This window comes from Arthrobacter sp. M2012083 (assembly GCF_000281065.1).
Taxonomy (GTDB): Bacteria; Actinomycetota; Actinomycetes; order Actinomycetales; family Micrococcaceae; genus Arthrobacter.
This window is the reverse complement of the sequence record NZ_AKKK01000019.1, coordinates 1-57,671: the sequence shown is the minus strand read 5'-3', so window position 1 is coordinate 57,671 and position 57,671 is coordinate 1. Positions and strand designations below refer to the sequence as shown.

At 61.3% G+C, this 57,671-nt stretch carries 49 protein-coding genes and 1 pseudogene (1 of these 50 running past the window's edge); 31 read left to right on the top strand and 19 right to left on the bottom strand.

Annotated features, from left to right (window positions below; all coding sequences use genetic code 11):
* Nucleotides 1-260, top strand: partial view of a glycoside hydrolase family 32 protein gene (locus tag A477_RS0110590; RefSeq protein WP_017198976.1) — the final stretch only. Its footprint begins 1,306 nt before the window's first position; only the last 260 of its 1,566 coding nucleotides appear in the window; the start codon falls outside the window, past its left edge; its stop codon occupies nt 258-260.
* Here A477_RS0110590 and A477_RS0110585 read toward each other — a convergent pair.
* Nucleotides 257-898, bottom strand: a complete 642-nt coding sequence (locus tag A477_RS0110585; protein ID WP_017198975.1) for an ATP-binding cassette domain-containing protein — start codon at nt 896-898, stop codon at nt 257-259. The two genes, A477_RS0110590 and A477_RS0110585, sit on opposite strands and share 4 nt — an antisense overlap.
* Before the next feature lie 54 nt (nt 899-952).
* On the opposite strand from A477_RS0110585, the gene aztB reads away from it, so the two are divergent.
* From aztB to aztD, 4 genes are read left to right on the top strand one after another with little or no spacing between them, the layout of a single operon-like run.
* Complete coding sequence (gene aztB, locus A477_RS22255; RefSeq protein WP_044568690.1) at nt 953-1,837, top strand: zinc ABC transporter permease AztB; 885 nt, start codon at nt 953-955, stop codon at nt 1,835-1,837.
* 2 nt (nt 1,838-1,839) lie between these two features.
* Nucleotides 1,840-3,087 (top strand): hypothetical protein, encoded by a 1,248-nt coding sequence (locus A477_RS0110575; RefSeq protein ID WP_017198974.1) that lies wholly within the window; start codon nt 1,840-1,842, stop codon nt 3,085-3,087.
* Nucleotides 3,084-3,995 (top strand): zinc ABC transporter substrate-binding protein AztC, encoded by a 912-nt coding sequence (aztC, locus tag A477_RS0110570; RefSeq protein WP_017198973.1) that lies wholly within the window; start codon nt 3,084-3,086, stop codon nt 3,993-3,995. The genes A477_RS0110575 and aztC overlap by 4 nt, the downstream gene beginning before the upstream one ends.
* A gap of 32 nt (nt 3,996-4,027) precedes the next feature.
* Nucleotides 4,028-5,272, top strand: coding sequence for a zinc metallochaperone AztD (aztD, locus tag A477_RS0110565; protein WP_017198972.1), 1,245 nt, complete (start codon nt 4,028-4,030; stop codon nt 5,270-5,272).
* A gap of 189 nt (nt 5,273-5,461) precedes the next feature.
* Here the strand turns inward: aztD and A477_RS0110560 are convergent, their stop codons facing one another.
* On the bottom strand, nt 5,462-6,907 hold the full coding sequence (locus tag A477_RS0110560; protein WP_017198971.1) for an SLC13 family permease: 1,446 nt from the start codon (nt 6,905-6,907) through the stop codon (nt 5,462-5,464).
* A 12-nt stretch (nt 6,908-6,919) separates the two neighbouring features.
* Nucleotides 6,920-8,038, bottom strand: a complete 1,119-nt coding sequence (locus A477_RS0110555; protein ID WP_017198970.1) for a PrpF domain-containing protein — start codon at nt 8,036-8,038, stop codon at nt 6,920-6,922.
* A 238-nt stretch (nt 8,039-8,276) separates the two neighbouring features.
* Between A477_RS0110555 and A477_RS0110550 the strand changes: the two genes are divergently transcribed.
* A complete protein-coding gene (locus tag A477_RS0110550) occupies nt 8,277-9,215 on the top strand; it encodes a LysR family transcriptional regulator (protein WP_017198969.1) in 939 nt (312 codons plus the stop codon).
* Between the two features lie 14 nt (nt 9,216-9,229).
* Here A477_RS0110550 and A477_RS0110545 read toward each other — a convergent pair whose 3' ends face one another.
* From A477_RS0110545 to A477_RS0110520, 6 genes are all read right to left on the bottom strand, one after another.
* Nucleotides 9,230-10,633, bottom strand: a complete 1,404-nt coding sequence (locus A477_RS0110545) for an MFS transporter (RefSeq protein ID WP_237715777.1) — start codon at nt 10,631-10,633, stop codon at nt 9,230-9,232.
* A 62-nt stretch (nt 10,634-10,695) separates the two neighbouring features.
* Complete coding sequence (locus A477_RS0110540; RefSeq protein ID WP_017198967.1) at nt 10,696-11,652, bottom strand: LysR substrate-binding domain-containing protein; 957 nt, start codon at nt 11,650-11,652, stop codon at nt 10,696-10,698.
* A 57-nt stretch (nt 11,653-11,709) separates the two neighbouring features.
* Entirely contained in the window at nt 11,710-13,272 is a 1,563-nt protein-coding gene (locus A477_RS0110535; protein WP_017198966.1) for an ATP-dependent acyl-CoA ligase, read from the bottom strand.
* Nucleotides 13,273-13,354: 82 nt separating this feature from the next.
* The gene (locus A477_RS22250) at nt 13,355-13,672 is read right to left on the bottom strand and encodes a zinc ribbon domain-containing protein (protein WP_017198965.1); all 318 of its coding nucleotides are present in this window, start codon (nt 13,670-13,672) and stop codon (nt 13,355-13,357) included.
* Nucleotides 13,669-14,808: a thiolase family protein gene (locus A477_RS0110525; protein WP_017198964.1), complete on the bottom strand. Its 1,140-nt coding sequence runs from the start codon at nt 14,806-14,808 to the stop codon at nt 13,669-13,671. Before A477_RS0110525 ends, A477_RS22250 begins: the two co-directional genes overlap by 4 nt.
* Nucleotides 14,809-14,858: 50 nt before the next feature.
* The gene (locus A477_RS0110520; protein ID WP_014921767.1) at nt 14,859-16,187 is read right to left on the bottom strand and encodes an MFS transporter; all 1,329 of its coding nucleotides are present in this window, start codon (nt 16,185-16,187) and stop codon (nt 14,859-14,861) included.
* 333 nt (nt 16,188-16,520) lie between these two features.
* On the opposite strand from A477_RS0110520, the gene A477_RS0110515 reads away from it, so the two are divergent.
* Nucleotides 16,521-17,324: a cyclase family protein gene (locus A477_RS0110515; RefSeq protein WP_017198963.1), complete on the top strand. Its 804-nt coding sequence runs from the start codon at nt 16,521-16,523 to the stop codon at nt 17,322-17,324.
* 52 nt (nt 17,325-17,376) lie between these two features.
* On the top strand, nt 17,377-19,092 hold the full coding sequence (locus tag A477_RS0110510) for a thiamine pyrophosphate-binding protein (RefSeq protein WP_017198962.1): 1,716 nt from the start codon (nt 17,377-17,379) through the stop codon (nt 19,090-19,092).
* Between the two features lie 15 nt (nt 19,093-19,107).
* Here the strand turns inward: A477_RS0110510 and A477_RS22245 are convergent.
* Nucleotides 19,108-21,268: pseudogene (locus A477_RS22245) on the bottom strand (amylo-alpha-1,6-glucosidase).
* Nucleotides 21,269-21,550: 282 nt separating this feature from the next.
* On the opposite strand from A477_RS22245, the gene A477_RS0110500 reads away from it, so the two are divergent.
* Entirely contained in the window at nt 21,551-21,889 is a 339-nt protein-coding gene (locus tag A477_RS0110500; protein WP_237715776.1) for a cupin domain-containing protein, read from the top strand.
* A gap of 79 nt (nt 21,890-21,968) precedes the next feature.
* Here A477_RS0110500 and A477_RS0110495 read toward each other — a convergent pair whose 3' ends face one another.
* The 7 genes from A477_RS0110495 to A477_RS0110465 form a co-directional block, all read right to left on the bottom strand.
* Complete coding sequence (locus A477_RS0110495) at nt 21,969-22,643, bottom strand: GntR family transcriptional regulator (RefSeq protein ID WP_286130198.1); 675 nt, start codon at nt 22,641-22,643, stop codon at nt 21,969-21,971.
* 57 nt (nt 22,644-22,700) lie between these two features.
* Entirely contained in the window at nt 22,701-24,155 is a 1,455-nt protein-coding gene (locus tag A477_RS0110490; RefSeq protein ID WP_017198959.1) for an NAD-dependent succinate-semialdehyde dehydrogenase, read from the bottom strand.
* A gap of 25 nt (nt 24,156-24,180) precedes the next feature.
* Complete coding sequence (locus tag A477_RS0110485) at nt 24,181-25,434, bottom strand: aspartate aminotransferase family protein (RefSeq protein WP_017198958.1); 1,254 nt, start codon at nt 25,432-25,434, stop codon at nt 24,181-24,183.
* Between the two features lie 80 nt (nt 25,435-25,514).
* The gene (gene solA, locus A477_RS0110480; protein WP_017198957.1) at nt 25,515-26,648 is read right to left on the bottom strand and encodes an N-methyl-L-tryptophan oxidase; all 1,134 of its coding nucleotides are present in this window, start codon (nt 26,646-26,648) and stop codon (nt 25,515-25,517) included.
* Nucleotides 26,649-26,650: 2 nt separating this feature from the next.
* On the bottom strand, nt 26,651-27,418 hold the full coding sequence (locus A477_RS0110475) for an amino acid ABC transporter ATP-binding protein (RefSeq protein WP_017198956.1): 768 nt from the start codon (nt 27,416-27,418) through the stop codon (nt 26,651-26,653).
* Nucleotides 27,415-28,329: an amino acid ABC transporter permease gene (locus A477_RS0110470; protein ID WP_237715774.1), complete on the bottom strand. Its 915-nt coding sequence runs from the start codon at nt 28,327-28,329 to the stop codon at nt 27,415-27,417. Before A477_RS0110470 ends, A477_RS0110475 begins: the two co-directional genes overlap by 4 nt.
* Before the next feature lie 26 nt (nt 28,330-28,355).
* Nucleotides 28,356-29,276 carry an ABC transporter substrate-binding protein gene (locus A477_RS0110465; RefSeq protein WP_017198954.1) on the bottom strand — a complete coding sequence of 307 codons (921 nt, stop codon included), beginning with the start codon at nt 29,274-29,276 and terminating at the stop codon, nt 28,356-28,358.
* Between the two features lie 335 nt (nt 29,277-29,611).
* Between A477_RS0110465 and A477_RS0110460 the strand changes: the two genes are divergently transcribed.
* The 18 genes from A477_RS0110460 to A477_RS0110375 all read left to right on the top strand — a co-directional run bounded on the left by A477_RS0110460 (nt 29,612) and on the right by A477_RS0110375 (nt 50,964).
* On the top strand, nt 29,612-30,286 hold the full coding sequence (locus A477_RS0110460) for a haloacid dehalogenase type II (RefSeq protein WP_017198953.1): 675 nt from the start codon (nt 29,612-29,614) through the stop codon (nt 30,284-30,286).
* A gap of 26 nt (nt 30,287-30,312) precedes the next feature.
* Nucleotides 30,313-31,590: an NAD(P)/FAD-dependent oxidoreductase gene (locus A477_RS0110455; RefSeq protein ID WP_017198952.1), complete on the top strand. Its 1,278-nt coding sequence runs from the start codon at nt 30,313-30,315 to the stop codon at nt 31,588-31,590.
* A 17-nt stretch (nt 31,591-31,607) separates the two neighbouring features.
* Complete coding sequence (locus A477_RS0110450) at nt 31,608-33,158, top strand: aldehyde dehydrogenase family protein (RefSeq protein ID WP_017198951.1); 1,551 nt, start codon at nt 31,608-31,610, stop codon at nt 33,156-33,158.
* On the top strand, nt 33,155-34,270 hold the full coding sequence (locus A477_RS0110445) for a tartrate dehydrogenase (protein WP_017198950.1): 1,116 nt from the start codon (nt 33,155-33,157) through the stop codon (nt 34,268-34,270). The genes A477_RS0110450 and A477_RS0110445 overlap by 4 nt, the downstream gene beginning before the upstream one ends.
* Nucleotides 34,267-35,247, top strand: coding sequence for a D-2-hydroxyacid dehydrogenase (locus A477_RS0110440; RefSeq protein WP_017198949.1), 981 nt, complete (start codon nt 34,267-34,269; stop codon nt 35,245-35,247). The genes A477_RS0110445 and A477_RS0110440 overlap by 4 nt, the downstream gene beginning before the upstream one ends.
* 114 nt (nt 35,248-35,361) lie before the next feature.
* Entirely contained in the window at nt 35,362-36,951 is a 1,590-nt protein-coding gene (locus tag A477_RS0110435; RefSeq protein WP_017198948.1) for an ABC transporter substrate-binding protein, read from the top strand.
* A gap of 31 nt (nt 36,952-36,982) precedes the next feature.
* A complete protein-coding gene (locus tag A477_RS0110430; RefSeq protein WP_017198947.1) occupies nt 36,983-37,924 on the top strand; it encodes an ABC transporter permease in 942 nt (313 codons plus the stop codon).
* Entirely contained in the window at nt 37,908-38,753 is an 846-nt protein-coding gene (locus tag A477_RS0110425) for an ABC transporter permease (protein WP_017198946.1), read from the top strand. The genes A477_RS0110430 and A477_RS0110425 overlap by 17 nt, the downstream gene beginning before the upstream one ends.
* Complete coding sequence (locus A477_RS0110420) at nt 38,746-40,329, top strand: ATP-binding cassette domain-containing protein (protein WP_017198945.1); 1,584 nt, start codon at nt 38,746-38,748, stop codon at nt 40,327-40,329. The genes A477_RS0110425 and A477_RS0110420 overlap by 8 nt, the downstream gene beginning before the upstream one ends.
* Nucleotides 40,330-40,505: 176 nt before the next feature.
* On the top strand, nt 40,506-40,910 hold the full coding sequence (locus A477_RS0110415) for a tautomerase family protein (protein ID WP_017198944.1): 405 nt from the start codon (nt 40,506-40,508) through the stop codon (nt 40,908-40,910).
* 161 nt (nt 40,911-41,071) lie between these two features.
* On the top strand, nt 41,072-42,106 hold the full coding sequence (gene iolC / locus A477_RS0110410; protein ID WP_044568687.1) for a 5-dehydro-2-deoxygluconokinase: 1,035 nt from the start codon (nt 41,072-41,074) through the stop codon (nt 42,104-42,106).
* Entirely contained in the window at nt 42,103-43,065 is a 963-nt protein-coding gene (locus tag A477_RS0110405) for a Cgl0159 family (beta/alpha)8-fold protein (protein WP_017198942.1), read from the top strand. The genes iolC and A477_RS0110405 overlap by 4 nt, the downstream gene beginning before the upstream one ends.
* A 6-nt stretch (nt 43,066-43,071) precedes the next feature.
* Nucleotides 43,072-45,018, top strand: a complete 1,947-nt coding sequence (gene iolD / locus A477_RS0110400) for a 3D-(3,5/4)-trihydroxycyclohexane-1,2-dione acylhydrolase (decyclizing) (RefSeq protein WP_017198941.1) — start codon at nt 43,072-43,074, stop codon at nt 45,016-45,018.
* Between the two features lie 30 nt (nt 45,019-45,048).
* Nucleotides 45,049-46,560 (top strand): CoA-acylating methylmalonate-semialdehyde dehydrogenase, encoded by a 1,512-nt coding sequence (locus A477_RS0110395; protein WP_017198940.1) that lies wholly within the window; start codon nt 45,049-45,051, stop codon nt 46,558-46,560.
* Between the two features lie 36 nt (nt 46,561-46,596).
* Nucleotides 46,597-47,514 carry a sugar phosphate isomerase/epimerase family protein gene (locus tag A477_RS0110390; RefSeq protein WP_017198939.1) on the top strand — a complete coding sequence of 306 codons (918 nt, stop codon included), beginning with the start codon at nt 46,597-46,599 and terminating at the stop codon, nt 47,512-47,514.
* 72 nt (nt 47,515-47,586) lie between these two features.
* Complete coding sequence (locus A477_RS0110385) at nt 47,587-48,600, top strand: Gfo/Idh/MocA family protein (protein WP_017198938.1); 1,014 nt, start codon at nt 47,587-47,589, stop codon at nt 48,598-48,600.
* Between the two features lie 12 nt (nt 48,601-48,612).
* Nucleotides 48,613-49,485 (top strand): sugar phosphate isomerase/epimerase family protein, encoded by an 873-nt coding sequence (locus tag A477_RS0110380; RefSeq protein WP_017198937.1) that lies wholly within the window; start codon nt 48,613-48,615, stop codon nt 49,483-49,485.
* A gap of 24 nt (nt 49,486-49,509) precedes the next feature.
* Entirely contained in the window at nt 49,510-50,964 is a 1,455-nt protein-coding gene (locus A477_RS0110375; protein WP_017198936.1) for a sugar porter family MFS transporter, read from the top strand.
* A gap of 107 nt (nt 50,965-51,071) precedes the next feature.
* Here A477_RS0110375 and A477_RS0110370 read toward each other — a convergent pair whose 3' ends face one another.
* Nucleotides 51,072-52,091, bottom strand: a complete 1,020-nt coding sequence (locus tag A477_RS0110370) for a sugar phosphate isomerase/epimerase family protein (protein ID WP_017198935.1) — start codon at nt 52,089-52,091, stop codon at nt 51,072-51,074.
* Nucleotides 52,088-53,266 (bottom strand): Gfo/Idh/MocA family protein, encoded by a 1,179-nt coding sequence (locus tag A477_RS0110365; protein WP_026005519.1) that lies wholly within the window; start codon nt 53,264-53,266, stop codon nt 52,088-52,090. Before A477_RS0110365 ends, A477_RS0110370 begins: the two co-directional genes overlap by 4 nt.
* Nucleotides 53,267-53,415: 149 nt before the next feature.
* Between A477_RS0110365 and A477_RS0110360 the strand changes: the two genes are divergently transcribed.
* The 4 genes from A477_RS0110360 (at nt 53,416) to A477_RS0110345 (ending at nt 57,630) form a co-directional block, all read left to right on the top strand.
* Nucleotides 53,416-54,429, top strand: coding sequence for a LacI family DNA-binding transcriptional regulator (locus A477_RS0110360; RefSeq protein WP_017198933.1), 1,014 nt, complete (start codon nt 53,416-53,418; stop codon nt 54,427-54,429).
* A gap of 143 nt (nt 54,430-54,572) precedes the next feature.
* Entirely contained in the window at nt 54,573-55,568 is a 996-nt protein-coding gene (locus tag A477_RS0110355; protein WP_026005518.1) for a substrate-binding domain-containing protein, read from the top strand.
* A gap of 64 nt (nt 55,569-55,632) precedes the next feature.
* Complete coding sequence (locus tag A477_RS0110350; RefSeq protein WP_017198932.1) at nt 55,633-56,691, top strand: ABC transporter permease; 1,059 nt, start codon at nt 55,633-55,635, stop codon at nt 56,689-56,691.
* A 12-nt stretch (nt 56,692-56,703) separates the two neighbouring features.
* Entirely contained in the window at nt 56,704-57,630 is a 927-nt protein-coding gene (locus tag A477_RS0110345; RefSeq protein ID WP_017198931.1) for an ATP-binding cassette domain-containing protein, read from the top strand.
* Nucleotides 57,631-57,671 lie beyond the last annotated feature (41 nt).

The window sequence follows — 57,671 nt, the reverse complement described above, 5'->3', positions numbered from 1 at the left end:
AGGACAAGTCCGGCCCCGTTCCCATGATGGACGGTCGGGTTCGCCTGCGCGTGGTGGTGGACCGGTCCGCCGTCGAGATTTTTGCCAACGGCAAGCCCCTCACGGCCCGTGTCTACCCGACCCTGGGCGGCGAGCGCGTGACATTGGCCGCTACCGAAGGTTCGGCACGGCTCCTTTCTTTTGACGCATGGACCATGGCTGGGATCTTTGAAAGCACCCGGAGTCTTTTGCCGGAAGGAAAAGTGAAGCCCGCAAGCTAGCTCACCCGTCGGCCGCCGATCAGTTTGACGACGTAGTCCGCGGCTGCAATTGATTCTTCATCGTGGCTGACGCAGGCCACTGCTGCACCGCGGGCTGCTTCTGCTGCGAGCATGGCCCGTGTGCGCTGGCGGCTTTCCAGATCCAGGCCGGCGGCGGGCTCATCGAGCAGGAAGATGCGTGCACGGCGGGCTATGCCTTGGGCCAGTAGCGCACGCTGTCGTTGGCCTCCGGACAGTGCATTGAACGGCGATAAGGCATGTTCCGTGAGCTGAACCCGGGCCAAGGCCTCCGAGACCCGCGCTTTTCGTTCCGCTGCCCCTATTTTGCGTGCCCGACCTGACTGATCGCCCCACGTGCCCATCGTCACCACGTCCTGAACGGTGAGGGGGAGAGCGTCAGGGGTTGTCACACGTTGGACTACCAAGGCCACGTCGTCCTTGCGGTCTACCGTCCCGCGGGCGGCTTTACGAACCCCCGCAAGGATCTCGATGAGTGTGGATTTGCCCGCTCCATTGGGGCCGGCAATGGCGGTCACTTTGCCCCACTCGAGGTCCAGGTCAACGCCTATCAGTGCTGGAGCGTCGCCAAAGCTGAAGTGAAGGTTGCGGGCGCGCAGGGCTGAATTGGAAGAGTTCACACTCGATCCTAATCCTTTTTGATAATGAATCTCAATATGCTTTACAGTGACTGAGTGCATTGGCTAATTGAACCGTTTACCGCAGACTTCTTCCTCCGGGCCCTCGTCGGTGGTGCCTTCGTCGCGATCATCTGCGGTGTCGTTGGCACCTGGGTCATCATCCGGGGGATGGCCTTCCTTGGCGAAGCCATCGGTCACGGGATGCTGCCAGGCGTGGCCCTGGCAACAGTCGCCGGCGCCCCAGCGATAGCGGGCGGGGCGGTGAGCGCCGTCGTCATGAGCGCGATGATCAGCCTTTTGCAGCGCCGCGGCCGCTTGTCGTATGACACCAGCATCGGCCTGCTCTTCGTTTCGATGCTGTCGCTCGGGGTCATTATTGTGTCCCACTCACGCTCTTTTGCCACGGACGCAACTGCCATGCTGTTTGGTGACATCCTCGCCATGGACGATGGTGACCTGCTTGGGTTGTTGCTGGCGGCGACTGCCACCATCTCGATTGCGGTCATCCTCCACCGCAATTTCGTGGCCGCAGCCTTCGATACGCGGATCGCCCAAACATTGGGACTCCGTCCGCAGGTAGCCCAGCTGGCACTGGTGGGATTGGTAACCCTTGCTGTTGTGTCGTCCTATCAGGCCGTGGGGTCGCTGCTGGTGGTGGGACTCCTGCTCGCGCCGGCAGTTGCGGCCAGTCCGTGGACACGCAGTATTCCGGCCCGCATGACCGTAGCAGTCGCCTTCGGGATAGTGGCGGTGGCTCTTGGTCTGCTGTGTTCCTGGTACGCCGGCACAGCTGCGGGCGCATCCATCGCCATGGCGGCCATTACTCTGGCCGCCTTATCCGGTATTAGTGGGCACCTATACGCCGGACGCAGCACGCGGGCGATCAAAATTCCTGAGCCGGAACCGGCCCCTGACTTTGTACCCCTCACTGGAAAGTAATCATGAACCTCCCTACAAAACCGGTGGCACTAGCCACGCTGGCACTGCTCTTTCTTGCTGGGTGCGGCAACCCGTCCACTGCGCAGGCGCCGCAGCCTGACGCCAGCGAATCGGCGTCGACCGGTGACGGGCACGGGACGATCACCGGAGTGGCCGAGGTCGCTGAACCGCAGCTTCACCTTGTGGCCATCGACGCCGAAGGCGAAACCTCCATGCTGGACCTCCTGAACGGCACATTGTCCCGGTTGGGGAAGGTCCGGTCTCCAGCTGAGGTCAGCACCGACGGGCGTTACGTCTTTGCCGCCAGCAACACCGGTGTTGACATCGTGGACAGTGGCGCGTGGACCTGGGATCACGTGGATCACTTCCACTACTACCGGGGCGCAGCGAGGAATATTGGCAAGGTTGACGGTGAAGGTACCGCCACCATTGCCACGGGGCTGCTGTCGACGGCCGGCACAACGGGGATGTTCTTCCCAAACTCCGGGGAGGCAGTACTTCTGGATAATCCGGCGCTCTCCGGCGGGACCATTACCGAGACCCTTCGCTTCAAGACCGAACCGCACGCAGGCTTGATCGCTCCACTGGGCGAAGGGGCAGTGCTCACCGAACCCGACAATGCAGGGAATGCCGCCCGCCTGCGAGCCATTGACGTCGACGGTAAGGAACTGGCCACCACCGACTGCCCCGCAGCGGCGGGAACTATCACCACCAGGGTGGGATTGGTGGTTGGCTGCTCCGATGGTGCGGTAATCGCCACCATGGAAGGGTCAACCCCGGTGTTCGAAAGGGTTCCCTACCCGGAGGGCGTCGCTGCCCCGGCCACCGAATTCGACGGACGCAAGAGCAGGCCCACGATTGCCGGCCTCAGCACCGATTCCGGGATCTGGCTCCTGAACACCCGCCAGCGCACGTGGGAATGGCTGCCGACGTCCACGCCCGCAGTCGCTGCCGCCACAGTCGACGACGCCGACCACCACGTGGTGGTCATCGGCACCGATGGCACGGTTCAGGTATATGACGTATCAACCAAGGAACGGATAGCCAGCACGAAACCGCTGCTGGCCGCATCACTGGCTGATCCAGCCTTCGCCGATAAAATCCAGCTCGCCGTCGATGCCCAACGCGCTTACGTCAATGCGCCCGCCGAGGGCGTGGTCCATGAAATTGACTATGCCGATGACGCCCGGATTGCCCGAACCCTCGAGTTGCCTACGAAGCCGGTTCATTTCGTGGAGACCGGACGATGAGGCGGGCGGCACTACTTGCCCTCACCGTGGTGGCCGGGCTTGTTCTGTCGGGTTGCTCCCAACCCGGCACGCCGGAGAAACCCCAAGTGGTGGTCACGACAAACATCCTGGGTGACATCACGAAAGAGGTCCTCGGCGACCAGGCTGAAGTAACTACCCTCATGCAGCCCAACGCTGATCCGCACTCGTTCGAAATATCGGCGCAACAGGCTGCCCTCATGGGCAGCGCAGACCTGGTGGTTTCCAATGGCCTCGGCCTGGAGGAAGGGCTGCAGCAACACCTGGACAGTGCCGCGAAAGCCGGTGCACCGGTCATGGTGGCAGGTGAGGTGATCGACGTCGTGCCTTACAGTTCCGGTGACACCAAAGGGGCGCCTGACCCTCATTTCTGGACCGACCCGGCGGCAATGATCGACGTCGTGGACGCTGTCGAAGGCGCCGCACGCGATATCGACGGAATCGACCCCACCAAGCTTGCTTCCAGCGCAGCGGCCTACCGGGACAAGCTCACTCAACTGGACATAGAAATGACTGGCGCATTTGCTGCCATCCCCAAGGAGCGCAGGGCGTTGGTCACAAACCACCATGTTTTCGGCTACCTTGCCAAACGCTTCGACTTCCAGGTTGTTGGTGCGGTCATCCCCGGGGGGACCACTTTGGCCGCCCCGAGTGCTGCTGACCTGCGCCAACTTAGCGAGGCCATCCGTGGCGCCGGCGTCCCCACCATTTTTGCGGACTCCTCCCAGCCAAACCGGCTGGTGCAAGTCCTCGCCAATGAGGCCGGCGTACAGGTCCGGGTCGCGGAGCTCTTCACCGAATCCCTGACAGGACCCGACGGCGGCGCAGCAACCTACTTGGACATGATGCGCGCCAATACCGAGCGCATTGTCACCGGGCTCAAACCTTGATCACGTCACCAGCACCTTAACACCACAACAGAATGAGGAACCCATACATGCTCCGCCAAAGAAGCACCCGCCTGGGTGGCATCGCACTGATAGCCGGGATGACGCTCCTGGCCTCCGCCTGCGCCAACACCACAACGGGCAGCACCACTCCAGCCGGTACATCCGAGACGCCCGGCGCATCCTCCACGGATTCGGTCGAAGCGCACGGACGCGTCGCCATCTCCTACCCGGGAGGCATCAGCGTCCTGGATAGCAAAACATTGGAGGTCGTCAAGAAATTCGACTCCGAGGAGTTCACCAGGCTGAACGCTGCCGGGGACGGTCGCCACGTTTTTGTCACCACCAAGGCAGGCTTCCAGCTGCTGGATACGGTGGAACCCAAGCTCACCGATTTGCGGGTTGATGCAACGGCTGCCGGCCACGTGGTCCGGCACGCCGGCAACACCGTCCTGTTCGACGACGGGACGGGCACCACCACCATCCTCAAGACCGACGAGCTCGCCAAGGCTGAGGGTGCTGTGCCTGCGGCACAGACGTACAAGGCTGACTCCGCACACCACGGTGTGTCGATTGTTCTGGAGGACGGGAAGCTTCTCACCACCATCGGAGACAAGACTTCACGCAGCGGAGCTATGGCCCTCGAATCCCACGGCGACCACTGGGACAAAGTGGCCGAAAGCAAAGAATGCCCGGGCATTCATGGTGAGGGCACTGCAGCCGACGAGGCAGTGATCTTTGGCTGCGAGGATGGCGCCCTGCTATACCACCACGGCAAGTTCGAGAAGTTCACGGCACCGGACAAGTACGGCCGGATGGGCAACGCATTCGTTTCCGAGACCAGCCCGATTGTGGTGGGCGACTATAAGACTGATCCTGACGCCGAAGGCTACCTTCTTAACTCGGTGGCCTTGATCGACGCCGAAAAGCACACCTTCAACGTGGTTAAGCTCCCCGAAACTGTCCAGTACACCTTCCGCGATGTCGCCCGGGGACCAGGCGACATGGCCTACATCCTCTCCACCGACGGCTCAATCCATGTGCTTGATCCCAAGGACGGGAAGATCGTCAACGAATTCCCCGTGATCAAAGCCTGGGAAGGCCCCGCCGACTGGCAGGACGCCCACCCCGCAATCGTGGTCAACGGCAACATCGCCTATGTCACCGAGCCGGCAGCAAACACCGTTCACTCTGTGGATCTGACCACCGGGAAGGTCACGGCATCGTCCAGGTTGGACGTCGTGCCCAACGAAATCGCCATCACCCTCGGATCGCACTAAAGTCACGGCGTCCTAAAGACACAGCGCCTGCAGTACATACCAAGGGCAGGACCACCATGGGATGGTCCTGCCCTTGGTGCGTTGGGTCGCGCTCCTGCGCCCGTCGGTCGGGCTACCTGTTGCGATGGTGTGCAGGAGCGGTTCCACAACGCTTGCCGAACTGGTTCGTCGGCGTGTTTCCGCCCGGAGCTACATGATGCCCGTGGGAACCAGCAGCGCCCAGGCAAGTGCGGGGGCCACCAGGACTACTCCGCCTGCGTACATCATCAGCTGCTTGTAGACGCGCTGCCGATCGTTTTCACGGGCGTTGGCTACCACCAGCGCTCCGTCGGTGGAGAACGGCGATACGTCAACGACGGTTGCTGCGATAGCGAGGGCCGCCACCGTCCCCGACGCACTGAGTGAGCTCGTCGCCAGCAGCGGTCCGGCCAGTGGTATGAAGGCCGTCAGGAGTGCGGTGGACGAGGCGAAGGCCGAGCCGACACCGATCACGTAGCAGAGCACCAGGGCGATGAGGAGCGGTGCTCCGAGTGCAAGAGCTTGCTCGGCGAGGGTATCAATGACTCCGACGTGCTGAAGGAGGGAAACGTAGGTGATCATGCCGGCGACGAGCAGTACGGTGGACCAGGAGACTCCACCGATGAACGTCTGGTGCTCCTTGATGTTGACCAAGGCCAGCAGGAGTCCCGCTGAGAGTGCGACGAAGCCGATCGGCATGTGGAAGCCCAAAGCGCAGACCAGCATGGCGACGATGAGACCCAGCGTGAGGATCTGCTGGCCGCGTGGCCGGGTGGTGCGTGTGTCCAGATCGGCGTGCTGGCCGGTTGCGCCGTCGCGAAGTTTACCCAGAAGGGCGAACAGCACCACCGTCAGGACTGACAGGATGAGGTTCAGGGCGAAACTTGCTCCAAAGAGCGCGCCTTGGGAGATCGGGAAGCCGTTCTTCACCGCAATATCATGCACCAGGACGCCTGCCACGGAGAGCGGGGAGAATCCGCCGGCGTGGGCTCCGTTGATAATGAAAGCGCCCATGAGGACGGGGTGGATGCGTGATTCGTAAGCCAGTCCGATGGCGGCGGGAGCCAGTAGTGCGACTGCGGCCGGCGAGAAGGTGCCCAATGCTGTGAGTGATGCTGCCAGGAGGAAGAACACCCATGGCAGAAGCAGCGTCTTGCCCCGCACAAGCCGGACGCAGTTTTGGACGATGATGTCGATGGTCCCGTTTCTCTGGGCCATGCTGAAGAAATACGTGACGCCGATGATCGTGATTACGATGTTGGCGGGGAAGTCGGCCAGGATTTCCTTGTCGGTCATACCGAGCATGAAGTAGCCGACACCGAAGGAAGCGACGAGTCCCATGACGCCGATGTTCAACGGCCATTTCGTTGCGACGACGAACATCACCACGAGGATGACCAGCGGGATGATCTGGATGGCGGTCATGGTGGGCTCCGATTCCGGGGTGGCCGCCGGGTTGAAGATGGCACCCCCGAACAGGATGGCAACCAGACCCAGGATGACGGAAGCGGCAACCGTTATCAGCAGGATACGGCGGCGGTTGTTGGGACGCTGGGAACGTTCTTCCCGGATGTTGCTCTCTGCCTCGGGAGCCGGTTGGTAAATAGTCTTAGCCATGGTGGTGTCTCCTCATCGAGTGGCTGTTGCTAGTGAGGCTTCGACGGCATTGCCGAGAGTCTCCGGGAGGTGGATGATGCTGGTGGCGATGGTGCGGGCTGTTCGATCGACGCCGACCAGAAGGGACCCTTCGTGCTCCTCGCTCCAGGTTTCGATGACGCCGGCCGGCGTCCTGAGTTTCAGAACTGATTCGTCTGCGTTGCCGGCGATGGTGTTCAGCACGGTGCCGGGTGTCCGGGCTGCGAGCGTCAGCGCAATGCTGCCGGTGATGGCCAGGGCGGGATGCGGTTTGCCCATGGAGAGCATCATGACGTTGACGTCACATTCCGCGTCAGGCCCTTCGGGAGGCCCAATGATTGCGAGTTTGGGAACAGCCCGCGCGGCTTGGGCGGGAGTGGCCGCCATTCCCATCCGGACGGCTGCCTGGCGACGGATGTTGTCCAGGGTGTCCAGTTGCAATTCGACGCCGGCTTTCCACGTGTCATAGCGGGCAGTGTCCAGTCCAAGCTCCTCAGCCCGCACCATGACCACAGGTGCGCCCGCGTCCACCATGGAAACCGTCCAACGGGTTCCGCCGGCAACGATTATGTCAGTTGCCGAGCCGGTGGGAAGCAAACGCCCGGTGGTCTTGCCTGCCGGATTCTGGAAGCCGAGGCCCACCCGGTAACCGGGAAACACCACGCCGGGCATCTGTGCGTCAGGGACGATCGGCAGGGCACCGGCGGGAGTTGAAACCCGCTGAATGATGATCTGGCCCGTGTTGGTATTCCGGGTGACGATCCTGGTGGAATCGCCGTCGGGCACCACCCACCCTTTCTCGATGGCATAGAGACCCACAACCGCCGAGCAGTTCCCGCAGTTGCTGCCCCAGTCAACGGAGGCTTCCTCGATGCCCACCTGGGCGAAAGTGAATTCGACATCCACATCCTCGTCTGCCGGTCGGCTGAGGATCATTGCCTTGCTGGTGGTTGAAGTTGCCCCGCCCACCCCATCGATCTGCCTGGAATCGGGGCTTCCGAAGAGTCGTGGCAGGAGATCGTCCAGCTTGGCGCCCGCCCTTTCCAAGTGATCTGTTTCAAAGACCCAGCACTTGCTGGTGCCGCCGCGCATCCATTCGGCTTCGATCTTCATGGTGATTCCTGCTTTCCCGTGGCACTTAGTGAACTTGTGGCCTACAACGAGGATGATCCGGATCACATATGAAGACAATGTTGGATAGATGAGGGGGAGTGTAGGAATGCTTCAACCACTGTGAGGTGGGCTTAAAATCTCGCGCCTTTGGATTATGCCAAGCGGTTTTTCATTCGAAAATTCCTCTCCACAGCTGGAGACTGCATAGAATGAACCAAAGAAGAAGAAGGGTGAAGCTTTGCTTAACGATGAGAATGTGGATTTGTTCGATATTCGGCGGCTTGCCCTCCTGGTCGAGGTGGTTGAGCAGGGATCGATCACGGCGGCGGCTGACATTATGATGTATTCGCCCTCTGCCGTCTCGCAGCAGTTGCGGAAACTGGAGCAGGAAGTGGGCCAGCCCCTCCTCAACCGCAGATCCCGAGGGGTGGTTCCCACTGAGGCGGGTCAAGTGCTGGCGGGGCATGCTCGGAAAATCGTCGGACAGATGAGGGCAGCCAGGTCCGATCTGGGCCAGATCGCGGGTTTGAAGCGTGGATCGTTGACGGTCGGTACGTTCCCTACGCTGGCCGGTTCCTTCTTGCCATTGGTGATCCGCGCGTTCAAAAAGCGATACCCGGCGATCGGCCTCTCCGTGCGCAGCGCGCGCTTCGATGAGCTCGTCTCAGATCTGGAGTCCGGGGTCACTGGACTGTGCTTACTCTGGGATTATCCGTGGAACCGGTTCAACGACGAGGCTATTCGGATCACGGAGGTGTTCCAGGAGAGCACGGTGATCCTCGTGGCCAAGGGACACCCCCTGGCGGACCGTGATGAAGTGACCATGAAAGAACTCCGCAAGGAGTCATGGATAGTCCGCGCGGAGGCCCACCCTGTAGTGGAGGTACTTCAGCGATCCGCTCACGACGCCGGCTTTGAGCCGACCATCGGCCTCCTTGCCAATGACTATCAGGAGGCTCAAGCCATGGTCAGTGTTGGCATGGGCGTGGCGATGGTCCCCAAGACAGCAGTGGCTCTGCAGCATCCGGATGTCAGGATTCTCAGCCTCGGTGCTGACGCCCCACAGCGCCGGGTTCTCTTGGCCCAGCGCCAGGACAAAGTGTATGCACCCGCAGAGGTAGCCTTCCACTCAACCCTTCTGGAGATTGCGCGTGAGCGGGGCAATGACTACCTCTAAGGCGGTGCGCTGACTTAGGTAGCCCGAATTTCGTCCCGAAGCGCTGCCTGAGTGGACGGATGGGGGATGAAGCGGCGGATGAACGTTGCGGTAATTGCCCCGAGTCCGGACAAGAAGATCCAGGGAGCGAAGGCTGTGGCCGAAGGTGTGTAGGCGAGTTCGTAGAGGGGCGCTAGTGCTGCATTGCCCAAGACCACGGCGAGTCCTCCGGCGCTGGCCAGCAATCCGTAGTACGCGCCGGTGGGGCGGCCGGATGCAAACTCCAGAACCAGCCCCATGGTTACTGGCTGCACGCACATGTTGCCCAGTGCAGTACCTGTGACAAGAACAAACGCTGGAAGAATCGGTAGCCAGCCCGCCGGGGGCAATGTGGCCAGGACTCCTAATGAGGCGAAGCCAAGGGACTGGAGAGCGAAGCCCAAGGGAAGGGCAATTCCGGGCCCGGCTCTCCGCATCAGGCCTGCTATCGGCCATTGCAGCGTGATGGTCAAGATGGATGCGTAAGTAAAGACAAGCGCCAGTGAGCCGACTCCGGCTCCGCTCCGCTCAAGTTCCACGGGAAGCCCGAAGTAGAGCTGGTGGATCGCCAGGAGGTTGACGCTGTAGAAGGCCGCGAACCGGAGGAACCTCCTGTCCTTAAGGCAGGACCAGAGGTTCGACGGCGGCGCGGGGCTGTGCAGTTCGGCAGAAGCCTTGGGGTTGGGGCTGTTTTTCGGCAGGAACAGCCAAAAGACCACGGTCATGAGGGCGAACACGCCGGCCCCGGTCAGTAGTGCCGTATCAAACCCTGTGTTGAGGAGAAACGATCCGAGCAGCGGTCCGACGACGACGCCTACCTCACCGCAGATCACAAGCAATGCGAAGAGGGTTGACCGGCTGCTTTGCACCTTGCCGTTCTTCACCGACGCGTCATCGGTGCCGCTGCCGGCGGATGGTGCGGATTCCTTGGAAGGACCGCGTTCGGCGGCGGCGCCAACGAGGCTTTGTAGTGCAGGGGAGAACAACGCCCCACCGATCCCGGTGACGATGGCCCCGATGAGAAAGAGCGGGAAGTCAGCGGCCCAAACCAAGAGCAGGAAGCCGGCAATACGCACGATGCATCCAGTGATCATGGACCGGCGGGCTCCCCATCGATCTGCGAGCGCTCCGCCGAACAGAAACATGCCTTGTTGGGCAAAGGTGCGGGCGCCCAGGACAATCCCGATGGCCAATGCGCCCATGCCGAAGTCACTTCGCATGGCCACTGCAAGGAAGGGCACCACTGCATAAAAACCTATGTTGAAAATCAACTGGCTCGCCAGCAGAAGTTGCGGCGCTGGTTCAACCCTGCCGGGACGTCCCTTTCTGATTATCGAACCGAAGGTCCGGGGAGCCGACAGGCTGATCTTTTTCTGCCGTGCGGCGGGGCTGGCCATCATGATCCTATCTGGGGGCGCTGAAGCCTTCAAAGATTATCAAGAACGGTTCGCAGTTGCTTCCCTCAGGCATCCGTATCTCGACCAAGGGCAAGATCGCGTCCGATTTCGTCCCCAACTTCCCGTAGCTTCTCCGCGAGCAGTGCCGCGCTCGGAGTCAGCGGACGGTCCGGGGGGAGCAGCAAACCAACCTGTTGGGCGAGCCCCTCCAAGTGCAGGTCCAGAATCTCTACTTTCGCTTCCACAGTGGCCATGGACTCGGGCATGAGGGCAAGGAAGCCGCCCTCAACAACAAGCGTGCGCAGGGTTGCGGGTGCGCCTGATTCGACCTGCTGCGCCGGCGGTGCCAGCCCGGCATTCCGGAAGTTCAGTTCGAGTTCGTCCCTTAGGGGCGTATTAGCCAAGGGCACTACCCACCGGTGAGCGGCCAAATCGGCCAATGTCACCTGCGGCAGCGCATGCGCAGGATGCGACGGTGCAGCAACGATCCGGAACTCCTCCCTATAAAGCGGGACAAGCCGCAGCCGTGCTGTGCTTGGATGGTCGGTCACCCTGCCCACCAGCAGGTCCAAATCCCCGCTGCCCAGCTCCTGGATCAGGGTTTCCGGTGGTGCCTCGCGCAGCCGAACTTCAACCCGGGGCTTCTCAGCCATGAGCCTGGCCACGGCACGCGGCAAGAGCAGATTCGCGCCGGTGACATGGGCCCCCACCTGCACCAGGCCGGCATCGGGGTCACTAAGCTCATCTACCCGACGCCGCAGGGTTCCAAGGTGTCCTACGATAGCCTTGGCGTGTTCGAGGCAGGCTGCCCCGGCAGGAGTGGGAACCATGCCTCGCGCTGTCCGGTCGAACAGGGAGGCCCCTACGGCGTGTTCGGCTTCCCGAAGCGCACGGCTGAGCGCCGGTTGAGTCAGATACAGTTCCTCTGCGGCCCGAACCAGGCTTCCGTGTTCTGCGACAGCGAGCACTATGACAAGGTGGCGCAGCTTCAGGTGGGTTGTCAGCAGCGCCCGCAGGTCCATACGCTCATCCTACGGGCAGCTACCTCCACGGCCGGAGCTCCAGGGACTGGATGACGGTCAGCGGGCACCAACCGCCGCGGCACGCCTCGGCTGCGCGATTTCCCGATCCCACTCGGCGGCCTCCCGGCCGGCGGCTTTAAGAACCTGTTTGCGTACCTTGCCGTTCTCCGTCTGGGGCAGTTCGTGCACAGTGCGGAAGAAGCGCGGGATGGCGAAGGACGCCAGGCGCGGAAGGCAGAACCTGCAGACTTCGCCGAAATCTACGGGCTCCCGGAGAATCAGGGCGGCCATGACTTCATCCTCACCGAGCTCGGAGTCGACCGCGTATACAGCGGCTTCCTGGATGGCAGGGTGTTGGCGGAGTACCTGCTCTACCTCGACAGAGGAGATGTTCTCGCCGCGGCGGCGGATCACATCCTTAATCCGGTCAACAAACCGCACCCAGCCGTCGTCGTCGATTACCACACGGTCACCGCTGTGGAACCACAGATCCTGCCAGGCTTTGGCAGTTGCCTCGGGCATGTGGTGATATCCGGTGGCCATGGCGTGCGGCTGATCGCTGCGGATCAGCAACTCCCCGGGCTGGCCATCGGGAACAGGCACGCCGTCTGAGTCCACCACGCGGATGGAGAAGCCCGGCCGGACCTTACCCATGTACCCTGGTCGCCACTGCTGTGGGGTGGACCCAATAACGGAGTTGGTTTCGGTGGACCCATAACCGTCCAGCAGGAGTACCCCGAACCTCTCCCTGAAGGGCTCAACCAGGCGTGTGGGTGTGGCCGGAGAGAGTGCCAATCGGATCTGGTGATCACGATCCCCAGGGCTGGGGTCGCGACTGTCGAGTATTCCCACCATGGCGCCCAGAAGATAGGTGACCGTTGCCCCGGCCAAGGATGCATCAGCCCAGAATCGCGTTGCAGAGAACCGCGGTCCGAGCACGTACTCGCCGCCACAGATGACCGCTTGCATGAAGGCGTTAAGGGCGTTGGTATGGAACAGGGGCAAGCAGGTGTACAGGACATCGTCAGGCTGTAGCCCCAGTTGGTCGGACATGTTCGCAGCCCACCAATAGAACTGTCCTTGCGGGCAGAGAACTCCTTTGGACACTCCTGTGGTGCCGGAGGTGTACAGGATGGCCGCGGTATCTGCTGGTCCGGATTCCAGAGGCTCAATGGCGGCCGAGGGCTCCGGCATGGGTTCCACCCCCAGCTCGGGGTGACTTTGTACGTCCGTCCCATCAAGGACCCAGACCTTCACCCGCACGGGCGCCGGACCGAGGGCGGCAATGTGGGGCAGGAACTCCTGCTCGGTGACCAGCAGGACGGGGTTGGCATTTGTCAGGATGTGCCGTAGTTGCTCTCCCCGGTTGGCCGTGTTGATGGGAACGGCGATCGCGCCGATCCAGGCGCAACCGAGAATAAAGTCCAGCAATTCGGTCCTGTTGGATGACATCAAGGCAACGCTCTGGCCCGCCTCGATGCCGGCCTTGCGCAGCAGTCCACCTATGCTGGCAGCGGCCTGAACCACCATGGTGCTGTCCCTACGGACCTCGCCGCAGCGGAACAGTGGAGCCGAAGGAGCGGTGCGGGCGCGTTCAAGCAGCATCTGTGGAATGGTCATTGGACGTTGGCTTTGATTGGCAAAACCGAGGTTCATTGTTGTTCCCATTCAAGAATTGTTTCGTGGTCATGGTTGTCCTCGCTCACGGTTGTTGCCCACTTGTCTGTGAGGGGTCCGGCAGATAGGCGTACACACCGCGGGTAGTGCTCAGATTGTTCGCAAGCGGCAAACGGTCACCGGAGGATGCGGGGCCGCCGGTTACACGCCCGACGACGGATGGCCCGCCCGGGATTCTCAGCGTTGCCAAGAGTGTGCCGTCCGCTAGACGCGTTGTTTCGGCCACGTCAGCGTGCTCCACCAACTCTGTGGAGAAGTTCTCCCGACCGCACTCGGGACAGAAAAGCCGTGCCGGGAAGAAGAGGTTCCCGCAGCTCAGGCACTTTTGGATCGCGGCGCTCATCGGGCAGCCTCCAAGACCGACATGGTGGCGCAGGCTCCGTAGCGGTAGAGGACCATGCCGTAGCCGCTGACCACCGCATGACGGGCAGCTACCTGCCGTGTTCCGGCGCGGCCCATAAGCTGACGTGCCGCTTCGGCCAACCCGTGCATTCCACCGGCGGCGCCCGCTTGGCCGGCGGAGAGTTGCCCACCGGAGGTGTTTACAGGCAGCAGGCGGGTAGCGAGCCTGGCTTTGATGAAGGTCGCAGGATCATCGTGATCGGAAAGGACTCCCAGATCCGAGAGTTGAGCCACCACCATGGCCGGGTAGTCGTCGTAGACGCAGGCCAGGCCCACGTCTTCAGGCCCAATTCCTGACTGTTCCCAGCCCAAGGGCGCGCACTCCCGCAGCCCGGCTACCAGTCCGTCGCCTGATTGCTGGTCTGTGTTGTAGGAGGCCCGGACGGAGAGCACCTTTGCCCGGGGAGTTCCGTTGCCCGGATCTGCGATCAGCACAACGGCGTCCGCGCCGGTGACCGGCGGTACGCAGTCGTACCTGCCCAAGGGCGTGGCGACCATGGGGGAGTCCAGGTATTCGTCAAGGCTCAGGGGTTTTCGGTACACGGCGCCGGGATTATCGGCGGCCCACTCGCGTTGTGCCACAGCAATACGTCCGTAGTCTTCCCGGCTGAGTCCGAGCTTCTCCATCTGCCGCGTAGTCAACATGGCAAAGAGGGCGTTGGGGCCGTTCATTGGCAGCGGTGCCAGGTGGTCCTCGGTGGCTTTGTTATAGCTGGCTACCAGGCGGGAGAAGGCTGCTTGATCCATCACATCCCCTGCGGCCAGGACTATCACGTTTGCGTCACCTGCTTCTATGGCCCGGACTGCATGTTGGAGCATGCCGCCGGCACTGGCACCGCCGTTGGTGTCTTGCATCAGCCATGAGAGACGCAGGCCCATCCGCCACGCCAAGTCGATGGCGTGATCGGGGCCGAGGGTGAAGCTGGACACTGCGAACCCGTCTACGTCGCTTAGCCTTAGACCTGAATCGTTGAGCGCGTTGCTCACGGCACGGGCGATGACACTGGATGTTTCTGTTCCGGCTGAGGGATGCCGGGTGTAGGGGGACTGTCCTGTCCCGACGATGGAGACCGTCACGGTGATCCTTTCGGTGAGTACGTCAACAGGAAGAGAAGGGATGTCCGTTGCTACGGAACCCTCTGCACTGTGCGCTCTGCTGACTCCCGCTTTTCAGTCTTGATGCCGTGCCGGGAGAAGACCAGCGCTATGACGGTGACCAGTACCAGACCGATCACGTAGAGCGACACCGGGACGGAGGAGCCGAATTGCAGCAGCAAGGCCGTGGCGATCAAGGGTGCGAAGCCACCGGCAAAAACTGCTGCGAGTTCGTGTGCGATTGCCATCGCGGAGTATCGGACTTCAGCGGAGAACAGTTCATGGAAGAACGCAGGCTGCGTTCCGATCATGGCACCGTGGCAGAGACCGTTCGCCACGAGGAAGGCCAGGATGACCACAGCCGGCGTATTTGAATCGATCATGGCAAAGAAGGGGAAGGCCATGGCACCCATGCCGATGGCGCCGAGGGCGTATACGGGCCGCCGTCCGATCCGGTCCGAGAGGTAGCCGAAGAAGATGTAGGTGCCAAACGAAACGAGCATGGACACTGCCACAGCCATCAGAAGGAGCCCCTTGTCCACGCCCACGTGGACCCCGTAGGCGATGGAGAACGAAAGGAAAATGTACGAGCCCCCGTTCTCTGCGACCCGAAGGCCCATGGCAACCAGGATTTCCCGAGGGTGGGTTTTGATGGCGGCCAGAACCGGGAGACGGTGTTGCTTGGTCTCGCTAACTGCGGTGAATTCCTTGCTTTCAGGCAACCGAAAACGAATGTAGGCGCCCACTGCGAGCAACACAACGCTCAGCAGGAACGGTATACGCCAGCCCCACGCCATGAACTGCGAATCAGGCATCAACTGAACCAGGAAGAAGGCCAGCGAGGAGAGAACGAAACCCAAGGAGATGCCACCTTGGCTGAAAGCCGACAGCATTCCGCGCCGCGAGTCCGAAGAGTTTTCGCTGATCAGCAGAACACCGCCTCCCCACTCGCCGCCGGCTGCGATGCCTTGGGCGATTCGAAGCAGTATGAGCAACGTTGGAGCCCAAAGCCCAACCTGGGCATAAGTGGGTAGTAGACCCATGAGGGCTGTGCTGATGCCCATGATGGTGAGCGTCATGACCAACGCCCGCTTCCGCCCCAGCCTGTCGCCAATATGTCCGAAGATGATGCCGCCCAAGGGCCTCGCGGCGAATCCGACGGCGAACCCGGCGAAGGCGGCCATGGTGCCGACGAGCGGGTCGACGTCGGCGGGAAAGAACAGCCGGCCGAAGACTACCGCCGACGCTGTGGCGTAAAGAAAGAAGTCATACCATTCCAAGGCGTTGCCTACGAGCGATGCAACAACGTACCGACGGACTCCGGGACGTTGTCCTGGCAAGGTGTGCTGCTGATGGGACATTGGTGCTCCTTGAGTAAAAGCTGGGGCGTTCGTCCGGCCAAAGCGACCTCGTTGTCGCGGCCGGGACGCCTCGGCGGGGCTTACGCTCCAGTGCCGAAGCAGACGAACTGTGATGGGCGTTACAGCTGCTAATTCAGTTTCTCTCCATGCCGGGACAACGTCGAATGCCTGTTTTGCCAGGGGCTATGCCTATCCGGGTAACCCGGGACTCAACGCTTGAAAAGCTGTTCCTGAGGGATCGCGGGGGTGCTAACGTCGCTGCCACAAGTCCCGTTTGAATCTTCACGGGCCCGGCCCTGTCGAAGGGTAAAACCCCTACCAAGGAACGTACTCATGGATATGAACAGCACTACAGACGTGCGTCAGGGCAGCGTCGCCCATCTGCTGGAGGGCCTCGCAACCCGACGGATCGATGTCATCGACCTGACCACCAAACTGTCCCACGCAACGCCAACACTGGAACTACCCGAACCGTTCGCGAACCTCATCGACTTCAGCCTCGAGGAAGTCTCCGCGTACAACGAACCTGGCCCGTACTGGAAACATCACAACATCCACACCGGGGAACACATCGGCACACACTTGGATGCTCCAGTGCACTGGATCACGGGGCGCGGCGGCAAAGACGTGGCGCAGATCGAGCCGGGCCGCCTGACGGGTTCGGCCTTGGTCCTGGACGTGAGCGAAGAGGCCGCCGCCAACCCCGACTTCCTCTTGGATCTACACCACATCCGTCAATGGGAGGCCACCTTCGGTCCTATCCCGCAGGGCAGTTGGTTACTCATTCGAACGGGATGGGAAGCCCGTGCCCATGACCGTCATCGGTTTCTGAACAACGACGAAAAGGGTCCCCATTCACCCGGCTTGACAGTGGAATGCGCACAGTGGATCGGAGAAGAGTCCCCGTTGTCCGGAATAGGCGTGGAAACTGTGGGAATCGACGCCGGAGCCGCGGCCGGCCAAGAGCCCCCGTTCCCGGCGCACCACTTCCTGCTGGCCAACGACAAATACGGAATCACCTCCTTGCAAAACCTTTCAAAGCTTCCCCCCATCGGCGCGGCCATCATCGTGGCGCCCCTGCCGATCGTTGGCGGAACGGGCAGTCCAGCCCGGGTGCTCGCATTCGTGGACACCTGAGCGGCACTATCACTCACAGACGTCACCTGACCCACCGGAAAGAGAAACACACATGACACTTACAACCAGCAGTCCCAAGGCCGACGAGGCATCCACAAGGGCAGATACAGAACCGAGCGCTGTCACTGTGGCTGAACTCGTTGGGACCACACTCGCCAGTCTTGGCGTGGGCCATGTCTTTGGCGTAGTGGGCAGCGGCAACTTCGTAGTAACAAACGCCCTGCGAAGGGCCGGCGTTCCGTTCACTGCAGCCAGGCACGAGGGGGGTGCCGCCACCATGGCCGATGCCTATGGCCGAATGTCCGGAAAGGTAGGTATAGCCACAACGCACCAAGGCTGCGGGCTTACCAACGCCGTGACCGGCATAGGCGAGGCGGCGAAGAGCCGGACACCAATGATTGTTCTTACGGCAGACACCCCTGCGCCGGCCACCCGATCCAACTTCAACATCGATCAGGATGCGCTCTCCATCAGCGTCGGAGCTGTGGCTGAACGGGTACACAGCGCTGAAACCGCGGTGGCAGATACCGTTCGGGCCTACCGTACGGCGGTTAACCAGCGGCGGACCGTGGTCCTGTCGTTGCCCACTGATATTCAGAGCCAATGGGCAGTTGAAGAAGGGAACCAGCCTGGACCGCTCGACCCTCCCCAGCATGTCAGGCCATCCGAGGCAGCCGTCTCACAGTTGGCAGAACTCATCAAAAACGCAAAGCGGCCAGTCTTCGTTGCCGGGCGTGGCGCCCGGGAAGCAGGGCCCGAAATAGCCGCGCTCGCCGACACTGTGGGTGCGCTTCTAGCGACTTCCGCTGTCGCTCACGGGTTGTTCAATGGCAACCCGTACAACCTCGGTATCTCCGGCGGATTCTCGTCCCCTTTCACCGCGAAGACCATTGCGGAAGCCGACCTGATCGTGGGTTGGGGTTGTGCGCTGAACATGTGGACCATGCGGCACGGCTCCCTGATTGGTGACTCAACAACGGTGGTTCAGGTGGACCTTGAGGACTCAGCCCTTGGTGCCAATCGTCCCATCGATCTTGGGATCTTGGGTGACTGCGCTGAGACGGCTGTGGCTGTGCTCAAGGAAGTGCAATCCGCTGGGTACAGCGCTACCGGACTTCGGACGCTCGAAATGGCACAGCGCATCGATGAGCACGCCCGTTGGAACTCCGTGGAAACGGAGGACCTATCAACTGATGAGACCATCGACCCTCGAGTACTGAGCCGTGAACTGGACCGGATGCTGCCGGCAGATCGCATCGTCTCTGTGGACTCCGGCAACTTCATGGGCTACCCGAGCACCTATCTTTCCGTCCCGGATGAGTATGGCTTCTGTTTTACGCAGGCTTTTCAGTCGATCGGGCTGGGCCTTTCCACCGCTATTGGGGCGGCAATCGCCAGGCCTGAGCGGCTCCCGATCCTGGGAACCGGGGACGGGGGCTTCCTGATGGCCATTTCAGAATTGGAGACAGCGGTACGGGAACGCATCCCGCTGGTAGCAATCGTCTACAACGATTCCGCCTACGGGGCTGAGGTCCATCACTTTGACGCGGACGATTCAGATCTTGAGGTTGTGAGGTTTCCAAGCACCGACATCGCCTCCATCGCGTCCGGCTATGGAGCGGCGGCCGTAACGGTTCGGCGGCCCGAGGACCTGGCTCGAGTGAAGGAGTGGTTGGCAAGCCCCCGCCGGGCTCCGCTGGTCATTGATGCACGGATCGCCTCTGATGGCGGTGCGTGGTGGCTTGCCGAAGCCTTCAAGGGCCACTGAAGTAGGGAAGTTTGCCTAGCCCTTCTTGCGCAGCCCCGCCTGTTCCACGAGTTCGGTCAACCACGGCCGGTGTCCTTGATGGAATACCATCCCGTCCGGCAGTCCCCGCACTCGGGGGACCGAATCGGCAATGTCGATGGTTACCCTGCCCCCTGCCATGGGTGCGTTGGTGATGTGCAAGTCGCCGTAGGAGGCCGGTAATTGCGGGTCCATCCAAAATCCGCCGTGAGATACGTGGGCGTCGTACCTCATCAAGCTAGTGATCAGCTGGATGGGTGAGGCGGCTGCCCAGGCTTGGGGTGAGCAGGCGGTGGGGTAGGGCACTGGCTCGCTGTACTGCTCGCGGTTGAACCCGCAGAACAGCTCGGGGAGGCGTCCCTCGGAGAAGGCGGCCGCATCGAACAGGGCTGTGGCGATTCTTTGAGCCTCCTCCACGAATCCGTAGCGCATCAGGCCGGCCGCGATGACGGCGTTGTCATGCGGCCAAATGGATCCGTTGTGGTAGCTGGCCGGGTTGTAGGCACCCATGTCGGTTGCCAGGGTGCGCACACCCCAACCACTGAACATCTCGGGTGACATCAGCCGTTCAGCTATGAGTGGCGCCTTGTCATCGTCTACCAAGCCGACCCATAGGCAGTGCCCCATGTTGGAGGCGCACGCGTCCACCTGGCGCTTTTTGCCATCCAATGCAATCGCGTAGTAGCCGCGGTCCGGCATCCAGAACTGCTCGTTGAAACGTGCCTTCAACTGGGCCGCGCGATCGGCGAGCTCTCGCGCCAAGGGTGCGTCACCGGCGTCGTAAGCCATCCAGGCCCGGGCCATGTAGGCGTCATAAACATATGCCTGGACCTCGCACAGCGCGATAGGAGGCTCGGCGAGGCGTCCGTCCGCCGCAAAGTTGATCCCGTCCCATGAGTCTTTCCAACCCTGGTTGATCAGCCCGCGATCGTTGAGGCGCTCATACTCGACGAAGCCATCGCCGTCCCGCATTGCCGTAGTCGCGGATCCAGTCGAGGGCCCGGTCTGCATGGGGGAGCAGGGCGGCGATGGTGTCCTTGGCGAAGCCCCATCGGCTCACCGAACCCAGAACCACCACGAACAGGGGAGTGGCATCGACACTGCCGTAGTAGATGGACTTGCCGCCCAAGGCCAAGCTGCTGGAAACGTCGAGTCGGACCTCATGCAAAATCTTGCCCGGTTCTTCCTCGCTTACCGGGTCAATCACCGCGCCCTGGCGCTCTGCCAAGGTTTGCAATGTTCCCAAGGCCAACGACGGATCCACCGGCATGGCCATTTCCGATGCCCACAAGGAGTCCCGTCCAAACAGCGTCATAAACCACGGTGCACCTGCGGCCACAACCACTCTCTCCGGGTGGGCAGGATCCTCAATGCGGAGGGCGCCGAGATCGTCATAACTGCGTCGCAGGGTCCTCTCGATGGAGCGGTTACCCATGTGAAGGACGGGAATTTTGGCCACCCATTCCAGTCGGCGTTGGTCGCTTCGGGAGAGTTCGCCGACCGCGGGACGCACCAAGGGCGCTGACGGTTCCGCTCCTTCAAGGCCAGGCATCACCACCACTTGGGTGGCCCAGGAGCCGCGCGCGGGGATGGTGGTCCGGTAGGTGAACCCTTCACGACTCGCCTCAGCGACATCGGAACTTACGACGACGGACTTCCGGACTTCCTGCCATCGGGCGCGAATGGTCAGTGTGTTGGCATCGACCTCGCGGCTTTCTTCCCACTGCGTCTGCACGCGCGCTTCCTTCACTTCGAAGACATCGGCGAAGTCGGAGGCCAGGGTAATCGCGATAAGGCATTCCGCAGGCTTTACAGAGTAGTTGCGGACGGTGACGTCCTCCACCATTCCCAAACCCAACTCCCGGGTGCGTTCAACAATGAGCGGGGTATCCGCATAGCCGTCGGACATGGTGATACGGCCTGCAAAGACTGCCCTGTATGGTTCCCTCGTTTGGGCTGTCAGGGGTTCCACTGACTGCCCGTTCACGGTCAGGGTCCACGCGGACAGGATGCGCGTGTCCTGGAAGAACAAGCCGTGCGGATGATCCGGGCTGATGTCACCGCTGGGCAATGAGATGCAGAAGGACGTGCCCTCCACCAAGGTGACCGTCCCGGCACCCAAGGGACCGGCAGCGGTATCGGCATTCCATCCAGCCATTTCCGGCTCCTTTGACGCTCCTGCTGAGTCCTCGGCGTTCTTCGACGTCCTCACAGTGACGCTACTCTTGCTCCGCGGCGTGGGCCAGAGCTGCGGTCGGCAGTGATCATCGGGATTGACCATGTTGGCTGGCCCTCCGGCACAGCGTCCATTCTCTGGCCATTCCTATCGTCGATTGTTGACAATTGCTAGGATTGTTTCTGTGCGTTCCAAAGATGGCGGGCACATTCACGCGAGGGGCTAAGGCCCCAGGAGGAGAAATAAATGGTCAAGGCAACTGTCATGAAAAACGCAAACACCGAGAACCCTGGCGAACACCTTCCGAAGCCCACATCGAGCACACCAGGTCAGACCGAAGTGTCCCTCCGCCTTTGGGCACGGGAAGGACTCAAGACGGGCATCTGGGAGGCAACGCCCGGTGTGTCCACGAGCACCAGGCCCGGATATGACGAGATCTGCCAAATCCTCAGTGGCACGGCGACCATCACCGAAGAGGATGGAACCAGCTTCGAAGTCGGCCCCGGCTCGTTGTTCGTCACGCCGGCCGGTTGGACGGGAACGTGGACCATCCACGAAACAATGAGGAAGATGTGGGTAGTGGCCGACCTTCCCCAGGTCTAATATCCAAGGTCAATGAATGGAGGGAGGGGCCCGGTTCAATGAACCGGGCCCCTCCCTCCATTCGGAAATTCGACGATGCCTAGGCGGTTATCCCGCTTACTTCAGGCTCGGAAGTAAGGTCCTCCACGGCTTTCTGCATGTGACGTTTGATGGCATTCTGCAGGCCGCTCTGATCGCGCGCTTCGAGCAGATCCAGAATCATTTGGTGTTCCTGCACCAACGCATCGATACGTGGGTAGGCCACCTCCAAACTGAGGATACACATCCTGGATTCCGCAGCAAGGGTCTCGTATATCCGGATCAGGCGCGTGTTCCCTGTTCCGGAAACAAACGCAGTGTGGAACTGCATATCCAGCCGGGCAATGGCCTGCCAGTCCGAAGCCGCGACCTGTTTGGCCATACTTCGGATGATGCCCTTAAGTTCCCGGCACGTGTCAGCGACCTGATCCGCCTCGGAACCCAGAAGCGTGTTGGCGGCGGCCAGTTCCACAGCTTCACGGACTGCATATATCTCCCTGACGTCATCCGGGGAGAGTTCCAGCACGAAGACGCCGCGGTTGCGCTTGCTCACCAGGATGCCTTCCTGACACAGCCGTTGCAGAGCTTCGCGGAGTGGGCCCCTGGACGTGCTGAGCTGACTGGCCAGTGCCGATTCGTTGACTTGTTGTCCAGGCCTGAAAGCTCCCTGGACAATAAGCTCCCGCAATTGGTCAGCTATCAGCTGCGCCGTGGGCCGGCCCTCCAAAACGAACATTCCCTCCGGTGCCGCCATTGACATCCCCTCATTCCATGCTTCGGCAATTTGAATTTATTAGACCGCTACTGCGGTGTACTTGTATTCCAAAAACTCTTCAATCCCAATTTTGCCGCCTTCGCGTCCCAACCCGGACTGTTTGACGCCACCGAACGGCGCGGCGGGATTGGACACCAGGCCGGTGTTCAGCCCGACCATTCCCACTTCCAGATCGGCGGAGAACCGCATGGCCTTGTCCATGCTCTCCGTGAAGACGTACCCCACCAAGCCCCATTCAGTATCGTTGGCCAGGCGTACGACTTCGTCTTCGCTGTCAAACGGTGTAATGGCAGCCACAGGGCCGAAGATTTCCGTGGACATCAACGCTGCGTCCCTGGGTACGTCCACCAGGACGGTGGGGGAGTAGAAGTAGCCAGGCCCTTCCGGACGGCTGCCGCCGGTTAGGATACGTGCGCCCTTGGATACGGCGTCCGCGACCAGGCTTTCGACTTTTTCCAGGCCCTTCTGTTCAATCAGGGGTCCGACGTCGGTCCCTGCCGAAGCGCCATTGCCTACCTGCAATTCTGACATCTTTTTGGAGAACTTCTCGCCAAACTCTTCCACTACGGAGCGGTGGACGAAGAAGCGGTTGGCGGCCGTGCAGGCCTCGCCCATGTTCCGCATCTTGGCTTTCATGGCTCCATCCACGGCCTTCTCGATGTCCGCATCGGCCAGCACGATGAAGGGGGCGTTTCCGCCGAGTTCCATGGAGGACCGCATGACGTTGTCAGCAGCCTGGCGCAGGAGGATCTTTCCCACTTCCGTGGAACCTGTGAAGCTGATCTTGCGCGCAATCCCGCTGTCCGTCCAGGTCCTGACCACGCTGGAAGCGCTCGACGTCGTCACAACGTTCAGTACGCCGTCGGGAAGTCCTGCTTCCTTGAAGATCGCAACGAGGGCCAACGACGTCAGGGGCGTCAGCTCGGCGGGCTTGAACACCATGGTGCAACCGGCAGCAACTGCCGGTGCGATCTTCCGCGCGCCCATGGCGAGCGGGAAGTTCCATGGCGTCACCAGTACGGAAGGACCAACAGGTTCCTTGGTGATGAGGATGCGGGTGTTGCCATCAACGGAGCTGGCGTTGTCTCCGCCGATCCGAACTGCCTCTTCGGAGAACCAGCGGAGCATGTCGGCGCCATAGGCCACTTCGCCCTTTGCCTCCGTGAGAGGCTTGCCCATCTCGGCAGTCATGATGGCTGCCAACCGGTCCGTATTGGCAATGACGAGTTCGTAAGCGCGGCGGAGAATGTCCGCGCGTTCCCGAGGCGTGGATTTCCCCCACGCTGCTTGGGCGCGCCCGGCGGCCTCAATGGCCAGGGCGGCATCTTCGGGGCTGCCGTCGGCAACGTGGGCGATGACTTCGTTCGTTGCGGGGTTTTCCACTGCAAAAGTGGCGCCGTTTGCGGCCTGCTGCCAGCGTCCATTGATGAACAGGTCTGTCTGCAGTGAGCTGGGATCAAATGAGGGGGTCATGGTGGCTCTTTCAGTGATCGGGGGACTAGGAGGTGGCCGACTTGAGTGCCTGCGAGAACCTGGACAGGCCAACCTGGATCTCGTCGCTGCTGACGTTCAGTGCGGGGATGAGGCGAATGACGTTGCCGTGCGGCCCGCAGGTAAGGAGGATGAGCTCTTCCTTGATGGCAGCCTGCTGAACGGCCAGTGCAGTTGCCGCGTCCGGGGTGTTGTCTGCTGCAGTGAATTCGACGCCCTGCATCAGGCCCCGGCCGCGGACGTTGCCGATTCCGGCGAACTCGGTTTGCAGTGTCTCCAGTCCTGCCCTGAGTTCGTCGCCGCGGAGTAGAGCGTTTTCCACGAGATTTTCGCGCTTGATGACACCAAGAGTGGCCACTCCGGCTGCTGCCGCGACGGCGTTCCCTCCGTAGGTTCCGCCTTGGGAGCCTGGCCAGGCTTTGCCCATCAGCTCTGCGGAGGCGGCGATTGCCGAGATGGGGAAGCCACTGGCGAGGCCCTTGGCGGTGATCACTACGTCAGGCAGGATTCCGGCCCAGTCGTGGCCCCAGAACTTACCGGTGCGGCCAACGCCGGCCTGGACTTCGTCGAGGATCAGCACTATGCCGTGTTTGTCTGCTCGTTCACGCAGGCCTTGGAGGAAGGCTACGGGGGTGGGGATGTAGCCGCCGTCACCGAGGACGGGTTCGATGATGAAGCCGGCTGTGTCACTGGGCGCACTGATGGTCAGGAGGAGGTGGTCCAGTTCCTTCAACGCGAATTCGACGGCGGTGGCTTCGTCCCAGCCATACCGGTACCAGTGCGGGAACGGGGCTACGTGCACGCCACCCATGATGGGAGAAAACCCTGAACGGAACTTTGTTCCAGCTGTGGTGAGGGAGGCCGCGGCGACGGTCCTGCCGTGGAACCCGCCCTGGAAGGAGATGATGTTGGGCCTGCCGGTGGCCATGCGGGCCAAGCGGATGGAGGCTTCTACGGCCTCGGAGCCGGATGTTGCGTAAAAAACGCTATCCAAACCTTGTGGCAACACAGTTCCCAGCAGTTCAGTGAGCTCCAACAGCGGCTTGTGCATCACGGTGGTGTATTGGGCATGGACAATCTTGCCGACCTGTTCGCGGGCGGCGGCCACAACATCGGGGTGGCAGTGGCCGGTGCTGGTGACACCAATCCCGGTGGTGAAATCCAGGTATTTCTTGCCGTCGGTCGCGTGGATCCAGCTACCGGCCGCGTGGTCGACAACCACGGGGGTTGCCTGCTTCAGGATGGGGCTAAGTGTTGCCATGGCTTCATACTTTCTTAGGAACTGTAGATTGTCAACAATTGTCGAATCGAGTGTTATTCCCGCTGCTCACGCGGAACTTGTCAGGGTTCTTGGAACCGCTGGGGGCGCAGGAAGTCCAGACCGTCGAACCAGCGCTTGCCGAGCGCTTCATTGGCTGCAATTTCCCCGTAGGCGGAGGCCATTTTGAAGCCGGCTCCGGAGAATCCGGTTGCAGAGTAGACCCTGGCGGATTTGCCGAGGAAACCCATCAAGGGCTGCGAATCGGAAGTGAAGAGGTCCGGGAACGCATCCGAGCGCACGATGCTGGGAATCAAGCCCGGGAAGAACTCCGAAACTGTCTCTATGGTTTCCGTGATCTCCGCTGTGCTGAGATCACGGGGCACGGAGTCGGCAGCGGGAGTTGGTGCCCCGCGACCATCGAGAGTGGCTTTGACGGTTACGCCGTCCACTGCGGGGGCCCCATACATGGAACGATTTCCCGAAATCCTGATGAAGATCGGAAATTTTTCCGGTGAGAATTGTTCTGCTTCGCGGGCAACGAACCATGAGAGGAAGATCCGCTTGGTTTCGGTGTGGGCTTTGAGGTATTCCGGCATGAGTTGTTTGGACCAGGCGCCCGAGGCAACGATGACTCGTTCGAAGGTCCAGGAGTTTGCGCCGGACGTGATAACGACGCCGTCGTCAGTTTCAGTGATGCTGTCAATCGGAGTGTTGGTCTTGACCGATGCACCGTTGGTTTCCGCCGCGGTGATGGCCGCGGTGATGGCGCGATCGGTTCGCAGGGCGCCGGCGTTGGGGTCGTAGACGGCGATATCGTCGGAGCGGAGGTTGTGCTGGGGGTACCGTACGGCCATTTCCTCACGGCTGAGGATCTGGTGGGCGGCGCCGGTGATTCGTGTCGTTTCGAGCAGGCTGCGGAGGTACGGTCCGTCACTGGTACCGATGGAGAGTCCCCCACAACGGGTGAGGATGTCTTGTCCGGTCTCCGCTTCGAGTTCTGCCCAGAGCCCGCGGGAACGTTCCAGGAGTGGGTAGTAGGCCGGGTTGCCTCGGTAGATCATGCGGAAGAGCCGGGTGTCTCCGCCTGCGGCGCTGCGTGCGTGGGCAGGGGAGTGCGCTTCGAATCCCACCACGGCGTCGGTGAGCCGGGAGGCTTGCCAGAGGGCCATGCTGCCTATGCTGCCCAGACCGATGATTGCGAGTTTTCCGTCCATGGTTAGAGGACCTGTTTGAGGAAGGTTTGGGTGCGGGGTTCTTTGGGGTTGGTGAGGATTTCGCGGGCGTCGCCGCGTTCTACGACGTTGCCGTCGTCCATGAAGATGAGGGTGTCGGCTACTTCGCGTGCGAAGCCCATTTCGTGGGTGACGACGACCATGGTCATGCCTTTTTTGGCGAGGTCTTGCATGACGTTGAGGACTTCGCCGACTTTTTCGGGGTCCAGGGCGGAGGTGGGTTCGTCGAAGAGGATGATTTCGGGGTTCATGGCCAGTGAGCGGGCGATGGCGACGCGTTGTTGTTGGCCGCCGGAGAGTTCGGCGGGGTAGCGGTCTCCGAAGGCTTCGAGGCCGACGCTGGTGAGGAGTTCTTGTGCGTGTTTGGCTGATTGTTTTTTGTCGGCGTGTTTGACCAGGACGGGTCCTGCCATGACGTTGTCGCGGGCGGTCATGTTGGGGAAGAGGTTGAACGATTGGAAGACCATGCCGACGCGGGTGCGTTGTTGGGCCAGTTTCTTGGGGGGTAGGGCGTGGTAGGCGGTGTCGGTTTCGTAGTAGCCGAAGTCTTCGCCGTTGACTTTGAGGATGCCGGAGTCGATGGTTTCGAGGCCGTTGATGCAGCGTAGGAGGGTGGATTTGCCGGAGCCGGAGGGGCCGATGATGCAGCAGATTTCTCCGCTGGCGATGTGGAGGTCGACGTTTTTGAGGACTGTTTTGGGTCCGAAGGATTTGCGGATTTTTTGGGCGTGGATGGTGCCGTCAGCGTTCATCGTGCGATGCCTTCCGGTGCGGTGAGTGTCACTTTGCGGGCTTTGCGGGGGACCCGGGCGGAGGTGTGGGAGTATTTTTGTTCGAGTTTTGATTGGGGGTAGCTCAGGAGCATGGTCATCACGAGGTACCAGAGGCTGGCGACGATGAGCAGCGGGATGGTTTCGTAGGTGCGGGCGTAGATGAGTTGGGCGCTTTGGAGTAGTTCGGCGACTCCGAGGACGGAGACCAGGGAGGTGCCTTTGAACATGCCGATGACTTGGTTGCCGGTGGCGGGGATGATGGAGGGCATGGCTTGGGGGATGATGACTTTGCGCATTTTCATGGCCCCGCTCATGCCCAGGGAATCGGCGGCTTCGATCTGGCCTTTGCCCACTGAGGAGAATCCGCCGCGGATGATTTCGGCCATGTAGGCCGCTTCGTTCAGGGTCAGGCCGATCAGGGCTGCGGTGATGGGTCCCATGAGGGCGTTGGTGTCGATCGCGGTGCCGATGTCGGTGAACGGGATCCCAATGCTCAGGTTCGGGTAAAGGGCGGAGATGTTGAACCAGAAGATCAGTTGGACCAGGACCGGGGTGCCGCGGAAGATCGTGATGTAGACCCCGGCGAGGGCGGCGATGGGTTTGATGGTCGAAGCCCGCATGATGGCCAGGCCCAGTCCGAGGAGGGTGCCCAGGGCCATGCTTGCTACGGTGAGGAAGATGGTGAGCATCAGTCCGCGGAGGATGGATTCGTGGGTGAAGTATTTCGCTACGACGTCCCATTTGAAGTTCGGGTTCGTCGCGACCGAACTCAGGACGCCGACACCGACCAGGATGCAGACCACCCAGGAGACGTACTCGAACGTGCTGCGCCGCTTCAGGCGCGGCTTCAATGCCGAATCCAACCCGCTCATCACATTGCTTCTTTCCATAGTCACTTGCTTCATCGGGGCACCCACTAGTTCAGCTTGGCGTCGGTGATGGCTCCCGAGTCCAAGCCCCAGTTCTCGAGGGACTCCTTATACTCCGGGGTCTGAAGGACGGACTGGAGAGCCGTCTGGAAGGCCGGCGTCAGAGGTGAGCCCTTCTTCAAGCCGATTGCCGTCAGGTCGCTGGTGCCGACGTCGACGCGACCCACGAGTTCGAAGGAGCCCGGCTGCTGCTTCTCGGCCCACCCGAGTGCAGTTGTGTCGTACAGAATTCCGTCGATGCGCTTGGAGTGCAGCTGGGTCAGCGCGTCCTGGATGTTAGGCAGTGTCACGCCGTTGATGGCCGGCTGTCCCTTTGAGGTGCAGGTCTGCTCGCTGAGGGCGGGGAGACGCTTAAGCTGACCGGTTGATCCTTGCGTCACTGCGATGTTCTTACCGCATAGGGTCTCAACGGTGAGCTTAAGTGGATTGCCAGCGGCCACCGCCACGGAGTTGCCGGCTTTGAAGTAGTCGATCATGTCCAGGACCTTAAGGCGTTCCTCAGTTTTGGACATGGTGGTGGCAGTGAAATCGAAGCGGCCGCCATCGAGGCCGGGAACAATCGTGTCGAACTTCGTGTCCACGAACTTCAACTTCAGGTCAAGCTTCTTCGCAATGAGCCTGGCGATGTCCGGGTTGAGGCCAATCGGAGTCGTATTATCCTCAGCCAGGAAGGTGGTGGGAGGGTAGTGCAGGTCCATGGCAACCGTGAGCTCGCCCTTGTCCTTGATGGACTGCGGCAACAGGGCAACAGCAGCTGAATCCGGCTGGACGCCCTCGGAAATGTCGGTGGTGTTGGCAGTCTTGCTGTTCTCGGCGGAATCGCTGTTCGCGGTGCCTCCACAAGCGCTCAGTGCCAGCAGTACGGCAAGTCCGGCAGCTGCGGTTTGCGCCTTGGTTCGAATCTTCATGGTGCTTCCCTTCGAGGGAGTCGGGCGGTGGGGAGGGGGGAAGGTCTTGGTAGTAATGTGATCCGGATCTCTCCGTCATCTACTGCAATGCAACCCCCTCAACAGTAGATTGTCAACAATTGACAGAAACTTTTTTGAACAGATCCATTCGTTGAGAATCGTTCTAACTAGGCGCCAGAAACTGTTGACAATTTACAATTTTGCAGCCTAGAGTCGAGTCAGCGGTCGAGAAGCTCCCGGACTGCCCGGCAGTTTTTTACGAGTGCATCCGCTTCACTCGACACCCTTTCACGCGGCCCGCCCGCCTCCATATCCCGAAAAGAAACGGACTTGACATGGCAGAGACCAATTCCCGGCCGAAGTACATCTCCTTTGATATCTACGGCACACTCATCAACTTCGACATCGATCCCACGACGCGGCGTTTGCTCGATGGCCGAATCTCTGAAGAGCAGTGGCCCACCTTCAAGAAGCAGTTCCGCGGATACCGCTTTGACGAAGTACTGGGGGATTACAAGCCGTATGAGCAGATCCTCCAGGATTCCTTTGATCGTGTGTGCAAGCGTTGGGGCATTGGACCGACTGAAGGCGCAGGCGCAGCATTTGCTGATGCTGTCCGCGGTTGGGTTGCCCACGACGACGTGCCGGCCCCGCTGAAGCTCATGGGCGACAACTACCAACTCGTGGCTCTATCCAACGCGGACACCAGCTTTCTGGACATCAGCATTCCCAAGCTCGGCGCAAACTTCCATTCAGTTCTCACCGCCGAGCAAGCCCAGGCGTACAAGCCCCGGTACCAGGCCTTCGAGTACATGCTGGACACGCTGAATGCCAAGCCCGAGGACTTCCTGCACATCTCCTCCCACACTCGCTACGACATGCATCCCATGCACGACCTGGGTTTCCGGAACCTCTGGATGCTGGACCGCGGCTATGACCCCATTGGCGACGGCTACGACCTCAGCACAGCCAAATCCCTGGACGAGATCAACAAGTACCTCGGTCTCTAAAACGACCACGAGGCGAAAGGCCAACCGTGAAACTTGTTCCTTACTGGCTCGACACTGCAGAGCCATCCGGCGACTACCGCCGCACTCCAGTCCCGGAGAACGTAGATGTCGCGATTATCGGCGCGGGCTTTACCGGGCTGTCGGCAGCACTTGAATTTGCCAAGCAAGGCGCCACTGTTGCTGTCTTCGAACGCCACACTGTTGGTTGGGGTGCGTCAGGCCGCAACGGGGGCATGGCTACCACTGGCTTGGCCATTGGGTTCAGTACGGCAGTCAAGCGCTACGGGGCTCCCCGTGCCGTTGAGATGTTCCGCGAATACAACGACGCTATTGAAACCATCGAGAAGCTGGTGCACGACAACGGCATCGACTGCGACTTCAACCGTTTCGGCAAGCTCTCCCTCGCATTCCACAAGTCCCACTACGACGGGTTCCTGAAGTCCCAGGAGCTGCTCGCGAACCTGGTGGATCACCACGTAAAGGTCATCCCCAAGTCCGAAATCCACAGCGAAATCGGCACCGACTTCTACCAGGGTGCCATGATGGATCCGCTGGGCGCCGGCCTGCACGTGGGCAAGTTCGTGCACGGGCTGGCGAAGGTGGCAGCGGACAACGGCGCAGCCATCTGCGAAAACGCATCGGTCACCGAGCTGAACAAGGTCTCCGGCACAGTGCACGATGTTCACACCACCCGTGGAATTACCCGGGCCAAGCAAGTCCTGGTTGCCACCAGCGGCTACACCGGCAACGTCACCCCGTGGCTGCAGCGTCGCGTGATTCCTGTGGGCAGCTTCATCATCTGCACCGAGCCTCTGTCCGAAGAAGTCGTGAACCGCATCCTGCCCAACAGGCGCCAAGCCTCTGACAGCAAGATGCTGACGTACTACTTCCGCATCACGCCGGACAACAGGTTATTGTTCGGCGGCCGCGCACGCTTCGCGCTGTCCAGCCCGGATTCGGATGTCAAGAGTGCGGAGATCCTGCACAAGGCCATGACCGAACTCTTTCCCTATCTGTCCAACGTCAAGGTGGACTACATCTGGGGTGGCTTGGTGGACCTCTCCATGGACCAGATGGTCCATGCCGGCCAGCATGGTGGCCTGTTCTACTCCCTTTGCTACAGCGGGCATGGTGTTCAGATGGCTGCGCACATGGGCAAGAGGATGGCCCACTACATGGCGGGGGACAAACAGGCGAACGTGTGGGAAGACCTGAAGAACCCGCCTGTACCCGGCCACTTCGGCCCCCCTTGGTTCCTGCCTTTTATTGGCGGAGCCGCGAAGATCATCGACCGCATCAAATAGGCAGGGCAAAGGATCACATGAGTTCATCAACCAAAGTCGCTGAAGCGCGCCCGAAAACAGGGCAGGAGACGGCCTACAGACGGGCAAGTATCGCCGCTCTGCCAGGAGGTGCGTTCCTGGAAGGCCGTTGGGAGACGGCTGACAGGATCCTCGAAGTCAGGGATCCCGAAGACGGCGTTCTGTTGGGAACTGTGTGTTCCTCCACTCCTCAAGATGTGCGCCGTGCAGTTGCTTTCATACACCGCCACCTCCAGGAAGACGATTGGGTCCTGCGGGACCGCAGGGAGGCTTTGGAACGGGCTGCAGTGCTGCTCGTGGACAAGGCCGTGCGGTTCGCGGAGATCATTGCCGCGGAAAGCAGCAAGACCATCACCGAAGCTGAACGCGAAGTGCGTCGTTGCGCAGAGACGTTGCGGCTCTCCGCTGCCGCCTCGAGCGAACTTGTTGGAGAGACTCTAGCCTTTGAAGACAGCATGGCCGGGGCCAACAAGATTGGCTGGTACAACCGCAAACCTGTAGGAATCATTGCGGCCATCACGCCCTTCAACGATCCCCTAAACCTTGTGGCACACAAGTTGGGTCCGGCGCTGATCGGAGGCAACGGCGTCGTACTTAAGCCCTCAGGCCGTACGCCGCTGACCGGGCTCGCCTTCGTCCAACTGTTGTTGGAAGCGGGCGTCCCGGCCGGCAGGCTGGCCGCCATTGTCTCAGGACCGGGGGTTTCCGAGGCGATCGTGACCGACCCCCAGGTGGACCTGATCTCTTTCACGGGCGGGCCAGCAACCGCGGACCGTATCGCTGCCGCCGCGGGCGCCAAGAAGATCCTTTCTGAGCTCGGCGGCAACAATGCAACGATCGTCTGCGCGGACGCTGACGCCAAGGCTGCTGCGGAGGCGATCGTAGCCGGGGCATTCGGCGTGGCCGGCCAGAATTGCCTGTCGGTCCAGCGCGTCTACGTCCACATTTCGCTGTTCGACGAGGTTCTTGAAAAGGTACTCGCGGGGACCCGCGCGCTCCGCGTCGGAGCGAAGATGGACCGAGGCACCGATATCGGTCCGCTCATCAGCGATGCCGAAGCCCGGCGGGTGGAGGCATGGGTGGAGGAAGCCAAGGCGGCCGGCGCCACTGTCCGTGTGGGCGGCCAGCGCCACGGCGCCTTCTACCAGCCCACCGTGCTGACCGATGTGCCGGCAGACGCCCGCGTCATCGCTGAGGAAGTGTTTGGGCCGGTGGTCAGCATCATGCCCTTTATCCAGATCACTGACGCCATCCATGCGGCCAACGCCTCCGACTACGGACTTCAGGCTGGTGTCTTCACCGAATCCATTGACCTGGCCCTGGCAATTGCCGACAAGCTGCATGTGGGGGCGGTGGTCATCAACGAGACCAGCGACGTCCGGATCGATTCCATGCCGTTCGGCGGGTTTAAGAAGTCCGGCGTTGGCCGTGAAGGCGTCAAGCACGCAGTCCGCGAAATGACCGAGCCCAAGAGCACCATTATCAAACTGGCGGAGCCCGCCACCCGCTGGCAGCAGCTGACGGGCACCTCAGAACGGAATGCATCATGACTACCCATAAAATCGCGGTTATCGCCGGCGACGGTATCGGCAAGGAAGTGGTCCCTGCGGCCATCCAAACCCTTGAGCGAATCGCTGAGATCCACTCCATCAACCTGCAGTTTACGCACTTCGACTGGGGATCCGACTACTACGCGCAGCACGGCCGCATGATGCCGCTGGACGGGCTGGAACAGCTGGCGCAGCACGATGCCATTTTCCTGGGCGCCGTGGGCTCCCCGGAGGTTCCGGACGCTGAATCTCTGTGGGGCCTCCTGATTCCCATTCGCCGCGAATTCCAGCAGTACATCAACCTGCGGCCGGTAAAAACGCTCGACGGCGTCAAGTCGCCGCTGGCGTCCAAGGAACCGATCGACATTCTGATCGTGCGGGAGAACAACGAAGGGGAGTACTCGGAGGTCGGCGGCCGGATGTACCGCGGACTGCCGCACGAAACAGCTGTCCAGGAAACCATCTTCACCCGCCTGGGAGTATCGCGTGCCGCACACTTCGCCGCCTCCCTCGCGTCGTCGAGGAGGGGGCACCTGACCTCGGCCACCAAGAGTAACGGCATCATCCACACCATGCCCTTCTGGGACGAGGTAGTGGAAGAAACCACCCGCCTTTACCCCGACGTGACACTCACCAGCGAACTGGTGGATGCCTTGGCTGCGCATCTGGTCCTCAAACCTTGGACCTTGGACGTCATCGTTGCCTCGAACCTGCTGGGCGACATCCTCTCGGACCTGGGCAGCTCCGTCACCGGTTCCATCGGTGTGGCTCCCAGCGCGAACCTGAATCCCGACGGTGATTTCCCATCCCTCTTTGAGCCGGTGCACGGATCTGCCCCGGACATCGCAGGGAAGGGACTGGCAAACCCGGTGGGACAGATCTGGTCCGGAGCAATGATGCTCCAGCACCTGGGGCATCCCGAAGCTGCCGAGCATCTGCAGTTGGCTTTCGAGTCGGTGTTGCGCGAGGGTCTTGGTACCCGCGACGTTGGAGGACCGTCGTCGACCTCTGAGTTCACAGCGGCCGTCCTGGCTGCCATTGACGTCTTGGAAGCTGTGGGCAAGGCTGAACGCAGCGCTCCCACGCCAGCAGCAGCGGCGTCGTCAGCATGACGAACGCCGAAGGCAAGCGGCCCATCGTCGCTGTCCTGTACCGGGAGGCCCTGCCGCCCGGATTGGACGAAATCGCGGAGCTGGCCGAAGTCCGCCTGACCAAGGCTGACGGTCTCGCTAAGGCAATGGATGGTGCGGATGTTCTCTACCAATGGCATTCCTTCTCGCCCGCGCTGCGGGAGAACTGGGCAGCAGCTTCATCGCTGAAGTGGGTGCACGTCTCGGCTGCGGGCATCAGTCAACTCTTGTTCGATGACCTGATCAACAGCGACGTTCAATACACGAACTCGCGTGGCGTCCTGAGTCGCGCCATCGCCGAGTTCGCCCTGGGGTTTGTTCTGGACATGGCGAAGGACGCACAAGGTTCGCTGAGGCTCCAGCAGGGCAGGCGCTGGCAGCATCGCGTCACCCGGAAAATTCAGGGCCAGCGCACCCTGGTGGTGGGAACGGGCTCCATTGGTCGGGAAATAGCGTGCTTGTTCCGCGCCGTTGGCCTGCGCGTCAGCGGCGCCGGGCGCAGCAACCGACCAGGAGATGGGTACTTTGAAGAGATCCATTCTTCCAAGGACCTGGCTTTGGTGGCAGGCGACTTCGACTACATTGTGCTGGCTGCGCCCCTGACCGACGACACCAGAGGCTTGGTGGGCGCCGATGTCCTTGCGGCCATGAAGCCCGCGGCTCACCTGATTAATGTGGGGCGCGGGGAGCTGGTCCGCACCGACTCACTGGTAGACGCGCTTCGCTCAGGTTCCATTGCCGGCGCGGCGCTGGACGTGGTCCATCCGGAACCACTTCCTGCGGAGCACCCGCTGTGGGGCATGGACAACGTCATCCTTACCCCTCACATGAGCGGCGACACGGAAGATTACCTCGAAGATCTTGGGAAGCTGTTCGTGGAGAACCTCTGGCGGTTCAGCCGGGATGAACCGCTGCAGAACGTCGTGGACAAAAGGCTCGGGTTCATTCCCGCTTCCTGATCCCTGTCACCCGGATTGTACGGCCGTGAACCTGAGCACATTATTACGGCACTTCGGAGCGTCAATTTTCTGGAAGCAGGAGGTAAGGCTAACCTAATAGTCTTCACTTTCCCCATGCCCACCCGTTCGGGCGTACATAGCAGGCGGTTCCTTTTGCGCACTCCCAGCCGTTACACGGCAGCCCTCGGGCTGGCGGCCCTCCTTACTCTTTCCGGTTGTGGCCTCAGCGGTGGCCAGCCCGCTGCCACCGGGAAGGTGGCTGATACCAACCAGCGCATCGTTGTGGATAACTTCCGTGCGCCCGTGGCCAACTGGGCCCCTGAGTCCGACGCTGCGTACATCCTGTCCTTGTCCGGCTGCTTGGAAACCCTCACCAAGTACGATTCCGCCCAAGGAAAAGTAGTTCCTTTCCTGGCTACGGAGTGGAAGCAGGCTTCGCCGTTGGAATGGGACTTCACCATCCGTGAAGGCGTGAAATTCCAGGACGGCACCGATCTCACCGCAGAGGCAGTGGCCGCTTCCCTCAACCATGTCCTCAAGGCCAAGGTCCCTGCCAGGGCGTTCAGCCCAAGCGTCGTCAGTGCTGTCCAAGCACGGGATGCCAAGACAGTTCGCGTAACCACGCCCGTGGAAAACCCCTTGGTACCGTTCCGCCTTGCAAGCGTCAACACCGGCGTTCTTGCTCCTGCCGCTTACGCAGGCGCCACCGTCAATCCCTTCGGGCACTGCACAGGCCCGTTCACTCCGGTTTCAGAGAAAGCGAAACAATCCCTGACACTGGACCGCAACGAAAATTACTGGGGTGGAGACGTGCAGCTCGCAGGAGCTGAAGTGCGGTTCATCACCAACGGCGCAACACGCGCGGCTCAGGTTCAAACCGGTGAGGCGGACATTTCCCTCTCCATCCCGGCCTCTGCCTTGTCCTCGCTTGAGAATGCGCCCGAAGTTTCCGTACTGAAGGCAGACTCACCACGCACGGCCACGCTGTACATGAACAATGGCCGCGCCCCCTTCAACAACGTCGACTTCCGCAAGGCACTCCGCTCAGCGCTGGACCTCGAGGCGTTGGCCGCCAGCGTCTACGAGGGCGCAGCGCTTCCGGCAGCCGGTCCCTATGCGCCGTCGGAGCCGTGGGCATCGAGCACTGCAAGCTCGCCGAAGCAGAACGTTGAAGAAGCGAAGAAGCTTCTCGCCAATGCCGGATACACAGCCGATAGGCCGTTGGAAATCATCGCGATTGTAGAACGTGCCGAGTTCGCAGACGTCGCAACCGTGATCCAGGACAACCTCAAGAACATCGGCGTACCCGTTGCCATCCAGGCCAAGGAATACGCGTCCGCTGAGCCGGACGTCCTGGCAGGGGACTACGACATGATCCTGAGCCAGCGCAACCGACTCATTGACATCGCTGATCCCATCGGCTTCCTGACGGCCGATTACACGTGCAAGGGCACGTACAACCTCAGCCACTTCTGCAACGAAGAGTTTGACGCGATCATCACCGAAGCAGCCCGCACGTCCAACAGCGAGGAACGTTACAAGCTGTATGCCAAAGCCGGTCAGCTCCTGGATGACCAGGCGGTCAACCTCTGGCTCGTCAATGAACAGGCAACCGACGCGGTCCGCAGCAACGTCATGTCCTACGTTCAGGATCCGCTTTCCCGTTACGTACTGACCGCGCAAACGGCCAAGTCGGGCTCCTAGCAACCACACCGGGACCGACAGACAAATCAGCATGATCACGTTCCTTGCGAAGCGGACGGCGACCCTCGTGGTCGCCGTCCTGCTGTCGTCTTTCGCCGTATTCCTTATTCCCTTTGTCACCCCGGGTGATCCTGTACGGAAAATCATCCGCTCCCGCGTCGCCGGGGATGTGGTGGATGAGGCCACCGTTCGGGCCTTGGGCGAGAGTCTGGGACTCAACGATCCTCTTCCCGTCCAGTACCTGCGCTGGCTGGGGGACTTCTTCACCGGGGATATGGGCTTGTCCCATATCAGCAGGACGCCGGTAGTTGACCAGGTACTACCCGCTTTGGGCATCACCCTGAGCCTGGTGTTCGTGGCCTTGGGCACCGCAGTGCTGGTGTCGCTGCCCTTGGGGATTGTTGCGGCGCTGAAACAAGGAAGTAAGACGGACAAGTTGATCACCACGGTCACGCAGTCCTTCATCGCCATGCCTGAATACTGGTTGGCCCCGCTGTTGGTGCTCGTGTTCGCCCTCAAGTTGTCCTTGCTGCCTTCCGCAGGGTGGAACACGGCATCGTCCATCGTCCTCCCTGCGGCAACACTGGCATTGCGGCCCATTAGCTTCTTCACTTCTGCCGTGCGGTCAGGAATGATCGATGCCCTCGAAGCCGAACACATTTCCGCCGCGCGAGCCCGGGGACTGAGCCACGTCCAGACAATCCTGCGGCACGTTGTGCCCAACGGCCTGGTCCCGTTGTCCACTCTGTTCGCGGTGTGGTTCGCGGGCCTGCTGGGGGGCTCGGTCATTGTGGAGGTGATCTTCGCCATTCCCGGCATGGGAAGGCTTCTCTACGACGCCGTTATCAACAGCGACATACCGTTGGCCCAGGGCGGCGTGGTGGTTGTAGTGGCACTGGCTGTCGCAATCACCACTCTCGCCGATTTCCTGCACCGGATCCTTAGCCCGAAGGTGAGTGGAGCCCTTGCGTAACCGTTCAGCGATCGACGCTGCCGCCGTCGTAATACTCGTTCTGATTGTCGCTGCCGTGGCCGCTGCGCCTTGGTTGGCGCCGTTTCCTCCGGACGATCAGAACCTCGCCGCACGACTTCAGCCACCCGGCGCTGCGCATTGGCTGGGAACGGACCACCTCGGGCGGGACACGCTGAGCCGCTTGCTCGACGGCGGTCGCTTCTCCCTGGTGGTTGCCGCACTGGCCACAGTGCTGACCGGAGTCATCGGTTTGGTTGTCGGTGTTCTTAGCGCCCGCCGCAAGGGCTGGCTGGATGAGTTTTTCACCCGCACCAACGACGTCCTGCTGGCACTTCCGGAGATGGTGGTGGCGCTTTTCATCGTCGCTGCCATGGGCACTGGCTTCACCTCGCTGCTGGTGGCACTGACCGTGACAGGGTGGACGCCGTTTGCGCGACTGGCCCGGACACTGGCTTATGACGTCTCGGCACGCGGCTTTGTCGAAGCAGCGCGAGTGGTGGGATGCTCGCCGTGGTTCATTATTTTCCGCCACATCCTCCCGCACCTTGCCGCCCCCATGCTGGGACAGGCAACACTTCGCTTCGGTCAGCTCCTGATCAGCGTCGGAGCACTGTCCTACCTTGGGCTCGGCGTGCAGCCGCCGCAATCCGATTGGGGTTCCATGCTGGCAGCGGCGCAACCGTACGCAGAGAGGGCTCCGTGGGGAATCATTGCCCCTGGACTCGCCGTCTTCCTGGTGGCCCTGTGCGTGACATTGATCGGTCAACGGGCATCACGCCGGGCCTCGGATCCGGTGGACGTCCTTGTGGTGGAAGGACAGCATGCCTGAGCTCGTCGTTGAGGATCTGACGGTTCGCAGTGAGGGAACGGGGCGGCCTATCCTCGCAGGTGTCAGCCTGGCCGTGAAGCCCGGCGAGTTTGTGGCATTGGTGGGAGGCTCCGGTTCGGGCAAGACCATGACTGCGCGGTCGGTGCTGCAGCTGTTGCCTCCACAGTTGAGCATTGAGTCGGGATCCATCCGGCTTGGGGCGCTGGACGTAACCGGAGCCTCCGAAGCTGAGCTGAACCGCGTTCGAGGTGGGCGGCTAGGGATGTTGTTTCAGCAGCCAAAGAAGATGTTCAACCCCAGCAAGACCATCGGCGCCCATCTCCGGGAACCACTTAAATTGCATTCAGGCCTACGCGGCCGTGCTGCAAAGACGAAGGTTCTCCAATTGCTTGCAGAGGTGGGCTTCGAGGATCCGCAACAGGGTGCGCGTTCATACCCGCACCAGCTATCAGGCGGCATGGCGCAGCGTGCCATGACCGCCATGGCCTTGGCCGGTCAGCCCGAGATCCTTCTGGCCGATGAACCGACGTCGGCCTTGGACAAAGTGCTGGAACAGCAAATCCTGGAACTACTCGACCGGCAACGGATCCAACGCGGCCTGGGCGTCCTCTACATCACGCATAACCTTGCTTCGGTGGCCGCATTTGCAGACAGGGTGTTGGTGATGGATGCGGGAGTGGTTGTTGAATCCGGCACCACGGAAACTGTCCTGGGCAACCCCGGGACCACGTACACGCGCAAGCTGCTCGAAGCGTCCAACTTGGCGCCCACCAGCATCCCGGCTGCTCCGACCCACCAGCGCAGCGCCCTTACGCTGACAAATGTGGTCAAGCAGTTCGGATCCGGCAAGCGCAAGGGACGGCCTGCCTTGGACTCGGTTTCGCTGGATGTAAAAAAGGGCGAAATCCTGGGCGTTCTTGGCCAATCCGGGTGCGGTAAGAGCACTCTCGCTCGGGCCATTGTTGGGCTGGAAGGTATCAGCAGTGGCAGCATCACCAGGACGGTGATCGCGGCTGACGCACGAGCAACGGCTGTTCAGCTGGTATTCCAGGAACCCCACGATTCGTTCGACCCACGCTTGACCCTGCGTTCCAGCCTGGAAGCGCCGCTCCGGTCGCAAAAGGGGCTCACAGCAGCTGAACGGTCCCGCAGGCTCGCAGCGGCCATGGAAGAAGTGGAGCTGGATCCCGCCCTCCTGGACCGGCGCCCGGGTCAATGCTCCGGAGGGCAATTGCAGCGGGTCACCATCGCCCGGGCATTGTTGTTGGAACCTGAAGTGCTCATCTGTGACGAAGCGACGTCTGCCCTGGACGCGCTGACCCAGCGGACCATTCTTGAACTGTTGCAGCGCCTGCACCGGGACCGCGGGCTGACCCTGATGATCATCACCCATGACATGGACGTGGTGAGGCACATGTGCCAGCGGGTCGCAGTCCTCTACCAAGGGCGCCTTGTGGAGCTCACCGACACGGACAAGTTCTTTTCAGATCCGCAGCACCAGCACAGCCAAGACCTCGTTTCCGCCGCCATTCCGTGCCGTGGGCTGCACCTGAAGAAAATCAGGGCGGCGCTCTAGCGGCTCGCGGCTAACTGCCTCAATACATACTCAGCACACCTAACCCCCTCGCCAGTCAGCGTGGGGGTTAGGCGTCGTTGGGAGGAGAAGTCCAAGCGCTCTCATGTCAGTGATATGGTCTTGAGTTTGTGTTACTAACATTGTTAGTATGACAGGACAAACTTAGGAGTGTAGACATGCCGCTTGTTCGAATCGACGTCAATCAGGGTCGCTTGCCGGAAGAGCTGGCCGCGCTGAGCCGCCAGATCCACGATGCAATCGTCGCTGAATATGGGATCCCGGAACGGGACTATTTTCATATCCTCACCGAGCACCCGCAGGGTCAGATTGTTGCCCGGGATGCAGGTTTGGGTTTTGAGCGGACTCCCGGCGTTGTCATGATCCAGATCTTTACCCAAGGTGGCCGGAGCCAAGAGGCAAAGAGCTCCCTTTTCCAAGCTATTGCGGGCGGTCTCGCGGAGGTGGGGGTCCCTGGCGAAGATGTCTTCGTGGGCTATGTGGAGAACTCGCCGGGCGACTGGTCATTTGGCTTCGGGCGCAGTCAATATGTCACTGGGGAACTCGCAGTGCCGCGCAAGTAGACCGGTCCGTGTCATGTTGTAAATATGTCAGTACAAACCTTTGACAGGACATTGATTCTGGTGCAGAGTAGTCATGTGGCCCCGCTCACTGAGGGGTGGCAAGGCATTGGGGCCCAGCGCTCAAAGGTTCAGAGTTCACAAGAGAAAGGTCAACGATTATCGTGACCCACGAACTGCTTACTATCGGGCGCATCAGCGTTGATATTTACCCGAACGACATTGGGGTGGATCTGGAGGACGTGACGTCCTTCGGCAAATACCTTGGAGGTTCGCCCTCCAATGTGGCCGTCGCCGCCGCACGACACGGGCGCCGCGCGGGAGTCATCACCCGCACCGGCGACGACGCTTTCGGCAACTATCTTCACCGGGAATTGCGCAAGTTCAATGTTGACGATTCCTTCGTTTCCCCGGTCAAGGAGTACCCAACAGCTGTGACCTTCTGCGCGATCAAGCCCGCAACAGACGAGTTTCCGCTGTACTTCTACGGTCGCTTTCCCACTGCTCCGGACCTGCAGATCAAAGCGGAAGAGCTGGACCTGGAGGCGATCCGGGATGCAGGGATTTTCTGGTCCACCGTCACCGGCCTCTGCCAGGAGCCCAGCCGTGAGGCCCACATCAAAGCACACCAAGCCCGTCCGCGAACCGGCCTCAAAGACGGTCAGTTCACCATCCTGGACCTGGACTACCGTCCGATGTTCTGGGCCTCCGAAGAGGAAGCCCGCGCCGAGGTTGCCAAAGTCCTCCCGCACGTTACCGTCGCGATTGGCAACGACAAGGAATGCGCGGTCGCCGTAGGTGAGGGGACGCCTGATGAGCAGGCAGACCGCCTGCTGGCTGCCGGCGTCCAAATTGCCGTGGTCAAGCTCGGACCGGACGGCGTTATGGCCAAGACCCGCACGGAGCGTGTGGTTTCGGCACCTGTACCAGTGGAAACCGTTAACGGTTTGGGCGCTGGCGACTCGTTCGGCGGTGCGTTCTGTCACGGACTGTTGTCCGGTTGGCCCCTTTCGGAAGTCCTGGATTACGCGAACGCATCCGGTGCAATCGTCGCCTCGCGTGTCTCTTGTGCAGATGCGATGCCGACGCCGGAGGAAGTTACCTCGCTGCTCGCAGAACGCGGCCGCCCCATCCCCGGTGCCACTCTGTCAGCCGCCGCAATCACAGCCGACACCTTCAGTGAAGGAGTAGTTCGTTGAGCCTTAATGACGATCCCCGCCGCTACGAGCACTTGAGCCGTATCCGGTTGGAGGACCCCGAGGCCGTGGCTCGGGCAGCAGCTACCCGCCGTCGCCATCCTGGCCTGAAACACAGCGCGCAGAACTTCATTGTTGCCGCGGACCACCCGGCACGCGGCGCCCTCGCCGTTGGTGCGCAGCCAATGGCCATGGCCGATCGCAGGGACCTTTTGGATCGTCTGCAGATCGCGTTGGCGAACCCTGCCGTTGATGGCATCCTCGCCTCGCCGGACATCATGGATGACCTTCTGTTGCTGGGTGCCTTGGAAGGCAAGCTCGTTTTCGGCTCCATGAACCGCGGAGGCCTGGCTGGGCTGGTCAACGAATTCGACGACCGCTTCACCGGGCACACTGCTGCTGCTTTGGAGGCACTCGGTGCGGATGGCGGCAAGATGCTCACGCGCATCTGCCTGGGTGACCCTGACACGGTAGCCACTCTCGAGGCGACGGCGAAGGCCATTGATTCGTTGGCCGCACGTAAACTCATCGCCATGGTGGAGCCGTTCCTTTCCGTCCGTGATGCACACGGCAAGGTCCGCAACGATCTCCGCGCTGACGCCGTGATCAAATCTGTCGGCATTGCCGAAGGCCTCGGTTCCACCAGTGCCTACACTTGGATGAAATTGCCGGTTGTGGCAGAGATGGAACGCGTCATGGCGTCCACCACCATGCCTACCGTGCTGTTGGGCGGCGACCCCGACGGCAGCCAGGACGAGGTTTTCGCCAGCTGGCAGGCAGCCCTTGCCTTGCCCGGTGTTCGGGGCCTCACTGTCGGAAGGACGCTGCTCTACCCGCACGACGACGATGTGGCGGGGGCTGTTGCGACGGCTGCCTCGCTGCTGAACAACTCTGCACCCTTGCCCGCCGCGGCGGATGGGCGAACCATCTCAGACCGTATCCCAGTGAAAGTATCGGAGTAGCTAGTAATGGGTACAGCAACCCGTCGGATGACCGTGGCGCAGGCTGTGGTCGAGTTCCTTTCCAAGCAGTACACCGTGGATTCGATCGATGGTGTGGAGTATCGTGAGCGGTTGATTCCGGGGACGTTCGGTATTTTCGGGCACGGCAACGTGGCCGGTGTGGGTCAGGCGTTGAAGCAGTATCAGGCAGCGGACCCTACGGTCATGCCGTATTACCAGGGTCGTAATGAGCAGGCCCAGGTGCATCAGGCTGTGGGTTATGCCCGGCACACGCGTCGTCGGCAGACTTTCGCTATCAGCACCTCCATTGGGCCGGGTTCCTCGAACCTTTTGACGGGGGCGGCGTTGGCTACTACCAACCGTCTGCCGGTGTTGCTGCTCCCGAGTGACACGTTCGCGACCCGTGCTGCGGATCCCGTGTTGCAGCAGTTGGAGCTGCCGTACGCATATGACATCACGGTCAACGATGCGTTCCGTCCGTTGTCCAGGTTCTTTGACCGGGTGTCCCGTCCGGAGCAGCTGTTCTCTGCGTTCCATCACGGATTGCGGGTCCTGTTGGACCCGGCCGATACCGGCGCTGTGACTATTTCGCTGCCTCAGGATGTGCAGGCCGAGGCTTACGATGTTCCCGAAGAGTTCCTGGCCGAGCGTGAGTGGCGGATCCGCCGGCCCGAGGCAGAGGACGACGACATTCGCCGCGCCGCCGAGGCCATCCGCGCCGCGAAGCGTCCGCTGATCATCGCCGGCGGCGGCGTCCTTTACGCGTACGCCAACGAGGAACTCGCCAAGTTCGTTGAGCTGACCGGCATTCCGGTGGGCAACACGCAGGCAGGCGTCGGCGTCCTGCCCTGGGACCACAAGTTCTCCCTCGGTGCTATCGGCTCAACGGGAACGACGGCGGCCAACGCCATCGCGGCCGAAGCGGACCTCATCATTGGGATCGGTACGCGCTACGAGGACTTCACTACCGCATCCCGGACGGCTTTCCAGAACCCGGAGGTGAAGTTCGTGAACATCAACGTCGCGCCGATCGATGCCTACAAGCACGGCACCTCGCTGCCGATCGTCGCTGACGCACGCAAGGCACTCGTGAAGCTCAACCAGGCCTTGGGCGGTTACCGGGTTGGTGCTGATCTTGAAGAGAAGGTAGCAGCCGAGAAGAAGCGCTGGAACGGAATCGTGGATCATGCCTTCGAAACCCGTGATACGCCGTTGCCCGCGCAGAACGAGATCATCGGCGCCACCAACAAGGCGATGGATGACCAGGACGTGGTGATCTGCGCGGCGGGTTCGCTGCCCGGTGACCTGCACAAAATGTGGCGGGTCCGGGACCCCTTCGGTTACCACGTGGAGTACGCGTACTCCTGCATGGGCTACGAAATCCCGGGCGGGTTGGGCGTCAAGCGTGCGGCGCTGGCCGAAGCTGCTGCAGGCGGCCCGGACCGGGATGTGGTTGTCATGGTGGGGGACGGCTCCTACCTGATGATGCACACCGAACTGGTCACCGCCGTCGCCGAACGCATCAAGCTGATCGTGGTCCTCATCCAGAACCATGGCTATGCCTCGATCGGGTCGCTGTCAGAGTCTCTTGGTTCGCAGCGGTTCGGTACGCAGTACCGGGTCCTGGACAAGGAACAGCACAGCTTCGACGCCGGTGATAACCTGCCCATCGATCTGGCCACCAACGCAGAGTCCCTGGGCGCGAGGGTTATCCGGATCGAACCGGGGGAGCACGTGATTGAAGCCCTGGGCGCCGCGATCAAGGAAGCCAAGGCGGCCCCGGAAACGGGCCCGATCGTGATCCACGTTGAGTCCGATCCTTTGCTGGATGCCCCGAGCTCCGAGTCCTGGTGGGACGTTCCGGTCTCGCAGGTTTCCGAGCTCGAATCCACCCGGCAGGCCTACAAGACGTACACCGACCACAAGAACCGCCAGCGCAAGCTGCTCGGCTAGAAACACCAAAGACCAGAAGGAAGTCCGCACATGTCGACGACGACCACACTGACCACCATTCACCATTTCATCAACGGCGCTGAAACCACCGGTGAGGGGGACCGCACCCAGCCCGTGTATAACCCCGCCACCGGCCAGGTGTCCGCTGAACTGCGGCTGGCCAACGAGGCCGACCTGAATGCCACCGTTGCCGCGGCCCGCAAAGCGGCGGATTCGTGGGGTGACATTTCCCTGGCCAAGCGAACCGCAGTGCTGTTCAAGTTCCGTGAACTCGTTGCAGCGCACGTGGACGACCTCGCTGAGCTGATTACCGCCGAGCACGGCAAGGTCCTCTCCGACGCGAAGGGCGAGATCGGCCGCGGCCTGGAGGTTATCGAGTTCGCTTGTGGCATCCCGCAACTGCTCAAGGGCGACTACTCGGACCAGGTCTCCACCGGCATCGATGTCTTCTCCTTCCGCGAACCCCTGGGCGTCGTAGCCGGCATCACGCCGTTCAACTTCCCCGTGATGGTCCCGCTCTGGATGGCACCGATGGCCATCGCCACGGGCAACGCGTTCATTCTCAAGCCCTCCGAGCGTGACCCGTCCGCTCCGATGCTGCTCGCGAAACTGTGGAAGCAGGCCGGCCTTCCCGATGGCGTGTTCCAGGTCCTGCACGGTGGGAAGGAAACAGTGGACGGCCTGCTGACCCACCCGGACGTGGACGGCATCTCCTTTGTGGGCTCCACCCCGATCGCCCAGTACGTCCATGAAACAGCCACCAAGCACGGCAAAAGGGTCCAGGCCCTGGGCGGGGCAAAGAACCACGCCATCGTGATGCCCGACGCCGACCTCGATAACGCCGCAGACCACCTCGCAGCCGCCGCCTTCGGTTCCGCCGGGGAACGCTGCATGGCGATCTCCGTCGCCGTCGCCGTTGGTGACGCTGCGGACCTGATCGTGAAGAAGGTCGAAGAACGCGCCCTGGCAGTGAAGGTCAAGAACGGCACAGAACCCGACGCCGAAATGGGCCCGGTCATCACTCCGGCCTCCAAGGAACGCATTGTCAAGATCGTCACGGAAGCCGAAACCGCCGGCGCGGCCATGGTGGTGGACGGCCGCGACCTGGTGGTCCCCGGCCACGAAGACGGTTTCTGGGTCGGCCCAACGGTGATTGACCACGTCAGGACCGAAATGACCGCCTACACAGAGGAAATCTTCGGACCCGTCCTGGTAGTGGTCCGCGTCGCCGACCTCGACGAAGGCATCGCGCTGATCAACTCCAACCCCTACGGCAACGGCACCGCGATCTTCACCTCTTCCGGCGCCGCAGCACGGAAGTTCCAACGCTCCGTGACCGTCGGCATGGTAGGCATCAACGTGCCCCTGCCCGTCCCGGTGGCCTACCACTCCTTCGGTGGCTGGAAGAACTCCCTCTTCGGCGACAAGCACATCTACGGACCCGAAGGCGTCTCCTTCTACACCCGCGGCAAAGTCATCACCTCACGCTGGCCCGAACCCACCCACGCCTCCGGCGCCTCCTACAACTTCCCCTCCAACTGAACTGTGCCCACGGCCGCAAAGGAAGACAACGCTGTCATGACTGATGTTGAGAACAAGCTGATCATCGGCACCGCCCCTGATTCCTGGGGCGTCTGGTTCCCTGATGATCCCCGGCAGACTCCGTGGGAACGGTTCCTCGATGAGGTTGCGGAGTCCGGCTACAAGTGGATCGAACTGGGTCCGTACGGTTACCTGCCGAATGACCCCGCCCGGTTGGCTGAGGAACTGAAGCAGCGTGAGCTCCAGGTCACCGCAGGTACGGTCTTCACGGCCTTCCACCGTGGTGCCGAGCAATACAACGAAGCATGGGAACCGGCCCGAAAGGTTGCCGAACTGACGGCAGCCATGGGCGGAGAACATCTTGTGGTCATCCCCGCCATGTGGCGCGACGACGTCACCGGTGAAGCCGTTGAGAACGGTGAACTCTCGGACGAGCAATGGGCAGACCTGTTCGCTGGCCATAACCGCATGGGCAAGGTCCTGCTGGAGGACTTTGGGTTGCACCAGCAGTTCCACTCGCATGCTGACTCGCACGTGGGTGCGCAAAAGGACATCGAAACGCTGTTGGCGGCCACCGATCCGGAGTACGTGAACCTGTGCCTGGACACGGGGCACGCCGAGTACTGCGGCGCATCGAGCCTGGAGCTCATCAAGAACTACCCGGACCGTATCGGTTACCTGCACCTCAAGCAGATCAACCCCGAGGTCCTCGCCGAGGTGAACGAGAAGAACATGACCTGGGCAGCCGCCAACCTCGCCGGCGTCATGACCGAGCCGCCGAACGGCCTTCCGGACCTGCGCGCTGTCATCGAAGCCGTGGAAGGCCTCAACCGGCCCATCTTCGGCATCGTGGAGCAAGATATGTACCCGGTAGCGTTCGATGTGCCGATGCCCATCGCCAAGCGGACCCGGAATTACCTGCTTTCCTGCGGATCCCGCACCAGGGTCCAATAACACCGTTCTGTAGCGCCATCCACTAGTAGCGCCGTTCAGTAGCAAACCAAAATTTCACGAAGGACAGATACAGTGACCAAGATTCTCCGCGTTGCCGTCATCGGCGCAGGCCGCATGGGTGCGGACCACATCAAGCGCCTCAGTACCCGCATCCACGGCGCTGAAGTAGCCGCCGTCGTCGACGTCGACCTTGCCCGTGCGCAAGCCGCCATTGAGGGGATCGACGGCGCCGTGGCGTTGGCCAGTTCCGACGAGGCGCTCAACAACGGTGACGTCAACGCCGTCCTGATTGCCACGCCTGGTTTCCTCCACGAGGAAATCCTTTATAAGGCGTTGGAGAAAGACTTCCCGATCTTGTGTGAGAAGCCGCTTACCCCTGACGCTGATAGCGCCTGGAAAGTTGTCCAGGCCGAGCAGGCTTTGGGGCACAAGCGCATCCAGGTGGGTTTCATGCGCCGTTTCGACGCCGAGTACTCGGCTTTGGGTGCGATCATCCGCAACAGTGAATTGGGGGAGCTGTTGATGTTGCACCACCAGCACCGCAATCCGGGCACGCCCGAGGGATTCACCAACGAGATGCTGATCAACGACTCCGTAGTCCACGAGTTCGACGCAATCCGCTACTTCACGGGTGAAGAAATCACCTCCGTGCAGGTCCGCTTGGGCAAGCCCACGCGCAGCGCGCCGAACGGCCAGCATGACCCGCAGCACGTGCTGCTGGAAACCGAGTCAGGTGTGCTGGCCGACGTCGAAATCTACGTCAACGCCAAATTCGGTTATCAGGTGAGCACGCAAGCGTCCTTTGAAGAGGGCATTGTGAGTATTGGCGGCGACAACGGCCCGTACATCCAGTCCGCGGGCAAGTGGGGCGGTAACGTCACCCCAGGTTTTGAAGAGCGTTTCGGAGCTGCGTACGACGTCGAGGTGCAGGCTTGGGTAGACGCCGCACTTCGCGGCGAAATCGGCGGACCAACCGCCTGGGACGGCTACGCTACCGCAGCCTGCTGCGAGGCCGGCGTCGAAGCCCAGAAGTCGGGCGAAAAGGTCAAAGTTCAGCTGAACACCAAGCCGGACCTGTATAAGTAGGGGACATTCACCATGAAGATTGCACTGGATCCCACACCGTTCCACCACAGCCACACCCTGCTGGAGTTCCCGCGCGTGGCAGCCGATCTCGGCTACAAATACCTTCAGATGACCCCGCACGCGGATCTCATCCCGTTCTATAACCATCCAAAGGCCGACGACGAACTCGTAGGAAAGTTGAAGGCAGCCTGCAAGGACACCGGCGTCGAAATCGCCTCGGTCCTGCCGGTCCTTCGGTGGTCGGGTCCGGACGAGGACGCCCGCGAAGCCGCAGTCCGGTACTGGAAGCGCGCCATCCAGATCACGGTAGACCTCGGGGTCCAGACCATGAACACCGAGTTCAGCGGTCGTCCGGAGAAAGCGGAGGAGTCCGAACGCGCGTTTTACCGCTCCATGGAGGATTTGCTCCCGATCATCGAACGCGAGGGTCTGGACGTCCTCATTGACCCGCACCCGGACGACTTCGTGGAGGACGGCCTGGCCGCTCTCCGTGTCATCAGGGGTGTAAACTCCCCGAACATCGGGATGGTCTACGTCGCTTCGCACAGTTTCCACATGGGCAACAAGCCGTTGGAGATCATGCGGGCAGCGGGAGACAGGCTTCGCTTGGTGCACGTTTCGGACACCATGAACCATCATGCCTCCCACGGCCTCCGCTACATCACCAACCCGCCCGGCAATGCCGTCCGCGTTCACCAGCACCTGAAGATCGGCGACGGCGACGTGAACTGGGACGAGTTCTTCGGCGGCCTGAAGGAGATCGGCTTCCTGGACAAGGAAAACACCGTGATGGTCTCGTCGGTTTTTGCTGAGGATGAGAACGCGGAAGATGTTTCCCGCTACCAGCTCAAGTCGATGATCGACTACGTCGCCCGGACGAACTAAAGACGGTGGCGGGAAAAGGAAGCCATGACCAAGTCTTCTTCAATTGAGACCAACACGAACCAGCTTGTAACTCTTCCGACACCATGGGGGAAGACCGGAAAACCGGACAACCCCAAGAAGTTCCTCCGCAAGGTGGCCTTGTTTTCTACCTTCGGCGGATTGCTGTTCGGCTATGACACCGGTGTAATCAACGGCGCCCTGCCGTTTATGCAGAAGGACCTCGGCCTGACGCCGTTGGCTGAAGGCCTGGTCACCTCGACGCTGCTCTTCGGTGCGGCGTTCGGGGCGATCAGCGCAGGACGGCTTTCCGACCGCTTTGGACGGCGCAAAACGATTATGGGTCTTGCCTTGATCTTCGCCTTTGCCACTGTGGGTTGTTCCTTGGCACCGAGCACTGAGCTCCTGGTCCTTGCCCGCACAGTCCTGGGTCTCGCCGTCGGCGGCGCCTCAGTGATCGTTCCCGTGTATCTGGCAGAGATGTCTCCGGCGGCCCAGCGCGGGAGGATCGTCACGCAGAACGAGCTGATGATCGTGACCGGCCAGTTCCTCGCCTTTACGTTCAACGCGGTCCTGGGCAACCTGTTCCCTGAAGAGCTGCATGTGTGGCGCTGGATGCTGGTGATTGCCACGCTTCCTGCCGTTATTCTATGGCTCGGCATGCTCGTCCTGCCGGAGAGCCCCCGTTGGCTCGCATCGGCCGGACGTTTCGGCGAGGTCCTGGAAGTCCTCCGCTCCACACGGAGTGCGGGAGAGGTCGGGGCCGAGTTCGACGAGGTGCGTCAGGCGGCCAGGGAGGACTATCAGTCAAAACTCGGGACGTTCAAGGACCTCACCGTGCCTTGGATACGCAGGATCTTTGTGGTTGGTCTTGGTATGGCCGTCATCAACCAGATCAGCGGCGTCAACGCCATCATGTATTACGGGACCACCATCTTGTCCTCGTCCGGCTTTGGAGACCAAGGGGCCTTGATTGCCAACGTCCTCAATGGCATGACGTCTGTGGCGGCCGTCATCGTAGGCATGTATTTGATGACGCGCGTGCGCCGGAAACCCATGCTCATTGTGGGGTTGATCGGTACCGCGTCATCGCTGACGGCCATTGCGCTTATCTCCCTGGCCTTGCCGGAAAGCACTCTGCGTGGCTATCTGGTGTTGCTGTTTATGGTGACGTTCCTGGCTTCCATGCAGGGGTGCATTGGAACCGTTACCTGGCTGACCATGTCCGAGATCTTCCCGATGCATGTTCGTGGGATCGGCATGGGCATCTGCGTTTTCGTGTTGTGGATGATCAACTTCCTGATCGGCTTCTTCTTTCCGCAGTTGGTCTCGCTGATGGGAGTTTCCGCGACGTTCTTCATTTTCGTGGCCCTGCAGTTGTGCGCCATTGTGTGGGTCAAGCGCACTGTTCCGGAGACCAAAGGCAAGTCCCTTGAGGAATTGGAACATCTTTTCAAAGAGAAGGCTGGAATAATCGCTTGACTGAGGACCCTCCTTGAGTGGTGCTGTGTGGCGATAAAAAGATGGGGACGGCGCCTGAGCGCCGTCCCCATCCGGGCCCGGTAAGGAGTCCCGGGGGGCGTGAAGCCTCAGGCCGTCGGGTTCAATGACGCGGAGAGTGCCGCATCAGCATCCAGCAGGACCTGGGCTGCCACCTGCAACCCCTCGATGCGACCCAGGGAAACGTCCTCGTGTTCGATGTTGACCAGCATGTCCGGGTCCACCTCATGCAGCGCACGCAGGAACTCAGTCCAGAAGGCGGTGTCGTGGCCGCGGCCCAGGGCTACGAAGTCCCATGCGGATTTCTTCGGCCATTCATTTGCCCACTCGTCGCCGCCAAGGTTTGTGCGGTTCTCATCCGGAGAGAGCCGGCGGAAGCTGTTGTCCAGCACGCCGTAGAGGGCGGCATTGCCGGTATTCACCCGGACATCCTTTGCGGCCGCTTGGAACACCAGCGGACCGAGCTCGCGGACCACCGCAACTGGATCCATCTGCTGCCAGAAGAGGTGCGAAGCATCCAGTTCCACACCGACATGCGTGGCGCCGGTGAGTTCGATGAGCTTGTAGACGTCCGCAGTGTTGAACACGATGTTCTGGGGGTGCAGTTCGAGTGCCACCTTGACGTCGTGGTCCGCAGCAAGGCGGTCGGTTTCCCTCCAGAAATCGGCGGCGACGCCCCACTGAAAGTCCAACACGTCAAGTGCCGCAGAGTTCCAGGCATTGACCACCCAGTTGACGGTGGTGGCACCGGACTCGCCGCCGGGCAGCCCGGACATAGTGACCACCCGCTTCTGTCCCAGCCGATGCGCCAGTCGAATGGAGCGGCGGATATCTTCAGCATGCTTTTCGCCGATTTCACGTTTAGGGTGCAGGGGATTGCCATTGCAGTTCAGGCCGGCGATCGAAACGCCGGTTCCCTCAAACAGCGCCAGGTAATCATCACGGGCCGCGTCGCTCTCCAGGATCTGATCCATGGTGGGCACATGAACGGCGGGCAGGAAGCCACCGGTATTGATCTCAATGCCGGTCAGACCAAGGTCTGCTATGACCTTGAGCGCCTCGGGGAGTGGCCGGTCGTGCAGTATTGCGTTGTAGACGCCGAGTTTCATAGTGTGATCTTCTTCCCGTTGTTGAGGGCAGATTCGGTGACGGCACCGAGCAGTTCCATGTTGCGCACGCCTTCGTCGAAGGTGGCGCAGCGAGGCAGGGATGTGTCTTCGCCAAGGCCTGCAACCTCCTCGAGGAACGCGCGGGCCTGGTAGCCGAACGCGTCGTTCTGGCCGAAACCCACCTCGGGAGCGTCCATGGCGAGGCCGCCGGTGATGTACGGGTGGCCGGGGCCGAGGATCACCTGGCGGTAGCCGTTCTGATTGCCGGATCCGTCATTGAGGAACAGTTGGATTTCCGATGGGCGGCGCTGGTCGAACTTGGCTGCGCCCTTTTCGCAGAACACCTCGAACTGCAGGCTATTGGCGTGTCCTGCCGCTACACGTGAGACTTCGAAACTTCCTGCACCGTTTGCGAACTCTGCGTTGAATGCCGCGTAGTCGTCGTTCTCAACAGCTTCGAAGGTGTCGCTTACGGCCACATGGTCATGGCCCATGACGGCGCTGAGCGGCAACGGACGCTTGTGGATCGCAGTGGTGAGCCGGCCGCCGCTGATGGACTTGATATCGCCGCACAGGAACTCGGAGACGTACGTCAGATGACTTCCGACGTCGGCCAGCGCACCGGAGCCGGGGCCGCCTTTGTAGCGCCAGCTCATCGGCGCTTCGGGGCTGAAACCGTAGTCGGTCCAGTACCGGCCGCTGAAGTGCAGGACATTCCCCAAGGTGCCGTTCTGGATAAGGTCGCGGATGTAGGCGATACCCGGAGTGCGGCGGAAGGTGAGTCCGATGCGGGCGATGGAGGTGGCGTTCCGGGCAGCGTCCGCCATGGCACGGGCATCTGCCAGCGAATCGCTCAACGGCTTCTCGCAGAGCACGTGCTTGCCCGCGGCCAGGAGGCCTTCAACCACTTCGCGGTGCAATGAGTTAGCAATGACAACGCTTACAACGTCAATATCGTCCGCTTCCGCAATTGCCTGCCATGAGGTGTCATTGCGTTCGTAGCCAAAACGGCGGGCCGCCAGCGAGCCGAATTCGGCGTTCACGTCACCAATGGAGACTAAGCGGATATTCGGAAGTACTGGGCTGTAGAGGGTAGGCGCAGTCCGGTAAGCCGCTGCATGGGCCTTGCCGGCCATGCCTGCGCCGATGACCGCGACGCCAAGGCTTTCAGCCATGATTTCTCCTTTGAAATTCTGCCGCGGCGGGGAGACTCGACGGCATTTTGTAGCGCTACAATTTTGTAGGTTGGATTCGAGATTAGCCATGTCTATATGTCCTGTCAATCCTCCATCCCCATCAGACCGCCTCTACGGAAGTTGGCCCCATGAGCACGAGTACGCCGCAGGCGCGGCGCCCAACGATTTACGATGTGGCCAAGCTGGCCGGCGTTTCGCCGTCGCTGGTCTCGCTGGTCCTCCAGAACCCCGCGAAAGTCAGTGACAAGCGCCGGGAGGCGGTCAAAACTGCCATCGCTGAGCTGGGATACCGCCCCAGCCGGGCCGCCACCACTTTGGCGAGCAGCCGGACCAAGAGCATTGGGCTCGTTATTGACGACTACCGGAACCTGTGGTTCGTTGACCTGCTGCGGGGACTGGAATCAGTGTTGACCGAACATGGTTATCAGGTCATGCTTGCTGATTCCCGACCCGGGGAAAACCGCATCAAGGAGGCTGCTGACGGATTGCTGGCCATGCATGTGGACGGGTTGGTGATCGCAGCCGAACCTGGCGCCACGGCGCTGAGCGGCACGGAAGTTCCCACCGTGGTTGCGGGGTGGCGGAATGGAGTTCCGGACGACGCTGACCTCATCACCAACGACGACGATGGGGGTGGCGCGATGGCGGCAGACCACCTGCTGCAACTCGGGCACCGCAGGATAGGGCACCTTTCGGGCTCGGGCGGCGCGGCAGCGCACCGCAGGGAGGGCTTCCGGGACCGACTTCATCAAGCCGGTGTAGAACCGCTGATCGTGGGGGAGGAGGGTGATACCACAGAGGAGGCCGGATACGCTTCGGCCTGCTGGCTCCTTGATCACCACCCGGACACCACGGCGATTTTCGCTGCGAATGACACGATGGCGCTGGGCGCCTTTGGTGCGATCAAGGCCCGCGGCTTGTCGGTCCCAGCGGATATCACGGTGATTGGCTATGACAATTCAGCGCTGGCGAAGTCCCGCTATCTTGAGCTGACGTCGGTGGACAACCGAAGTGATGTGGTGGGAGTGGATGTTGCAATGGCATTGCTGGGTCGCATCCAGGGCGCCGCGACGGGACCGCAGCGCAAGCTGATTGCACCCGTTCTGAAGGTTCGGGGCACCACGGCGACACCGCGATCGTGAGGTCGAATGTGAATACCACGTACAAACATACTAATGTCAGGACAAACTATTGACATTTGTGAGTCGGGTCACCATGATCGAGGTAGCAGGCGATCCGGGAACGAGTCCCCGGACGCCCGAAGCTGACATCAAAGGAGATAACGGTGGCAAAATTCTCGTGGCGCAAAGCGGCAGTCGTCGCAGCAGTGGTTCCGTTGGTGGCCCTGAGCGCCTGTTCCAGCCAGGGCGGCAAACCTGCAGATTCCGGTGGGGGTGCAGGCGCTGGACAGGTAGCCGGCACAGACCGCATTAAGGTGGCCCTGATTACTCACGCAGCGGCAGGAGACACCTTCTGGGACATTGTCCGCAAGGGGGCAGAAGAAGCGTCAAGCAAGGACAATGTAGAACTCCTGTACACCAGCGATCCCGAAGCAGGGCGTCAGGCCCAGCTTGTTCAACAGGCCATCGACCAGAAGGTTGACGGCATTGCTGTCACGGTGGCAACTCCGGATGCGTTGAAGGATGTATTGAAGAAAGCCACTGATGCGGGTATCCCCGTGGTGAGCCTCAATGCCGGTGAATCCGTTTCCAGCCAGCTCGGTGCTTTCACGCACTTCGGGTCCAACGAACAGCTTGCCGGCGAGGCAGTCGGCACCCGGCTCGCTGCAGAAGGATACAAGCACCCGGTTTGCGTCATCCAGCAGCAGGGCCACGTGGGGCTGGAGGCGCGCTGCGCCGGCGTAAAGGCCAAGGTGCCGGCAACGGAAATCCTCTACGTCGACGGCAAGGACATGACCGCTGTCCAGTCAACGGCCACGGCCAAACTTCAGGCGTCCAAAGATGCTGATGTGATCATCGGACTCGGCGCTCCCATCACCCTTACCCTGCTCAAATCAGTTACCGATGCCAGCAGCTCGTCCAAGGTAGCCAGCTTCGACCTGAATGCCGAACTTGCCCAGAAGATCGTAGACGGCCAAGTGATCTTCACAGTCGACCAGCAGCCATGGCTTCAGGGCTACATGTCCGTTGATGCCCTGTGGCAGGCAAAGCGCGGCGGCTTTAAGATCGGCGGCGGCCAGCCCGTACTGACCGGTCCAACCATTGTGGACAAGGCCAACGCCTCCGACGTCCTCAAGTTCGCCCAGCAGGGCGTCCGCTAGATCCAGGCATCCGGCTGCGTGGCGGAGAACCGCCACGCAGCCTGACCAACAAGGAGTCATTCCTATGGCAAATACAACAACTCTGCCGCCGGCGGGGGCTTCTGCCCCTGGCGACGAACGGGTCGGACGCCGTAGTCCGGTCCAAAAGTTCCTGGCGAGGCCCGAGGTCGGTGCACTGGTCGGAGCAGTTGTCCTGTTCATCTTTTTCGCTTCTGTTTCCCAGACTTTTACGCAACCAAACGCCCTCGCCACTGTGCTCTACGGCTCATCGACCATAGGCATCATGGCGGTAGGGGTTTCACTGCTGATGATCGGTGGTGAGTTCGACCTTTCCACTGGTGTGGCCGTGATCTCCTCCGCCCTGACTGCCTCGCTCTTCAGCTGGAACTTCTCACTGAATGCCTGGGTTGGTGTCACGCTGGCACTGGTGGTCTCGCTCGGCATTGGATTCATCAACGGCTGGATTCTCGTCAAGACCAAGCTCCCCAGCTTCATCGTCACCCTGGCGACCTTCCTCATGCTGACTGGCCTCAATCTGGCACTGACCCGCCTCATCGGCGGCAGCGTTTCCTCGCCGTCGATCTCCAAATTGGACGGATTCGAATCAGCACGGGCGGTGTTCGCCTCCTCCATCAGCATCGGCGGCGTGGAAGTCAAGATCACGGTGTTCTTCTGGATCATCCTCGTGGCAGTGGCATCGTGGATCCTTTTGCGCACCCGCGTTGGCAACTGGATCTTCGCCGTGGGCGGTGACGCCAATGCCGCCCGCGCAGTTGGTGTCCCTGTAACCAAAACCAAGATCGGTCTTTTCATGGCGGTTGGTTTCTGCGGTTGGATCCTGGGCATGCACAACCTCTTTGCTTTCGATGCCGTGCAGTCCGGTGAAGGTGTTGGAAATGAGTTCCTCTACATCATTGCTGCCGTCATCGGTGGCTGCCTCCTGACAGGCGGCTACGGCTCGGCCGTGGGTGGCGCTATTGGTGCCTTCATCTTTGGCATGGCTAACAAGGGCATCGTCTACGCGCAGTGGAACCCGGACTGGTTCAAGTTCTTCCTGGGCTTGATGCTGCTGCTCGCCACCATCGTCAACCTCATCGTCAAGCGACGCGCGGAACTCAAGTAGGGGGCCCGGGAAATGAATGCCAAAGCGATCGACCAGGAAACGTTGCTCCAGAATGAGCGCGATCCCCTTACCCACACGCCCGTCCATCTCCTCTCCTTGGAAGGGGTCGGCAAGCACTACGGCAACATCATCGCCCTGCGCGACGTCACGATGGCCGTGGACAACGGCCGTGTTACCTGTGTCCTGGGAGATAACGGCGCGGGTAAGTCAACGCTGATCAAGATCATCGCCGGCCTCCACCAGCACGACGAAGGCGTCCTGAACATCATGGGTGAGGAACGGAAGTTCGGATCCCCCCGAGATGCCCTGGACGCCGGCATTGCCACGGTGTACCAGGACCTCGCAGTGGTACCGTTGATGCCGATCTGGCGGAACTTCTTCCTCGGATCAGAGCTCACCAAGGGCTTCGGACCGTTCAAGTACATGGACGTCGAACAGATGAAGGCCATCACGCTCAAGGAACTGGCCGAGATGGGCATCGACCTGCGCGATGTGGAGCAACCAATTGGACAGCTCTCCGGTGGTGAACGCCAGTGTGTCGCAATTGCCCGCGCCGTGTACTTCGGAGCTAAAGTCCTCATTCTGGACGAGCCCACGGCGGCGCTGGGTGTGAAGCAGTCAGGCGTCGTCCTGCGCTATATCCTCCAGGCCCGCGACCGCGGCCTGGGCGTCATCTTCATCACCCACAACCCGCACCATGCCTTCCCGGTTGGTGATCGATTCCTGCTGCTCAAGCGCGGCAAATCCATTGGATACTACGACAAGAAAGACATCACCCTGGACGAACTCACTGCCCAGATGGCCGGTGGCGCCGAACTGACTGAACTCGCACATGAGCTGGAGCAGCTGGGTGGCCACGGCGACGTGGTGAAAGAGGTCAAAGCGGAAGTTGCAGACGTGACGGACAGTGTGAACGCGGGCGCTCCGAAGCACGCGTAGCAGCACGCGCCAGAAAAGGCTCGGGCGGGGGGGTTTCGGGC

Coding starts and splice junctions, on each gene's coding strand:
- A477_RS0110445 (WP_017198950.1), top strand. CDS start 33,155: ATGACTACCCATAAAATCGCGGTTATCGCCGGCGACGGTATCGGCAAG.
- A477_RS0110520 (WP_014921767.1), bottom strand. CDS start 16,187: ATGTCCCATCAGCAGCACACCTTGCCAGGACAACGTCCCGGAGTCCGT.
- A477_RS0110495 (WP_286130198.1), bottom strand. CDS start 22,643: ATGTTCGTTTTGGAGGGCCGGCCCACGGCGCAGCTGATAGCTGACCAA.
- A477_RS0110390 (WP_017198939.1), top strand. CDS start 46,597: ATGACTGATGTTGAGAACAAGCTGATCATCGGCACCGCCCCTGATTCC.
- A477_RS0110555 (WP_017198970.1), bottom strand. CDS start 8,038: ATGAAGATCGAAGCCGAATGGATGCGCGGCGGCACCAGCAAGTGCTGG.
- A477_RS0110375 (WP_017198936.1), top strand. CDS start 49,510: ATGACCAAGTCTTCTTCAATTGAGACCAACACGAACCAGCTTGTAACT.
- A477_RS0110515 (WP_017198963.1), top strand. CDS start 16,521: ATGGATATGAACAGCACTACAGACGTGCGTCAGGGCAGCGTCGCCCAT.
- solA (WP_017198957.1), bottom strand. CDS start 26,648: ATGGACGGAAAACTCGCAATCATCGGTCTGGGCAGCATAGGCAGCATG.
- A477_RS0110420 (WP_017198945.1), top strand. CDS start 38,746: ATGCCTGAGCTCGTCGTTGAGGATCTGACGGTTCGCAGTGAGGGAACG.
- A477_RS0110540 (WP_017198967.1), bottom strand. CDS start 11,652: ATGGACCTGCGGGCGCTGCTGACAACCCACCTGAAGCTGCGCCACCTT.
- A477_RS0110535 (WP_017198966.1), bottom strand. CDS start 13,272: ATGACCATTCCACAGATGCTGCTTGAACGCGCCCGCACCGCTCCTTCG.
- iolD (WP_017198941.1), top strand. CDS start 43,072: ATGGGTACAGCAACCCGTCGGATGACCGTGGCGCAGGCTGTGGTCGAG.
- aztD (WP_017198972.1), top strand. CDS start 4,028: ATGAGGAACCCATACATGCTCCGCCAAAGAAGCACCCGCCTGGGTGGC.
- A477_RS0110500 (WP_237715776.1), top strand. CDS start 21,551: ATGAAAAACGCAAACACCGAGAACCCTGGCGAACACCTTCCGAAGCCC.
- A477_RS0110575 (WP_017198974.1), top strand. CDS start 1,840: ATGAACCTCCCTACAAAACCGGTGGCACTAGCCACGCTGGCACTGCTC.
- A477_RS0110475 (WP_017198956.1), bottom strand. CDS start 27,418: ATGAACGCTGACGGCACCATCCACGCCCAAAAAATCCGCAAATCCTTC.
- A477_RS0110430 (WP_017198947.1), top strand. CDS start 36,983: ATGATCACGTTCCTTGCGAAGCGGACGGCGACCCTCGTGGTCGCCGTC.
- A477_RS0110470 (WP_237715774.1), bottom strand. CDS start 28,329: ATGGAAAGAAGCAATGTGATGAGCGGGTTGGATTCGGCATTGAAGCCG.
- A477_RS0110440 (WP_017198949.1), top strand. CDS start 34,267: ATGACGAACGCCGAAGGCAAGCGGCCCATCGTCGCTGTCCTGTACCGG.
- A477_RS0110360 (WP_017198933.1), top strand. CDS start 53,416: ATGAGCACGAGTACGCCGCAGGCGCGGCGCCCAACGATTTACGATGTG.
- A477_RS0110370 (WP_017198935.1), bottom strand. CDS start 52,091: ATGAAACTCGGCGTCTACAACGCAATACTGCACGACCGGCCACTCCCC.
- A477_RS22250 (WP_017198965.1), bottom strand. CDS start 13,672: ATGAGCGCCGCGATCCAAAAGTGCCTGAGCTGCGGGAACCTCTTCTTC.
- A477_RS0110395 (WP_017198940.1), top strand. CDS start 45,049: ATGTCGACGACGACCACACTGACCACCATTCACCATTTCATCAACGGC.
- aztC (WP_017198973.1), top strand. CDS start 3,084: ATGAGGCGGGCGGCACTACTTGCCCTCACCGTGGTGGCCGGGCTTGTT.
- A477_RS0110450 (WP_017198951.1), top strand. CDS start 31,608: ATGAGTTCATCAACCAAAGTCGCTGAAGCGCGCCCGAAAACAGGGCAG.
- A477_RS0110510 (WP_017198962.1), top strand. CDS start 17,377: ATGACACTTACAACCAGCAGTCCCAAGGCCGACGAGGCATCCACAAGG.
- A477_RS0110465 (WP_017198954.1), bottom strand. CDS start 29,276: ATGAAGATTCGAACCAAGGCGCAAACCGCAGCTGCCGGACTTGCCGTA.
- A477_RS0110545 (WP_237715777.1), bottom strand. CDS start 10,633: ATGATGGCCAGCCCCGCCGCACGGCAGAAAAAGATCAGCCTGTCGGCT.
- A477_RS0110345 (WP_017198931.1), top strand. CDS start 56,704: ATGAATGCCAAAGCGATCGACCAGGAAACGTTGCTCCAGAATGAGCGC.
- A477_RS0110560 (WP_017198971.1), bottom strand. CDS start 6,907: ATGGCTAAGACTATTTACCAACCGGCTCCCGAGGCAGAGAGCAACATC.
- A477_RS0110485 (WP_017198958.1), bottom strand. CDS start 25,434: ATGGCAACACTTAGCCCCATCCTGAAGCAGGCAACCCCCGTGGTTGTC.
- A477_RS0110415 (WP_017198944.1), top strand. CDS start 40,506: ATGCCGCTTGTTCGAATCGACGTCAATCAGGGTCGCTTGCCGGAAGAG.
- A477_RS0110435 (WP_017198948.1), top strand. CDS start 35,362: ATGCCCACCCGTTCGGGCGTACATAGCAGGCGGTTCCTTTTGCGCACT.
- A477_RS0110380 (WP_017198937.1), top strand. CDS start 48,613: ATGAAGATTGCACTGGATCCCACACCGTTCCACCACAGCCACACCCTG.
- A477_RS0110350 (WP_017198932.1), top strand. CDS start 55,633: ATGGCAAATACAACAACTCTGCCGCCGGCGGGGGCTTCTGCCCCTGGC.
- A477_RS0110460 (WP_017198953.1), top strand. CDS start 29,612: ATGGCAGAGACCAATTCCCGGCCGAAGTACATCTCCTTTGATATCTAC.
- A477_RS0110490 (WP_017198959.1), bottom strand. CDS start 24,155: ATGACCCCCTCATTTGATCCCAGCTCACTGCAGACAGACCTGTTCATC.
- A477_RS0110365 (WP_026005519.1), bottom strand. CDS start 53,266: ATGGCTGAAAGCCTTGGCGTCGCGGTCATCGGCGCAGGCATGGCCGGC.